We start from the raw sequence: 55739 nt of genomic DNA, 5'->3' as shown, positions 1-55739 counted from the left end.
CAAACAGGACCAGAAAGGCCGCCAGATAAACGCCGAACAGGATCAAACCACTCACGGTCAGCCGACCGAGACCCGCCCAGCCGGGCCAGAGGGTGAATCGGCCGCGCATGAACAGCGTGAGCCAAACCGCCTCCATCCAGATCCAAAGCGGAAGCCCGAGAAGAGAGATGAGCGAACTGGCCGATGAGAACTGCAGGCTCAGGGCATAGGCTTCGCCGGCATCGCCCATTTCAGCAGCCTGCACGCCCGCACGCGCCAGCTCTCCGAAGAGACTGAACTGCCCCACCGCCACAGCGACGTAGATCAGGGTGTGCCCGATCAGAAGACACAGCACCGCTCCTGGCCGCGCCCGAAACACGTCAAAACCGAAGCCGAGCGCCCCTCCCACCGTGAACCGGTGAGCCGGCGTCGTCGCCCTATCCGTCACGCTCAGCCCTCGCTTGGCGCCTGCCCCACGGACTCGGCGGGCGCTTCGAGCGGCGTTTCGGGCGCGAAACCGCCGTCATGGCGGACCGCCACATAGGCGCCGACGCCTTGCCAGCTGCCTTGCACGAAAATGTCGAAGATCAGCTGCAGGACCACGGCGATCACGGCCATGGCCCAGAACAACGGCGAAGCCAGAGCGTCCAGAAACGCCTCCATCATGAGGTCCGGATCACTGGACTGTTCAAAGCTGATCAGTGCGCCCACCAGTTCGGACGATCCGATCATCAAGAACGCCTGCTGCAGGACGCTCAGCACCAGGTAGGCGATGGCGATGGCGAAGAAGAGCACCACATAGGACAGGAACATCCAGAACATCACGCCGCCAGCGGCCGCGAAACCGTCAAAGATCTTGATGCCGCGCTGACGCACGGTCAGCGCCGTCGCGGGCGCCAGCCCCAGGAGGAAAATGATCCAGCCGACGATGACAATCACCGTCAGAAGCGTATTCGCCAGCGCCTGAACGGCGACCCCGCCCGGCTCGCCGCCCATGGCGAACCCGGCGTTGACGACGGCGTAGAGCACGACGGTCAGCACGCCAGCCGCCATGATCAACAGCCAAAGCACGATATTGACGACCAGCAGCCGCAACTCGTCCGCGCCCAGGCGGATCGGCAGCCCGACCACCACCTGATCCCGCGCCAGAAGGCGCAGCCAGGCGCCCTGGATCATCAGAGCGGAGATCAGAAGTCCGACAATGCCCAGCATGTAAAAGCCCATGCCTTGCAAGGCGGCCTGCGCCATTTCCGCGTCGCTGGGATCCCCTTTGTCGCCATACTCAAGCGCCAGCTCGAACAGGGGCCAAAATCCGTAGACCATCAGCGCGCCAAAGCCTGCATACAGCAGCAGTTGCCACAGACCGATCCACGCCACGCTCATTGGGCGTTTGCCAAACACCTTCAGGAAATAGAAGGTGGCGTCGATGAAGTTATAGCTGGGCTTGGACATTCTTTCCCCCGCGTGTCCGAACAGAGCATTCGCGTGAGACGATAGCTCAGACGGGCGCGAAGGTCTCGCCTTAATCGGAAGAAACGTCGCCCTTCACCTTGTATACGCTATAAAGCGCACACAGGGCCGCAATCAATGGCGCCGCCAGAAGCGCAATCTTTGCAACGCCGTAGATTGCGCTTGCCAGAAGGAAAAGTGCCGGGTTCACGATCAAGGCCCCCGCCTCTCCAGAGGCTGATTGAGCAATGGCCGGGCCTGCGCCCAGGAGTGCGACACAGATCGCATTCAGGAGGATCAGTGCAAGGATGCCGGGCGCCAGGCTGGCCAAACCCGTCAGCGCGATTTCGACGCTGCGCCCGCGCGACGCCGGCCAGATGGACAACACCCTGATGGCGCCGGCCTCCAAAGTCGCGGGCGCGGTCAGCGCCAAGCGCGTGATCAGCCAGAGGCTGAACACTGCGAACACCGCGATCAGGGCGAAGGACACCGCCAGCGCGACCGGTCCCATAAGCTCGAACAGATTGACGTATCCGTCGGGTTGCGGCGCGCCGGGATCCATCTCGGTGAAGGCGAGACCGGCGATCATGAAGGCCATGGCCACGCCCGCCGTCATCAGGATGATCACCAGCAACAGCACAACCAGGAACAAAGCCCAGATCAGCCGCCCTTCATCGCCGCCCAGGGTCAGGCCGAAAAAGCCTTTTTTCGGAATGCCCAGCGCCAGACGTCCCAGGCTGGCCCAGCCGATGACGAAGGCGCCGAACGCCACCGCCATGAAGGCGATCGCCGCCGGCGCTGCGCCCGGCGCATAGGCGCCCGCATAAGCCGTCATCAAGGACTGAACGGCGAACACGACGCCATAAAGCGCGCTCGCCGCCAGAACGGGAGCGGGATTTTCCAGGACAAAACGGTAAGCGGCGCCCACGGCGCGAAGATCGATCAGTTTCATGACGCTGCAGTTAGCCCGAAATGAGGGTCAGGCCAAGGAGATCGCTTCAGGTTGTTCAGTCTTGGCGTAGAACTTCACCTTCGAAACCGGGCCTGCAAACGGTTTGCAAATGTCGCCGGTAACTAAAGTTGTGGCAGGGCGAAAACGAATAGTGCTCAACGATCCAGCCCCCGTCTTCCCCGTACATTCGCAGTCCAGTGAGCCGCGACGCCAATTCAGGCCCTTCAGAAAGGGGGTATCCGTCAAGCACAACCACGTCTGTCAGTTCAAGGTCTGATACGGTTCTCCCGGACAGTTCTCGCTGTACTACGAGGCGCTCCCAATGACTGCGCATGTAGAAGACAGCCCGATCTCCCTGCCCAGCGAGAGCCGTCGGCAACTCAGGGAACGGCACGTCGCGACAGACAGCAAGATCTGCGGGTCTGGCCGTGTAGGGAGAGAAGAGGAATTGACGATCCTCATGCTGATATTCACCTGGCTCTGAGCGCATGCTCTGGGCGACTTCGCGCTGAGTGTCGCTTAAAGAGTCAACCTGATCATCGATCTTGAGCGCCATATTAAAATGGTAACCAGACCGCATCAGCAGACCCGTCCGATAGGCCAGCTCAGCACTATATGGACTGATCGGACAAGGTCCCTGTGACGCTGCATTGAAAGCTGCCTCAAAAACCGAACGCGCCTCACGCACGTCCCCACTCGCCCAAGCTGTTGCAAGTTCGGTCTCCGATACCTGTAGCGGTTCAGCGGTATTGGAGGCGCCATCAAGAAGCGTCAGAATACCGAGAAAAACCCAGAGCATCTCAGTTTCTAGTCTGCGAGCTGATAATCAAGCCGGGTCGTAACACCCCTGCGAACAATCGGAACGCCATCTTGTGTCGCAGGCTCATAACGCCAGCGGCGAACAGTGCGCACGCCTTCTTCGCCAAATTCCCGGTAAGGAATGGAGTAAACCACCTCTACGTTTTCGGGCCGCCCTTCTTCATTCACATCAAACCGCATCAACGCAATCCCTTCAACGCCCGCCCATGCGGCGTCGCGTGGGTATGCAGGCGGCCTCCGCTCTATGACAACGGTATCCACGAACCCTTCAACCGCTACGAACGCGTTCGCCTCCACTTCACTTTCATCAACTGACTTATAGACATTATCGGCCAGCAGTCGCTCAAACAGCTCGGCACGTTGGTCGGCGTTTAATTCTGCACGCTCCATGCTGCCCCAAGCCTCGGCCGCATCGCTGAGGTCACTGTCGCCCCCACCTTGTGACAGCAGAGTCCTGGCCACGGTCATCCAGTACGCGGCCTCTAGCGGCCTGTCTTCGTATGAATAGTAAGCGCCCGCTTGAAACGCGGCCACGCCGAATACGGGAGCCGTCTGAATACCGGCGCGCCGAGCGGCCTGCATTGCGCGCTCCCCGTGAAACCCGGCATTCTGGTACTGCCCCCGAGCCCAGCGCGAACTGGACATATAGGCATGTGCCAAGGCGGCTTCCGTTTCAGCAGCCGGAGAGGCCGGCAGGGTTTCAATGATTTCAACGCCCCTCTCGGAGGACAAAAAAGCGCTACGATGCTCTCCCTGACGGAGTTGGGCGTCGCTGGCGTATCGAAGCGCCCGGGCCCTGACGACCGCGTCACCGTTACTTCGCTCGTTCAGCTCAGCCGCGTTTAGAAAAGCATCTTCCGCTATGTCATACCGTCCAGTGCGGCGGGCATAAAACCCTGCGTTCTCGGCGAGAGTCGCCAGAATGCTAGGGGCAATCCGGGCATCTCGCCCAGCACGCCAGGCCTGCTCAGAGCTCTCAGCCGCCGCCTGGTCGTCGCCCGCTTCAACAGCCGCTTCATAAGCCAGATACGGCGTCGTGACGCTGTCCGGTAGCGGCTCGTCCTGACCAATCGCCATGGCCGTCGCGCTTAGCCACACGATCAAAACACTGAAAAATCGCATCTTCGCCCCCCATTTCCCCTGAAAGATGAAAGGCGTTTCTATATTCGTCAAGCAGGCTACGGCGGTCGACAATTGAGCCGCGCCGCCTTCCCGCCTATATGACGCGCCATGACAGATATGACCCCGATCCACATTATTGGCGGCGGCATGGCCGGCTCTGAAGCGGCCTGGCAGGCCGCGAACGCCGGCGTGCGCGTCGTGCTCCATGAGATGCGCCCCGTGCGCGGCACCTTCGCTCACCAGACTGAAGGCCTGGCTGAGCTTGTGTGCTCAAACTCGTTCCGCTCTGACGATGCAGAAACGAACGCCGTGGGCCTGCTGCACGAAGAGATGCGCCGCGCCGGATCGCTGATCATGGCGATGGGCGATCAACATCAGGTGCCCGCCGGCGGCGCCCTGGCGGTGGACCGGGAGGCCTTCTCCCAAGCAGTGACCGCAGCGCTGGAAAACCATCCCAATATCGAGATCGTTCGCGAGGAGATCACCGGCCTGCCGCCCGAGGACTGGGACAGCGTCATCGTCGCCACCGGCCCCCTCACCTCCCAGGCTTTGGCCGAAGCCGTCCACGCCGCGACCGAAGAGGGCGAGCTGGCCTTTTTCGACGCCATCGCACCGATCCTTTATGCCGACTCCATCAATATGGACGTGGCGTGGAAACAATCGCGCTATGACAAGGGCGAGACCGAGGAAGACAAGGCCGCCTATATCAACTGCCCCATGGACAAGGACCAGTATGAGGCGTTCGTGGACGCCCTGCTGGCGGCGGAAAAGACCGAGTTCAAGGAGTGGGAGAAGGACACGCCCTATTTCGACGCGTGCCTGCCCATCGAAGTGATGGCCGAACGCGGGCGTGAAACCCTGCGCCACGGCCCGATGAAGCCGCGCGGCCTGACCAACGCCCATGATCCCGAGACCAAGCCCTATGCGGTGGTCCAGCTGCGCCAGGACAACACGCTGGGCACGCTGTTCAACATGGTCGGCTTCCAGACCAAGATGAAATACGGCGCTCAGGCAGACGTGTTCAAGATGATCCCGGGGCTCGAGAACGCCAGTTTCGCGCGTCTGGGCGGCATTCACCGCAACACCTTCCTGCATTCGCCCAAGCTGCTGGATGGCCTGATGCGTCTGAAAGCGCGTCCCGCCTTGCGCTTCGCCGGCCAGATCACCGGCGTTGAAGGCTATGTGGAAAGCGCCTCCATGGGGCTTCTGGCAGGCCGCTTCGCAGCGGCTGAGAAGTTGGGGCGGGCCGTCACCCCGCCGCCGCCCACCACGGCGCTCGGCGCGCTGCTGACCCACATCACCACAGGGCATGTGCCGGGCAAGAAAGGCGCGTTCCAGCCGATGAACGTCAATTTCGGCCTCTTCCCGGATATCGAGGCGCCCACCAAGGACGCCGAGGGCAAGCGCCTGAAGGGCAAGGAGAAGTCCGTCGCCAAGAAACGCGCCATGAGCGCACGGGCGCTGTCAGATTGCGACGCCTGGCTCCATGGATTTTCTCAAGCGGCTGAATAGCTAGACCCGCCCCGTGAGCGACGCCCAGGTCAGGCGCGCATTCTGTCCGAAGGGCGCGCGCTCGATCTGTTCACGATAAGGGTCTTCCAACGCCTGAGCGCTTTTGAGATAGCCGCGCGCTAGGCTGACATAGCCGAGCGCCGGGAAGACCTCGGCGGGAAGCGCGCTGCGGGTGCGGCTTAGCAGGCCGGCGGCGTCCTGCGCTTCGTTCAGCAATCCTGAAAGCGCGGCTTTCGCGGCGTCCGGTTTGCGGCCCGCCGCCAGATCCGCTTCGCTCAGATCAGCGCCGGCCAGCTCGTCGGCGCAGAAGGGCGGACGCCCCGCCTGCACCAATGGCGCGAAGGCGCGCAGCAGACCGGAGAACCCCCACAGCCGCCCGGCCGCCGTGATCGCCACACCAGGCTCTCCCCCCAGATCAAGGTCGGGCTTGAGCAGACGCGCCGCGAGCTGGATCAAGGCCCCGGACGTGCGGTCTACATAGTCACGGCGGTCTTCACGGGTCGGGAAAGGCCCCTCGCCCAGATCCGCCGTACGCGCCTCAACCAGTCCTGTCAGCGCCGCCTGATCGGGGGCGCCGGGCGCTTCACGCAGCTCAGACACCGCTTCGTAGATATCGTGGCGGCGCACTTTCGGCGGATCGGCGAACAGGTCACTGACCGCTTCGCGCGCCCAGGCCAGACGCATTTCGCCAATGACCGGCTCAGACACCTTGTCGGGAATCTGCGCAATCTCATGATAAAAGGCATACAGCGCAAAAAGGCGCGCGCGCAGCTCCACAGGGGCAAACAGGGCTGCAGCCCGGCGTTCAGGGTCATTGGCGGCTAACAAGCTGTCGAAATCGGTCACGCTATTCTCTCTCGCCGGTAGACACATACGGGTTTGAACCCATATCTAGCTCGTGCGTAATACCTGAGTATGGCGGTCTTCCAAACGGCCGCCGCACCCTATGAGCACCCTCTCGCTCAAACTCCCAAAGGAGGCCGACATGGCGTTCACTCTTCCCGACCTGCCCTACGCCCAAGACGCTCTGGCGCCGCATATCTCTGCGGAAACCCTGAGCTTCCACCATGGCAAGCACCATAAAGCCTATGTCGACAAGGCCAATGACGCTGTCAAAGGCACCGACCTTGAAAGCCTGAGCCTGGAAGAGCTGATCAAGAAAAGCTGGGCTGACAAGAATATGGGCGTGTTCAACAACGCCGCCCAGATCTGGAACCACACCTTCTACTGGCACTCCATGAAGCCCAATGGCGGCGGCAAGCCGACGGGCGCCATCGCGGACGCCATCGACAAGTCCTTTGGCTCCTATGACAAGTTTGTCGAGGAATTCAAAGCCGCCGGCGCCGGCCAGTTCGGCTCGGGCTGGGCCTGGCTGGTCAAGAACGGCGACACGCTTGAAGTGCGCAAGACGCTGAACGCTGAAAACCCGATCACCGACGGCGTCACCCCGCTTCTGACCATGGATGTGTGGGAGCACGCCTATTATCTCGACTACCAGAACCGTCGCCCGGACTATATCTCCGACTTCCTGGACAAGCTCGTGAACTGGGACTTCGCAAACCAGAATCTGGCGAGCGCCTGATCTGATTATGCATTGACGTAGGAAGCGGCTGCGGTGAGGTTCACCGCAGCCGTTTTCTTTTGGGATTTCAGGGGGCCTCTCATGCGGATCAATGTGTCACAACTGCGCAAAGGCGCATCGCTGGGCGCTCTCTCGCTCTTGCTCGCTCTGGGCGCCTGTGACGAACCCGCCGCTTCGCCCACTCCTGAAGCCGCCCCGGAAGCCACACAGGAAGCCGCATCGCAAACGGCGCCCGCCACGCTGCCGACGCCCGGCTTCAGTCAAGCGGGTCTCGCCCAGCTCGACAGCCGCCTGGCCGAACTCGCCAGCGCCCAGCAACGCGCCGGCTATGTGGCTGTGCTGGCTCGTCATGGCGAAGTGCTGCACACCGCCAGCGCCGGATACGCCGATCTGGAAGCGGACCGCCCCATGACAGCGGACACGGTGGTGCGGATCGCATCCATGACCAAACCGGTCACGGCCGTTGCGGCGATGTTGTTGATTGAAGACGGCGTCATCGCGCTGGACGACCCGGTCAGCGACTATATTCCCGCCTTTGCAGATGTGCGCGTCGCCACCTCTTTGCAAAGAGATGAGAGCTACGAAATCCCCACCATCGAGGCCGAGCGCCAGATCACCGTGGAAGACCTGCTCACCCATACGTCGGGCCTTGGCTATCTGTTTGATTACCAGTCCAATCTGGGCGCGCTTTATATCGGCAACGATATTTACGCCGCTGAAGGCGACATGGACAGCCGGATGCAGATGCTGGCGGATTTACCGCTCTATTTCCAACCCGGCTCCGCCTGGTTCTATTCATACGCCAGCGATGTCTTGGGCCATCTCGTGGCCGTGGCGTCAGGCGACAGTCTTGAAGACTTCACCCAAGCGCGCATTTTCCAGCCTCTGGGCATGGCGGACACCACATTCTTCCTGCGTGATGACCAGCGCGCCCGTCTGGCCGCGGTCTACACCCATGGCGAGGACGGCCAGCTGACACGAGTGCCCAGCACAGAAGACGCTGCGAGCGTCGCGGCCTTTGAAGCCGGCGGCGCCGGCCTGTTCTCCACCGCCAATGATTATATCCGGTTTGCGCAAATGCTGGCGAATGGCGGCGCGCTCGACGGCGCACGCCTGCTCTCAGAGGACTCCGTCGCCGCCATGAGCACCGCCCATGTGCAGGCGGATCGCATGCCCGATCGTATGGATGCGGTTGATCTGGGTTACGGGTATGGCGTGGGCGTGATTTATGACGGCCCCGGCGACCACCCGGTGCGCGCGCAGGGTGATTTTGGATGGTCAGGCTATTTCGACACGGAATTCTTCATCAGTCCCAGCACTGGCGTTGTGGCTGTCATCATGAGCCAGGAGCAACCGGGCCCGACCACGCCAGACACTATTGGCGCGCGCGCCGTGTTTGATCAGCTGGTGTATGACGCGGTTTTGTCAGAATCCTGAACGCCGACAATTCGATCAAGCTCATCCAGCGGGTCGCCTCCCAGGTCCATGCCCAGGGCCTCGCAGGCGTCCCGCCAGCTTGAAACCGCAACCACATCGCCGCCACGCTTGAGAACCAGCTTGCTGAAATGCGCCGTCCGCATCCGGTTGCTCTCATTGTACAGATAGACAATGCGTTCAGGAATCGACCAGGCGTCCCCGACCTCATCAAGCAGATCATTGAGGTCTTGAGGCCTGACACCCGGATCGCCCTTGCGGTAGTCGACGATCAAAATGGTATGGTCATCAATCTTGCGTTTGTAATCGGCGATGGCCTTGCCCAACAAAGGCTGTAGGCTCGCTCCAATCAGGCCCGTGTAACTGACCGTATTATTGATTGTTTTTTCAATGATTTGAAAGTTTGGACCTGCTGGGCTCATTTCAATCGTCATCTTGAAGCCTTCAAAAGCGACATTCGCCTGCGGCATAAGTCTAATCGATTGAATCCCACATAGGCTTAAGAGCGGTTAAACCGCTAACAGGGCCGCCGCCACGTTCCGCCCTTCGCCCGCCAACAGATTATAGGTGCGGCAGGCCGTCGCCGTATCCATGACTTCCAGCCCGACGCCGGCTTCGCGAAACGCTTTGCGAATACTGGCGGGAGGGTGCTCCAAACGCTCCCCCACGCCCAGGATCAGCATGTCCGGCCGTGTTGAAGCGTTGAGGAAGACCTGCAGATCGGCAAGCTCCAACCGATCACTGCTCCGGGCCCAGGCGCGCGCGGCGCCGTCCACGATCAAGGTCGCGCCATTCTTGCGCACCCCGGCGATGCGAAACCCGCCATCGCCGAACGCATCAATGGGAGGCAGGCCGGATCCGGACGCGTTACGGGGCACGAGCGCCTCCGTCAGCGTCGTCATCAGACGTCCGCTTCACCCCGGTCAGGGTCAGAAGCGGCGCGGCCACGAAGATTGACGAATACGTCCCGACACCCACGCCCCAGATCAGCGCCAGTGCGAAGCCTTCCAGCGCCGGGCCGCCGATCACCGCCATGGCGATGATAGCCACCAGCGTGGTGCCCGAGGTCAGGATGGTGCGCGAGAGGGTGGAGTTGATGGCGCCGTTGAGCACGTCCACGGTGGGGCGTGTCTTGAACTTGCGGAAGTCTTCGCGGATCCGGTCATAGACGATCACGGTGTCGTTCATCGAATAGCCCACAATCGTCAGGATCGCGGCGATGGTGGACAGGTTGAATTCCAGTTGTGTGATGGCGAAGAAGCCGATGGTGGCGATCACGTCGTGGATCAGCGCCAGCACGGCGCCCACGGAATACTGCCACTCGAACCGGAACCAGATATAGATCAGCATCAAAAGCAGGGCGACGCCGATGGAGCTGGCCCCTGCAACCACCAATTCGCCTGAGACTTGCGGGCTCAGGGATTCGATTTTCTGAAATACGATTCCCGGGAAGGCCTCTTCAAGCGCGATGGAAACCATCTGGCGAACAGCCTGCTGGGCTTCAGCGTCATTTTCGACGGAATAGCCCTCGATCTCGTTGACGCGTTCGGCCGAGACCAGACCCACGCGCACCAGAGCTTCGTCTTCCGCGCCAAAGCCCTGAACCTGGACATCCCCCAGATCGAGGCCTGTCAGCACGTCGCGGAGCGCGCCGGTATCGGCAGGGCCTTGGGTCTTTACTTCGATCGCGGTGCCGCCGCGAAAATCGATACCGAAATTGAGCCCCAGCGTTGTGAATGCGGTGATGGACCCCAGGATCAGGGCCATAGAGAAGAAAAAGGCGACCAGGCGCGCCTTGATGAACGGCACACTGGTATCGGTGGGAATGAGGCGGACGAGTGCAAGCGACATGATCGCCTCCCCTTACATGGCCAGTGATTTCGGACGGGCCAGACGCAGCCAGGTCGAAATCAGAAGACGTGAGAACACAAAAGCGGTGAAGACCGAGGTCAGGATGCCGATGCCCAGCGTCACGGCGAAGCCGCGCACGGGGCCTGCGCCCAGCATGTACAGAACCGACGCTGCGATGAGAGTGGTGATGTTGGCGTCCAGAATGGCGGACAGGGCGCGCGAATACCCGGCTTCGAAGGCCGTGGTGACCGTTCGTCCCAATCGGTATTCCTCCCTGACCCGCTCAAAGATCAGCACATTGGCGTCCACCGCCATGCCGATGGTCAGCACGATCCCGGCGATGCCCGGCAGGGTCAGTGTCGCCTGCAGCCCTGACAGGGCGCCCAGCAGCAACAGGATGTTCGCCAGCAGCGCCAGGGTCGAGACAATCCCGAAAAAGCCATAGGCGAGCGCCATGAACACGATCACCAACCCGAAGCCGATCAACACCGCTGTCTCGCCGCGCGCCACCGAATCCGCGCCAAGGCTTGCGGTGACGGTGCGTTGCTCCACCGGGGTCAGGCGCGCCGGCAGCGCGCCCGCATTGAGCATGTTGGACAGGTCCGTGGCCGATTGCAGCGTGAAGCCGCCTTCAATGATGCCGGACCCGCCGGTAATGGCGCTGCGGATGACAGGCGCGGAGATAATGGTGTCATCAAGTACGATGGCGAAGCGGCGACCGCGGTTCTGGGTGGTCGCTTCTGCAAACGATCGGGCGCCAGAGGTGTTGAAACGGAAGCTGACCGCTGGCTGGCCGTTCTGGTCAAACGCCTGACCGGCATTCACCAGCTGCTCGCCCGTGACGAGCGCCCGGCGTTGCACGGCGAGATAGGGCTCGCCCGAACGTTCGGACGGCAGGATCATCACGCCAGGCGGCGTGCGGCCCGTGCCGTCAGGATTAATGGTGATCCCCTCTTCCACCATGTGGAATGTCAGGCGCGCCGTGGTGCCCACCAGGTCGATGATGCGCTGAGGATCGCTTTCGCCCGGCACCTGAACCAGAACCCGGTCCTCGCCCTGACGGGCGATATTGGGCTCAGTGGTGCCCGTGGAGTCCACACGGCGACGAATGACTTCGATCGATTGAGTGACGGTGCGTTGACGCACGGCGTCCAGCGCCGCGTCAGTGATCCCCATACGGATTGTCCGGTCGTCATCGCCCTGATTGACGGTCAGGGTCTGGGCCATGCCCTGCGCGCCCGTGGCGGTGGTGATCGGCTCGTTGAGCTCTTCCAGGCGCTCCAGGGCGCGGTCCATGTCTTCAGGGCGCGACAGACGAACGATGACCTGGCCTTCCACCACCGCAGGCGAGCCGGCGATCAGGATGGGCGGATCTTCGCGCAGGGCGCTGCGCGCATCATCTTGCAGATTTTCCAGACGCTCCTGGCGCACTTCGTCCATATCCACCTGGAACACCAGGTGGGAGCCCCCGCGCAGATCGAGCCCCAGATTGATCGTCTTGTGCGGCAGAACCGTAAAGACGCCCTTGGGTTCCCCATTGGCGTCCAGACGAACGCTTTCCGGCACAAAATTGGGCAGAGTGAACAGAAGGCCGATCAGGATGACGAGGGTGACGACCGTCGTCTTCCAAGGAGCGAAATACAGCATGGGGCTCTCAAGCGTCCGGCGGCGCCGGGCCGAGAGCCCGACGCCGGAATGTCAGTCAGGCCTTAGTCGGAAGACTTGGCGTCGGAGGCGTCGTTGGCCGGCTCGGTGCGGGTGCGCACTTCCATAATGGTATGCTTGAGCACTTTGACCCGGACGCCTTCGGCGAGTTCCACCGTCGCTTCGGCGTCAGCCACGCGCGTCACCTTGCCGATCATGCCGCCAGAGGTGACGACTTCATCGCCCTTGCGAAGGCCTTCAACCATTTCCCGGTGCGCCTTGGCTTTTTGCTGCTGCGGACGGATCAGCAGGAAGTAGAAGACCACGAAGATCAGGATGAACGGGGCGAACTGCATCAGCATGGCGGCGAGCCCGCCCTGTGCGCCTGAAGCGGCGGCGGTGGCGAGAAAGACAGAGTCGGTCGCGGAAAACATGGCGGCTCCGGTAAAAACGAGCGATTAGGGTTGCCGGAATATATCGGGGTCCGCGCCGCATGCAACAAGACCCGGCGGTATGTCGTCACCTGATTTACTCAGTCCGGCGCTAGCGGGCGGGTAGAACCTGCATCGGATCGACCGGGCTGACGCCCCGCCGGACTTCGAAATGAAGCGCTGTTCGGGTTTCAGAGCCTGACGCGCCTGCATCGGCAATGTGTTGGCCGGTCGTCACCCGGTCGCCGACATTCACCCGCAAGATCGAATTGAGGCCGTAGGCTGTCACCCAGTTATTGGCGTGCCGCACCAGAACCAGCTCGCCATAGCCCTGCAACTCATTGCCCGCATAGACGACTTCGCCATCTGCGGCGGCGCGTACCGGATCGCCCAGTCGCGCAGCGATGCGGATGCCGTCAATGCGGCTGCCTTCGGCGCCGCCATAGGGCGTGATGACTTGCCCCTGCAGCGGCCATTGGAAGCTGGGCGCATTCGCGGCAGACGCCTGGGGCGGCGGGCTGGCGCGGCGAGAGGGCGGATCGGATCGCGCGGTCGAACCGCCGCCGCTCGCGACCGGAGGCCGCGCTTGCGCCACCGACCGCGCCGGCCCGTTCACGGACAGATCCTGACCGGGATAAATGGTGTAAGGGCGGCGCAGACCATTCATTTGCGCCAGCTGATCCGTGCTCATCCCGTGGGCGAGCGCAATCCGATACAGATTATCGCCCCGCTGCACCGTGTAGACGGACGGCCCCGGCAAGCGCAGACTTTGTCCGGTGCGCAGGGTGTAGGGCTCGCGCAAGCTGTTTTCAGCCGCAAGATCCCTCAATGAGACGCCGCATCGCTGAGCAATCGCGAACAGCGTATCCCCCGGACGAACCGAAACGCTGCGCCCACAGCTGGCCGTCGAACGGGCCGCTGCGCTTGTTCCATGCTCGATGGGAGCAGGCGCACGCAAGGGCGCAGCGCAGGCGGATAAAACCGCCGCGACGCTCAGCCCCAGCAAACATGTGCGCATCATAGAGCGCATACACCCTGTCCTGCCTTGAACTCTGTCCCGGCAGAATGGCGGATGAGCGTTAACCGTGTGTTGACTTTAGCTGGCGTCTTCCGGCAGCGGGCTCAGTTTTTCAAACTCACCAATGCCGCAGCTGCCCACAACCGTGTTCGTGCCCTGATCCATTACGCGCACGATCTCGCCCTGGCAAAGTTGGGTGCCCGGAACGCTGTAACTGATATAGGTGAAAGCACGCGTTGCAGACCGGCAGCCCCGGCCAACGCGGGTGACATAGGCATCGCGGTTTCTCATCGTCACCAGCCAGGCGCTCTCATCAACCGTATCAATGCTGTCGATGCGCGTCAGAGACAGGCAGGAGCGGGTCTCGCCCGTCAGTTCATAGCCTTCGGGTACGAACGGCGCTTCATCCGTGTCCTCAGATTGCGACAGCGCGGCGCCCGTCATGACCAGCGAAGCGCTCAAGGCCGTCAATGCAGCGAAAAGATTCATGGGGAGCTCCTTGTGTGACCACGGGACCCATTCAGACGCGGTCCCTGCAAGGACAGCTTATCACGCCGGAAGATGAAATCGCAGCCGGTTCTCAAGAAAAGTCTAGAGCGCCCTGGCCTCACCCGGCACCAGCGGCACGAACCGCACGTCAAACAGCGCCGTTTCCGTTACCTCACCCGCTTCGGACTTGTCATAGCGCACCAATGTCTGCACAGGCCCGTTTTGCACCGGCGCAACGCAGATCCCGCCGGGCTTGAGCTGATCAAGCAGCGTATCGGGACGCGACGCCGCCGCGGCGGTGACGATGATGCGGTCAAACGGCGCCTGTTCAGGCCAGCCCAGAGAGCCATCCCCGATCCGCGTGACGATATTGGACAGACGCAACGCATTAAACCGCGCTTCGGCTTCCTTGGCCAAAGTGCGATAGCGTTCGACCGTGTAGACGCGGCGCGCCAGACGCGCCAGCACCGCCGCCTGATAACCGGACCCTGTGCCGATCTCGAGCACCTTGCAGCGGTCATCAAGCTTGAGCGCTTCGGTCATCGCCGCCACGACGAAAGGCTGGGAAATGGTCTGACCACAATCAATCGGCAACGGGCGGTTCTCGAACGCCTGATCCGCAAAGCCCTCTGGCACGAAGATTTCACGTGGCGTGCGCTCGATCGCCATCAGCACCTGCTTGTCGGAAACGCCCGCCCGTCGCAGCGCCATCACAAGCTGGATCATGCGGGTGTCGGGCGTGCCGGTCATGGGTTCAGCGTCTCTTTGAGCGCGGCTTTCAGGCGGGTGCGGGCGTCGTAATTGGTCAGGTCAAGATGCAGCGGCGTGATGGAGATCCGCCCCTCATAGACAGCGCGCAAATCCGTTCCGACAGCCGGGTCCGACAGCTTGCCGTTAAAGCCAAGCCAGTAATAGGCCCGCCCGCGCAAATCCGTCCGCTCATCAGCGCGCAGCACGACCTGGTCGCGCTTGCCCTGGACTGTGACTTCAGAGCCGGCCACCTGATCGGGCGCCCGGTCGGGGAAATTCACATTCAGCAGCGTGTTCTGGCTCCAGGGCGTATCCAGCAGGGCCTTGAGGATGCGCGGGCCATGCTCGCGCGCCGTCTCCCAGCGGATCTTGTCCCGCCCTTCAAAGCCATAGGCTTGCGACAGGGCGATGGAACGCACGCCCATCTGGACGCCATGCATCGCTGCCGCGACCGTCCCGGACATCGTCACATCATCCGCGATGTTCTGACCTGAATTGACGCCTGACAACAAAAGGTCCGGACGGGCGTCCGTCATCAGGATATCCATCGCCATATGTACGCAATCGGTCGGCGTGCCAGAGACGGAAAAGCGCTGTTCGTCAAATTGCTCGACCCGCAGCGGCGCGTTGAGCGTCAGAGCGCGGCCCATCCCCGATTGCTCATCCGCCGGCGCCACCACCCACACATCGTCAGAGACGGTGCGTGCGATCTGCTCCAGCACCTTCAGCCCCGGCGCGTGAATGCCATCATCATTGACGAGCAGGATGCGCGGTCCGCTCATGGCTCGATCACCTCAACGCCGCCCATATAGGGCCGTAGCGCTTCAGGTATGCGCACCGAGCCGTCGGCCTGCTGATGGTTTTCAAGGATGGCGACCAGCGCCCGGCCCACCGCCAGTCCCGAGCCATTGAGCGTGTGCAGGAAGTCAGGCTTTTTCTCGCCCTCCTTGCGGTAGCGCGCATTCATCCGGCGCGCCTGGAAATCGCCGCAGGTCGAGCACGAGCTGATCTCGCGATACGTGTCCTGGCTGGGCATCCAGACCTCAAGGTCGTAGGTGCGGCGCGCGGAAAAGCCCATATCACCGGTGCACAGCTTCATCACCCGGTAGGGCAGCTCCAGACGGCGCAGCACCATTTCGGCGCACTGGGTCATGCGCTCAAGCTCATCTTCAGACTGCTCAGGCGTGGTGATCGACACCAGCTCGACCTTCAGGAACTGGTGCATGCGGATCAGGCCGCGCGTGTCGCGCCCCGCCGAGCCTGCTTCAGACCGGAAGCATGGCGTCAGCGCCGTCATGCGGATCGGAAAGCTGTCTTCCGCATGGATGGAGTCGCGCACCAGATTGGTCAGCGGCACTTCAGCGGTCGGGATCAGCCAGCGATCATCTGTGGTGCGAAACAGGTCTTCCGCAAATTTTGGAAGCTGACCCGTGCCGAACAACGCGTCATCGCGCACCATGTAGGGCACGGAGGTTTCGCGATAGCCGTTCTCGGTCGTCTGAAGGTCGAGCATGAACTGACCCAGCGCCCGCTCCAGCCGCGCCAACGGGCCTTGCAGCACCGCAAAGCGCGCGCCGGACATGGCGGCGGCGCGCTCGAAATCGAGCCCCAGACGTTCGCCCACGGTCACATGATCGGCCACGTCAAAATCAAACGCGCGCGGTTCGCCCCAGCCGCGCACTTCCTCGTTCTCGCTTTCGTCTTTGCCCTCGGGCACATCATCGGCAGGACGATTCGGAAGCGCCGCCAGATGCTGGTTGAGCACTTCTTCAGCGGTGCGCGCCTCTTCGGTCAGGCGCTCCATTTCTGATTTGAGGCTCTCCACCTCAGAGCGCAGGGCGTTGAAGCGGTCTTCATCGCCCTGGGCTTTCGCCTTGCCGATCTCTTTGGACTTTGAGTTGCGCTCGGTCTCGATCTCCTGAAGGCGCGAGGTCGCTTCACGGCGGCGCGCGTCCAGATCAATCAGGCGCTGGGCTTGCGGCTCCACGCCGCGCAGGGCCATGGCGGCGTCGAAAGCCGCCGGCTCGTCGCGGATCAGACGGATGTCATGCATGATAAAACTCAAAGGTCGAACGGTGAAATGGAACCCGCGTGATACTCGCGCAGGCTTCCATCGTCCACAGTTCAAATGGATGTGCGTGCGCAGTTTACACTGCGATCCAGGCGCCGTCAGGCGTCGTCTTCGTCCGGTTTGCGCTCAACGAGCTTCACCGCCAGGATCGAAAGACCGTAGAGCCCGAACATGGCCGCTGCGAGGAAGAGCTGGCTGATCGGATCCGGCGGTGTCACGAAAGCTGCGAAGGCGGCGATGCCCACCAGGGCGAATTTCCAGAACCGGATCAGATCGCCCGAGGTGATGATCCCCGCCTTGCCGAGAAGCGAAAGCAAGACCGGCAACTGAAAACTGACGCCGAAGGCCAATGAGAGCGTGGTCACCAGGTTGAGATATTCCGAGACCCGCGTCAGCAGCTGGATATTGGCGCGTCCCTCTTGCCCGATCTGCTCCTGACCGAGCGCAAAGCTCATCACGAACGGCAAGATGACGTAATACACGAACGCCATGCCCGCGGCGAACAAGAGCGGGGACGCCAGAAGGAAGGGCGCAAACGCCAGACGTTCGTTCTTGTAAAGGCCCGGACGGACAAACGCCCAGACCTGATAGGCAAGCATCGGGAACGCCAGCACGATCGCGCCAAACAGGGCGAGCTTGAGTTTGACAAAGAAAAACTCAAGCGGCGCGGTGAAGATCAGCTGCAGGTCCAGCGCATCGCCGCGCACCTGACGCGCCGCATCCTCAAACGGCACCAGAAGCACATTGTAGATCCATTCCGCAAACACGAAGCAGATCACAAACCCCACGACAATCGCGGCCAGAGACCAGATCAGCCGATCGCGCAATTCTTCAAGATGCGCCATGAGCGGCGCGCGCGAGGATTCCACCTCGTCGTCATGCTCAAGCTGGGGGGACTCCATCACCCCTCTCCAGTCTTCGATGACGGTGCATCAGACGGTTCAGGACGATCAGAAGCGTCAGGCGCTTCAGGATCAGGGGTCAGCGCTTCGCCGGGCAAGGGCTTGGGGTCCGCCATGGGTCGGGCCGTCCGCGGATGGGGACGGTCCTCCATGTCGCGCATCATCTCCTGGTCGCTTTCCAGGAATTCGCGCTCGATATCCTTGATCGGATTATTGGATTTGAGCGAGCTGATTTCCTTTCGCAATTCAGCAAGTTCCGCCTCACGGCCCAGCTCGTCAAAACTGCGTTGGAACTCGCGTGCGGTCGCGCGGACCTGGCCGATCATTTTCCCGATCCGGCGCACCATCAGCGGCAGATCCTTCGGACCCACCACGACCAGCGCCAGAATGACAATGACGATCAGTTCTGGAAAACCAAAGGCCGGGTTCATGGCCTAGCCTCCGGTGCGCTCGTCCTCGCGGGTGGACTGGCTATCCTGCGCACCGCCCTCCTCAAGCGCGGCAGAGGCGGACGTGGACGAGGATTTCTCGTCAGACTTGTCGCCGTCATCGCGCAGGCCTTTGCGGAACTCAGTCACGCCCTTGGCCAGATCGCCCATCAAGCCTGAAATCTTGCCCCGGCCGCCAAACAGCAGCACCAGGAGCACGACAACGATCAGAATGCCCGTCCAATGCGCACCCATGAGACGCTCTCCTTGCAAACACTGTCCGATGCGCTGAACGCGGCAGGCCGCGTGGGGCGCTCAGTTCTCACTTCACTAGAGGATATAAGCGCCGGGGTCCAATAACCCCGTCAGCTCCCGCTCGACATTTCAGTGACACGAGCCTTTAGTCCTCAGGCTCGTCGCCTTCCAGGAAATCCATATGGAACTGGGCGGCTTCGTCCTCGCTGAACAGATCCTCGTCTGAATCCGGCAAGACATGCCCCGCCGACGGAATGGAGAAGTCCGGCGGCAGGCGGCTGGACAAAAGCCCCGCCGCTTTCAGATCCGAAACGCCAGGCAGGTCTGACAGGTTCGCCAGCCCGAAATAATCCATAAAGGCGTCCGTCACGCCATAGGTGACGGGGCGCCCCGGCGTCCGCCGACGGCCGCGCAGGCGAATCCACTTCATTTCCAGCAATTGGTCGAGCGTGCCTTTGGAGACTGCGACGCCGCGAATATCTTCGATCTCTGCGCGGGTGACCGGCTGGTGATAGGCGATGATGGCGAGGGTTTCGAGCGCAGCTTGAGACAGTTTGCGCGGCTCTTCACGCTCGGTGCGCAACAGCCATCCCAGGTCTTCGGCGGTCTGAAACCGCCAGCGCCCGCCCACCTCCACCAGGTTCACGCCCGCATCGGCGTATTTCACCTGCAGCGTATTGATCAGGCCGCGCACATCGGTGTCGTCCGGCAGGCGCGCGCGCAGGGTGTCGAGATCGAGCGGCTCTGACGCGGCGAACAGCAAGGCCTCAACGATGCGCAGCAATTCCGGTTCGTTATCGACCGCCAGCCGAACGCCGGGCGGTCCGGCGTCTCCGGCGGGCAGCGTTTGGGCCTGAGCGCGCAACGCCTGGATCGCTTCAGCGATCGGGTCCTTGTCCTCTTCAGCCATGCTCGGCGCCCTCCTCGCTCAAGGATAATCCGGCCGCTTCCGCCACGTGCCGCATCCAGATCGGGGCATAGGTCGCGTCTTGCCTCAGGCGCAGCTCGCCATGCTTGGTGATCTCAAGCGCCGCGAGCAGTGAGGACGCCAGCACAGAATCAGAGCTGGGCGCGTCATATCCAAGCTCGTCCTCATCGGGCAAAAGTTCATCAAGCCGTGTCCAGCCCGTCAGCCCCCGCGTCACTTGGCTGAGCCGTTTGCGCGCCTGCTCCAGCCCGTAAACATTGGGCGATTTAGGCTGATAGGTGGCGAAGGCTTCGCGCTCGCGCCGGGTGGCGTAGGCCTTCAGAAGATCATAGAGCTCGGCCTCGTAAAGCGGCGTCCGGATCGAGCGCACCCCTTCGGGCGCGCCGCGCGTAAAGACGTCGCGTCCCTTCAGCGGGCGCGCAAAAAGCGCATCACCCGCCGCGCGCATGGCTTCAAGCCGGCTGAGCCGAAAGGCCAGCGCCGCCGCCATCATTTCCGGCTCAGGCTCGTCATCAATCGGGCGTGGTTTGGGCAGAAGCAGGCGGGATTTGAGATAGGTCAACCAGGCCGCCATCACGAGATATTCCGCCGCGATGTCGAGCCTGTGCGCGCGCGCCTTGTTGATAAAGACCAGATACTGGTCGGCCAGTTCGACCATGGAGATGACCGCCAGATCGACCTTGTTCTTGCGCGCCAGCGCCAGCAGCAAATGAAGCGGGCCTTCCCAACCGCCGATATCGAGAATCAGCGCTTCGGTCGCGCCAGCCTCTTTGGCGGCGGAGAAGTCTTCATCCTCCTCGAAACCGTCAAACAGGTCGGTCATGGCGTCAGCGGCACGCCCCCTTGATCAAACAGGGATTTCAGGCGTTTCACGCCATCCTCGGCGTCAAACACATTCGGTTTGTGGCGCGCCTCAAGGGCTGTCGCTGCGCGTTCGGCGGCCTGACCGCCCAGCGTGGGGGCGGCATGCGCCACCTCAACCATCTCCGCCATCTTCCCATTGCAATGCATCAACAGCTCACAGCCGGCGGCGAGCGCCCGCTCGCCGCGTTGCTTGAGCGAGCCTTCGAGCGCTTGCATGGACAGGTCGTCCGTCATGAGCAAACCGTTAAACCCGATGGCGCCGCGAATGACGCCGTCCACCACATCGCGCGACTGGGTGGCGGTGTGCTCGCTGTCGATGGCGGCGTAGACCACATGGGCCGTCATCGCCATCAGTGCGCCTTCAATACCCTTGAAGGCCGCAAAATCACGCGTGGACAGGGTTTCAGCGTCAGTGGTCACGACGGGCAATTCAAGATGGCTGTCCGCTGCGGCCCGGCCATGGCCCGGCAAATGCTTGATCACGCCCAGAACGCCCTGATCGAGCAAGCCGTCCAGCGCCGCCGTGCTCATCTGCGCAATGGGTTCAGGGTCCGTATGAAAAGCGCGATCACCGATCACATCATGGGCGCCTGGCACCGACAAATCAGCGCAAGGCGCAAAGTCCACATCGATCCCCAGCGCGATCAGCTCGGCGCCCAAGAGCTGATGGTTCAGACGAACCGCTTCCAGCGCCAGCTCGGGCTCGCGGTCATAAAGTGCGCCGAAGATGCGTGCGGGCGGCGCAGCGCGCCAATGCGGCGGACGCAGGCGTTGCACCCGGCCGCCTTCCTGGTCGATGAAAACCGGCGCTTCACGGCCGACCGCCTCACGCAGGGCGCCGGTCAGCCGGCGCACCTGTTTGGGCGTGTCCACATTGCGCGCAAAGAGGATAAACCCCCAAGGATCGCTGTCGCGGAAAAAGGCTTTCTCGTCCGGCGTCAGGGTCTCCCCGTCCAGCCCGTACAGCGCGGCGCTCACGCTCATCGGCGCGCCACCAGGCAGGCCTGACCGCGCGCATCGAGCGAAGCGCAAAATTGCGCCGCGTCTTCACGGCTGGCGAAAGCGGCGACCCGCAGGCGATGGAAAACGCCGCGATCGCCCAGGTCCGCGCGCTGAATGTCAGGCGCGTACCCGATAGCGAGATCAGAGAACCGGCTGGTGAACGCCACCCAGCCCGCTTCCGCGTCTTCGCGGGAGCGGAACGCGCCGATCTGAGCCACATAAGCGCCGTCTGTCTGCATAACGGTCCGCGTCCGCGGCTCGGTTCGCGCCGGGGCGGGTTGAACCGGCGCCGGGTCAGGGCGCACAGGTTCGGCGCGGACAGGCTCAGGCTCCGGATCAGGCGCACGCTCGGCGGGTTCATCGAGCGCATCCGCACTGGCGGTCTCGACCTGGAGGGCGGGCATCTCGACCTCAGCCGCGGGCTGCTCGGTCACGGGCTCTTCAGAAACCGTACGGGCGGGCGGCGTTTCGGGCTCAGCCTGATCGCTTTCGCCTTCGCGAAGCTCATAGGCGGAAAGGTCCTGATCAGGCGCTTCATAGCCGCCAGGGTCTTCGGGCGCCACGCGATAGGGCTCGGCGTCGGCGGTGATCACGGGGTTTTCGCCGCGCTCGCGCACGCCCAGCTGGAAGGTGTTGTACACCACCGCCACAAACAGGATGAACACCACAGCCGAAGCGCCCAGGAACAACCAGCCGCGGCGGTCCTGCTCGTCTTCACGCGCATCGTAGGCGTCATAGTCATCAGGCGGCGGGGCGTAGGCCCCGTAACGGGTGTCGTCGTCGGTCATCTCACGTTCCACACCGGTCAGCGCCCCCGTGATTCGGCGGCGTACAGCAGCGCAAACCATAGCAACAGCTTTGACGCAGAGTCGCCCTGTCCGTCGTGATTTTCCACAGTCTGCCGGGTCCTAACCCCACCCCTCCACATGGAAGAGCTTGCGATGCTCCTCAATCGCATAGCGATCCGTCATGCCGGCGATGTAATCGCACACCGCGCGCGCTGTCGCTTCCGCGCCTGCGCCGCTGGCGTCGCGCTGCAGCTCGGTCGGCAACAACATGGGATCAGACAGAAAAGCGGAAAACAGATCGCGGACAACCATCTTCCCCTTTTCTTTCATGCGTTTGACCTTGTAGTGCAGATACATGTTCGCATACAAAAACCGCCGCACCGCCGCGAGGCTTTCCGTCATCCCGTCTGAAAACGCCACCACGGGCTGATCGAGTGCGCGCACCGCATCAGGGCTGTCTGCGCCGCTGTCTTCCAGGCGACGTCGACTCTCTTCCAGAACATCCGCCACCATCAACCCGATCAGCTCGCGCACGGCTTCATGGATCAGGATATTCTCTGAGATATCCGGATAGCGTTCACGGCACCGACGGAAGACCTGCCCGACCAGCGGAAGCTCCATCAGCTGTTCGATCTTCAGAATGCCGGAGCGCAGGCCGTCATCAATATCGTGATTATTGTAGGCGATATCATCGGACAGCGCCGCGATCTGGCCCTCCACCCCGGCATAGGTGTGAAGCTCCAGCGCTTGCCAGCCGGGATAGGCGCGGAAGCCCCAGGGCAGAACGTTCGGATCATCGCCTGCCCGCATCAGCGGGCCGTTGTGTTTCACGACGCCTTCCAGCGTCTCCCAGGCGAGGTTCAGGCCTTCAAACTCAGGGTATCGCGTTTCCAGCTTGGTCACCACGCGCAAAGTCTGGGCGTTGTGATCAAAGCCGCCGAACTCCGTCATGGCTTCAGACAATGCGTCTTCGCCCGAATGACCAAAGGGCGGGTGCCCCAAATCGTGGGCCAGGGCGCTGGCTTCCGCCAGATCCTCATCCACCTTCAACGCCCGCGCCAGGGTTCGGGCGATCTGGGCGACTTCCAGCGAATGGGTCAGGCGCGTGCGATAGGCGTCGCCTTCATGGGCGACAAAGACTTGCGTCTTTTCCTTGAGCCGGCGAAAGGCGCTGGAATGGATGATCCGGTCGCGGTCGCGCTGGAACGCTGTGCGCATGGCGCTTTCAGGCTGGGGATGATGGCGGCCGCGGCTATTCGCCGGATCGCAGGCATAAGAAGCGCGCATCTGGGCCATTTCCAGCTCCATTCTCGGTTGAGGTCTTTTTTCAAGCGTCAGGAACGTCCATATACTGATGCGAGACCTTAACGCCAGACGTTGAAAGTCAGACGCTCATGACCACAGCCGCAAACATCGCCGATATCTCACTGTCGGACTCCGCCGCCGCCCAGATCAACCAGATCCTCAAGGCGCAATCACAGGCCCGCTATCTGCGCCTGTCCGTGGAGGGCGGAGGCTGTTCGGGCTTTTCGTACAAATACGATTTGACCGACACCGCCAATGACGACGATCTGCGCATCGAACGCCATGGCGCCACGGTGCTGATCGATCCGATGAGTGTGGAGTTCCTGGACGGCTCGATCATTGATTATGTGGACGAGCTGATCGGCGCGAGCTTCCAGATCCGAAACCCCAACGCCACCGCCGCATGCGGCTGCGGCACGAGTTTCTCGATCTGATCGAGACGTTTAATCTGACTGGACAGGCCGACAGGTTTCGCGCTCCCTTGTGAAAAACACTATCAGGGGAGATTTCATGAGCCAGTCCGTTTCCGACGCCCTTAACACTCGCATTTCCACCCGCGCCTTTCTCGACACGCCCGTGTCAGAGGATGACTTGCGCGCCATTCTGGAGGTTGCGCGTCGGGCCGCGTCCGGCGGCAATCTGCAGCCCTGGAAAGTGGTGGTCGTGGCCGGCGAAGCGCGTCAGCGCGTCATCGACGCGGTGTCCAAGAAACTGGCCGAGAACCCGTTCGACGACGAAGCCGCCTTCCCCGTCTATCCCGAAAAGCTATGGGAGCCTTATCGTAGTCGCCGCTATGAGTTGGGCGAGGATATGTACGCGCTGATGGGCGTGCCGCGCGAAGACAAGGCGGCGCGGCTGAACTGGCTGATGCAGAATTACCAATTCTTCGGCGCGCCGGTGGGTTTGTTCTTTGTCATCGACGAGCGGATGAACCCCAATCAATGGGCGCATCTGGGCATGTTCATGATGAGCCTCGCCCTCGCCGCCCAGGAACGCGGCCTCGCCACCTGTTTTCAGGAAGCCTGGACGCCCCATTGCAAAACCGTCGGCCAGGCGCTGGGCGTAGAAAGTCCAGACCAGGTCTATTGCGGCATGGCGCTGGGCCACGCCGACCCCGACGCGCCTGTGAACAAACTGCGCGCCAAACGCGCCTCTGTGGACGAAATCGCCCGGTTTGAGGGGTTTTGATCCCAAGCAAAGGCCAGTAGAGGCGTCCGTTTCCTGTCAGATGACACGAAACAGGCGCTCTTCACCTGCTCATGCTGCGAATCCGCGTCAGACTGCACGCTGGAAGACCACAAAGCGCCCGAACACTGCTAGAAACAGATCTCACTGACAGCGCTATGGCTTTGAAGCCGTCGATTGTGCCGTCAGCCAGTCTGTTCGCCCACAACCCGGATCCGCCTCATGCCCCTGTCCGTCGCTACCTGGAACGTCAACTCGATCAAGGCGCGCCTGCCCAATGTGCTCGACTGGCTCAAAGAGGCGCAGCCTGACGTGGCGTGCCTTCAGGAGATCAAGACGGTGGACGAGGGCTTCCCCCGGCTCGAAATCGAGGATCTGGGCTATAATGTCGAGACCGTGGGCCAGAAGACCTATAATGGCGTCGCCTTGCTCTCAAAGCGCCCCATTGAAGAGGTCAGCCAACGCGCCCTGCCCGGCGATGAGGACGACGAGCAGGCGCGCTATATCGAGGCCGTGATCAGCGCCGATACCGGACCTGTGCGCGTCGCCTCGATCTATCTGCCGAACGGCAATCCCGCGCCCGGCCCCAAATACGACTATAAGCTCAATTGGATGAAGCGCCTGAAAGCGCACGCCAAATCGCTGCTGGCTTTGGAAGAGCCGGTGATTCTGGCGGGCGATTACAATCTCATTCCGCGCGACAGTGATGTGCATGACACCGCCGCCTGGGAGGGGGATGCGCTGATCCGGCCCGAAAGCCGGGACGCCTTCGCCGAGATTCTTTGGCTTGGCTATTCAGAGGCGTTTCTGCAGGCCGATGGCCGAGCGCATCACTATACGTTCTGGGATTACCAGGCGGGCGCCTGGCAGCGCAATAACGGCATCCGCATCGACCATCTCTTGCTCAGCCCCCAGGCGGCCGACAGGCTCAAATCCGTCGAGATCGCCAAGGCTGTACGCGGCAAGGAAAAAGCCTCTGACCATGTGCCCTTCATCGGCGTGTTCGAGCTGTGAGCGGGCCGTCTCAAACCCTCGCCGCGGTTACATATCTCGTCGCCGATTATGACGAGGCGATCGCCTGGTTCACAACCGCGCTCGGCTTTGACGTGCTGACCGATAACGACCTTGGGGACGGCAAGCGCTGGGTCGAAATCGGCGCGGGTGATGGCGGGGTGAAGCTGTTGCTCGCCAAGGCCAAAGGCGTGGAGCAAGTCGCCGCTATCGGCGCGTTTGCGGGCGACCGGGTCGGCTTTTTCCTTCATACGGATGACTTTGACGCCAAGCGCCGGGCCATGGAGATCAATGGCGTGCCGTTTGAAGAAGACACGCGAGACGAGCCCTATGGCAAGGTGGCGGTGTTTCGCGATCTTTACGGCAATCGCTGGGATCTGCTGGAGCCGCAGGCCTAGAACATTTCCGGTCACCTTTTCGAACTACGAAACAGGTTCCCACTTTCGCTGAAAAGGCTCTAGCTGACCCCGCCGCCCTCTCGCGCAGGCTCCAGCACGGTGTTGATGATGTCGTCGATCATCGAGAACTCGCCGTGCAGGCTCTCCAGACGCTTGTGGTCTGTTAGCGGCTTGAACATGGAACCCGCTTCGAACTTGTTGCCGGTCTCCGCAGCGATCAGCAATTCGCCGCGCCCATCGCCCTCGCCCAGCGCATCGTCAAAGACGCAGCGCACATTCTTGCCCTTGAGCTCGCCTTCAAGCTTTAGCAAGCGCTCCATGAAGGAGGGCGTCAACAGATAGCGCGCCATCACCTGGTCAGTGCCATATACCTCAAACGCTTTCTCGAATGTGGGGTCCACCAAGCCGATCCGCTCCAGCTTGCGCCCGCTGAAGAGCTTCTTCCCCCAGCCCTCAAGACCGTTGAAAACGCCCTTGTCGCGGGTCACCAGCGTGACGCCCTCGACCGTGCGCGGGAAATTGATCCGGATCAGCACGCCGCGAAAAACCGTCACGTAATAGGTGCGGTTCTTGGTGCGGCGGCGTTCTTCCAGATGCGCCTCGTAAATATCGAAATCCGCGCCATAGGATTCGCCTGAGAACATGTCCTCAAAGCTCTTGCGGTCCGAGCCTGGCAACAGACCATGCTCACGAAAGGCGTCAAAGCGCACCGGGTTATGAACTTCCGCGCTGTAACGCATGCCAAACGCGGCGGCGAAGCGGTCATTGAGGCCGGATTTGACGACCTTGCGCAGCGCATTGAGGGCGCTATAGCCCCAGGCAAGGGCTCCGATGGCAATCACGCCCGAACCGATGAGCATCACCGGCGCCGGGAAACCTGCGAGACCCGCGATGATCAAGAACACCGCCACACCGCCAAAGGCGATTCCAACCCCTTTATAGCACTGGGAGACCGCGGCTTTGCGCTGCGCCTCGAGGCTCTCCAGCCAGGGTGTCAGCTCTTCAATCGCTTGGGTGAGGTCACGCATGGTCGGTCTCGGGGAGGGTTATGAAAACAGAGGGCTAAAACAAAACGGGCGCCGTCCAGCGGCGCCCGTTTGATCGTGTTTGGCTTGGGCCAGACTAGCGGCCGCGGCGCGCAATGCGCTCGATTTCCGCCTGCACTTTTTCCTCAACGATGGAGGGCAGGTTTTCGTCCAGCCATTGCTTGAGCATCGGACGCATCATTTCACGCACGATGGATTCAAGCGTCTGCCCCTGCTGGGAGGAGACCCGCAGGTTCTCAGACAGAGCGGCGAACATGCCCGCAGCCGCAGAGGCCGGCGCAGCGTCGATGAGAGAGTCCTCTTCGACGGGCTCAGGCTCGGGTTCAGCCTCGAACTCAGGCTCAGGTTCCGGTTCAGGCTCGCGATCCATGATCATGATATCATCGCCGAGATCGACGGGCTCGTCTTCTTCGACACGCTCGGTCAGCTCAAGCGCATCGTCCATGTCCGGCTCAGGTTCCGGTTCCGGTTCAGCCTCGAACTCAGGCTCAGGCTCAGGTTCGGGCTCAGGTTCCGGCTCAGGCTCCGCCTCAAGCTCGGGCTCCGGTTCAGGGGCGGGCTCGGCTTCGGCCTCGGCCTCCGCTTCTTCAGCCTTGGGCTCTTCTTCGTCTTCGTTAATGATACGGCGAATGGAGGCGAGAATTTCCTCCATCGTCGGTTCTTGTTCAGCACTATCCTGAGCCATAGAGACGTCCTTCGTCCGTCGAGGGGTAAACGGCGGCGCACAGGTTAGGCGCGGCAAGCCTCAGCTGTCCAGCGCCCTTCCTTGATTTCCTAGGTCTAATTCCAGGGCGTTAAGTCGAAGTTAGCCCGCCGCGACTCTTCAAATCGCGTCTCCAGGTCCAGTGCGTCGACCGGCAGAGCCAGGCTGGCGGCGTCCAACTGCCCCATGGCCTGCAAGAGCGCATAGCTGGCCACGGTCAGATCACGTTCCGCGCGCACCAGCTCGAGCCTGGAGTTCAGCAATTCTTGCTCGGCGTTAAGCACGTCAAGCGTGGTGCGAAGCCCCACAAGAGCCTCCTGCTCAACCCCTTCAAAGGCGATTTCGTTCGCCCGGACCGCCTGACGGCTGGATTCGATCACGGCGAGCGCTGCGAGGTAATTGTTCCATGCATTCGTTGCGCCTTCGATCACCTGACGGCGCACCGTCAGCCCCGAAAGGCGCGCCTGATCGGCGGATGCGCGCGCCTGGCGTACATTGGAGCGGTTCAGGCCGCCGGTGAAAATCGGCATCGACACCGAAGCCGTCACCGAGGCGGACCCGCGGCCCTGGCCGGAGAAATCGCTTTCACGGCCTTCAGAGATGCTCGCCCGCAGGCCCACTTCCGGCAATTGGGCGCCGCGCGCCACGCGCACAGCGTGCTCAGCCGCCAGTTCTGAAAACTGGGCGGCCAGAAGGTCGGGATTGCGGTTGATGGCGGCTTCCGCCGCATCGGCGAATTCATCGGGCGCCTGTTCGGCGGGGCCGGCGCTGACAGGCTGGATCGGATCGACGCCCGCCACACGCGCGTAACCGGCGCGCGAGGCGGCCAGCGCGGCTTGCGCGGCAGACAGCTGGGCCCGGGCGCCTGACAGGCGCGCTTCAGCCTGGGCGACGTCGGTGCGGGTGATTTCACCCACTTCAAACCGGTCGCGCGCTGCGCGCAGCTGTTCGGCAAGCACTTCGACGTTATTGCTGCGGATGGCGATGATTTGCTGGTCGCGCACAACATTCATGTGCGCGCTGACGGCGTCCAGCAGAACAGATTGCTCGGTTGAGCGCAGCTGCTGGCGCGCCGCTTCGATTCGCGCCAGGGCGGCGTCGATGGACCCCCGTGTGCGCCCGCCGCGATAAATGGACTGGTTCAGCGTCAGGCCATAGCTGGAGGAGTCGCTCTCTTGCGCTCCGCCCCAGGTGTCCAGCGTCTCTCCCACCGATCCGTTGGCGGACAGGCTGGGCAGGACACTGGCGCGGGCCTGGAAATAGCCTTCTTCAGACTGCCGCAAGCTGGCGCGTTGAGCGCCGAGCGTGGGGTTGGACTCATAGGCCGCGACCAGAGTCTCTTGCAGAGACTGCGCCTGCGCAATCCCCATGGGCGCAAGACTAAACGAGAAAACCGACAATGCGGCGGCGCACAGAAAACGTTTCATGGGGCGTCCCTCTTGACCATCCCTTGCGCAAGTCGCGCAAAATCTATCCGCCTTTGTATAGGACGGGTAAGACACGGTGTACGGTGCAAAATGTCACCCTTGGCGGACAATCCTGTGACAGTCCGCCTAGAAAGCGAATTTCGCCTCCGGTTCAAAGCCCGGCAGATAGGGCGCGGTCGTGTCAAAAACATCGCGATCGCCCACCGTATTCTGCGCTTTTGTATAAATACGCGCGCGGCCCACAGTTCCGTCGCGCACAATGACAGCCAGTCGGCCGCCGACGCTGAGCTGGTCCAGCCAGGCCTGGGCCGGCTCGGCCACGGCGCCGTTGACGATGATCACATTGAACGGACCTTGCCCTGGAACGCCTTTAGACAGCTCGCCTTCCACCACAGCGGCGTTATCGGTCTCGATGGCGTTGAGCGCATCTGTCGCTTTTTCGGCGAGGCCGAGATCTTTTTGCTCCAGTCCGACCACCGTCTCAGCGAGGCGCGCCAGTACGGCGGTGGAGTAGCCTCGGCCGCACGCCACATCCAACACCACGTCGGTGGGCAGGATGTCAGCGGCCTGGATAAGCTTGGCCAGATCGCGCGGCGTCAGCATGTAGCGGCCCTCGGCCACACGCGCTTCGGTATCGGCATAAGCCTTCGCAGCCTGCGATTTGGGCAAGAAGCGCTCACGCGGAATGTCAGCCATCGCATCCTGGATACGATGATCCGTCACGTCGTTCGGACGGATCTGGCTATTGACCATGGCGAGGCGGGCGGTCTCGAATTCGGACATGGCGAGGCGGCGTCCCTTTAATAAGTGTTCGCGGCGCTTATATCGCGCTCGCTTTCTGACCCGCAAGGCCAAGGCGCGTCCCTGCGACCCCAAGACACTGCATATTTTCACATATAGAGCTGTTAAAGCCCGCTCAAAGCGCGTTGCGGGCGGCGTCTGCCTTTTGTATAGAAGGCGACCCACCACAGGACGGCGCTATGGCGGAGTGGTGACGCAGCGGATTGCAAATCCGTGTACCCCGGTTCGATTCCGGGTGGCGCCTCCACCCTTCTCTTTCCGACATCCGAATTCGGACGGTCCTTGCAGACCGTCCGATCGACAACTCTTATTCCGCCGCGTGCGCGTGGGGATGGTTGAGAACGCCCGCCTTGACCAGCTCGGGCTTGAGCCGACCTGTGAAGGCCAACGCCGTCATCCGGTAATCGCTGATGAAAGACCAGAACGGATGAATAAAGGTCGCCGGCTTGTTGCGCTCGATGAAGGCGTGACTGACCCAGGCAAAGCCATACCCGGTCAACGGCCACAACAGCACCGCCCACCAGGTTTGCGTGAGTAGCGCCGCCAGCAGAATCGTGGTGCCGATAAGCGTGCCCGCATAATGCATGTATCGCGTTCCCGCTTCGGCGTGTTCACGAAGGTAAAAGGGCCAGAACTGTTGATAAGTGGCGCTGCGTTCAGCCATGCATGCCTCCCTGTTTATGTTGTTTAACAGGCAAAGTATCACAGTCCGGACCGATCGGCGACCATCGGTGAAGCCCCCGCAGACTGTGGAGAATTTTCATTAACGTTAGGCGCTTGTTAACTCCCGACTCAGTATTTGTTTACTCGTCTTCCTTCGAAGACACCCCACCATCCACCCAATGCCTTTTCGGGAGCTCTCGGGCTCCCGATTTTTTTATGTCTGGATGCCGGACTGAGACGAAACTGCATCGGGCTGCACACAGCCGCTTGATCGCGTCCAACGCTCTGGATATACACACCCCCTCATCGCTGATGAGTGTTCCTCGGTAGCTCAGTTGGTAGAGCAAGCGACTGTTAATCGCTGGGTCGGCGGTTCGAGCCCGTCCCGAGGAGCCATCAGCGGCGATGACGCACAAACGACTGTGAGCCCCAGCCCCGCCTTGTCCTGCAAGGCGGGGCTGCTCGCATTTGGGCCTGTCAAAAGCGGATGCATCGCCGCCCCTTCGGCCCAAGAAAAAGGGCGCTATGAGCGCCCCTCTCCCCGTTCATCAATACGCCTGCACCAGGCTCAGCCGACCATCGTCACGGATTCCGTCGGCGCTTCCCAGGTCAGGTGGTGATCCTGAATCAGGGCCATGTTGTCGGCGGCGATGATTCTCGGTTTCGATTCGTATCCCAAGAGCTCGGACGGCGCGGAATCGGTGTTCCGGGCCAGCAGCAGGATTTCAGCGGACGTAAAATTGGACATGCCGCGGGCCAGCTCCTCGCCGTCCTCGTCATAGATGTGCAGCACATCGCCTTTACTGAATTCGCCCTGAACCGAAACGATATCGCAGCGACCAATGTCCGCACGGTCCTTACGCAGCTTTTCAGCCATGCCGGCATCGACCACCAGGCCACCCGCTTGCTGCAGCCGGTCTGTCAGCCAGATCGCCCAGGAGCTGTCCGGATCACCCAGCGCGACGCATTTGGTATGGCGGCGTTCATCTTTCAACAGCGCCGAGACCGGACGGTCGACCTCGCCCTGGCCAATGATGGTCTCAACACCGGCATTCTGGGCCATGTTCGCCGCACGCATCTTGGTCAGCATGCCGCCAGTGCCCAGAGCGCTGACCGAGCTGGTCACTTCAAGATACTCGGAGACATCCTCGACCACCGGCACGTGCTGGGCGCCCTCATCCTCAGGATTGCGATCATACAGACCGTCAACACTCGTCAGGATCACCAGCTTGTCAGCTTGAACCATCTGCGCGACCTTGGCGGCGAGGCGGTCATTATCTCCCACCTTCAGCTCGGCCGTGGTCACAGAGTCATTTTCATTGACGATCGGCATCACCCCGCGCTCGATCAGGCGCGTAATCGTGTTCTTGGTGTTCAGGAACCGACGTCGGTCCTCCAGGTCATCCAGCGTCACCAGCACCTGCGCAATATCAAAGCCGTATTCGAGCGCAATCTGCTTGTAAGCGTTCATCAGAAGCGGCTGGCCGCACGCAGCGGCGGCCTGCTTGTCCAGAAGCCCCGCATCCTCGGGCGCGACACCGATGGTGGACAATCCAATCGCCACAGCGCCCGACGAGGTCAGAACCACGTCAATGCCTTCGTCGCGCAGGCGGGCGACATCTTCCATCACCCCGTGCATGAAGGCGTAGCGCAGAGTGAGGTGCTCCTCATTGGCGAGGAGGGATGAACCAATTTTCACAACGACGCGTTGGCGATCTGACAAAACAATACTCTCCGGTGACGCGGCGCAGCATGCCGCAAACATGCGCGGAAGATACTTTTTGTTCGAAACAATTCAAGGGGCGCACCCCAATGTTTCTTCAGCACACAAAATCCCATCATAGCGTAGTTTACGAACGGTTGCAGCATCTGAACTCTGCACCGAGTTGAAAAATCTTACTTCGTCGTCTAAATGATGCAGCGGCGCGTCAGACTGGATTGATGCTCTTTGATTGTTAAGCGGTGACGGAGGTTTCGTGCGCTGGAATTTGATTATGGTTGGATGCGGAAACATGGGCGGCGCCCTGCTTTCGCGATGGATCAAACTTGGCGGCGTCGGTGTGACCGTGGTCGATCCGGGCGAACCCAAACTGCCTTTGGGCGTAAAATGGGTGAAGTCCGTTGACGATCTGGACGCCTCCGAACGCTTTGACGCCATGATCCTGGCCGTGAAACCCCAGCTGATCGATGTCGCTATTCCGCCCGCCGCCAATTTTGTCCGGGATGGCGGGTGTGTGATTTCCATCGCCGCCGGCGCGTCCGCCGCCAAAGTGTCAAAAGCCGCAGGCAATGTCAGCGCCTTGCGCCTCATGCCCAACATGCCCGCCCGCGTCGGGCGCGGCGTCAGCGGTCTTTATGCCGACGCTGCCGCCACCAAGGACCATCGCGAGCTTGGAACGCTGTTGGGAGAGGCTGTGGGCGAAGCGATCTGGCTTGAGGACGAAGACCAGATCGACCGTATCACCGCAGCCGCCGGCAGCGGGCCCGGCTATGTTTTCGAGTTTGCGCGCACGTATCAAAAGGCCGTCGAGGCCCAAGGCTTCGGCCCCAAGGATGCGCGACGCCTGGTGATTGAAACCATAGCGGGCTGCATGGCTTTGGCGCTTGAAGATGAAGCCGGATTTGAAAACCTGCGCAACTCGATCATGAGCAAGGGCGGCACCACCGCCGCCGGGGTCAACGCCCTCAATCATGACGGCGCGCTTGACGACCGCCTGAACGCCGCACTTGGCGCCGCCTATTCGCGCGCCGTCGAGCTGCGCGACTAAGACTTTCGCTCACCCACCCCGATAACGGACGCTATAAAGGAGCCAGCCACCGTATGACCGCTGTTCTCAGCCGGATGAACGCCATGCCAGACACTTCTGATGTCACCGCCTATGTGAATGAATTGGGTCGTCGCGCTGCGACCGCCGCCCGTTCGCTTGCGTCTGCCTCAACCGACCGCAAGAACAAGGCGCTGACCGCCGCCGCCCAAGCCCTGCGCGATAACCGCGACCGGCTTTTGGACGCGAACGCCAGGGATGTCGACAGCGTCAAGGCCGCGGGCAAACCCGCCGCCTTCATCGACCGGCTGATCCTGGACGAAGACCGGGTGAACGCGATTGCGGATGCGCTGGACCAGATCGCTGCGCTGCCTGACCCGGTGGGTCGGGTGCTGCATACCACTGAACGCCCGAACGGCCTGACCATTGAGCGCGTCGCCACGCCGCTTGGCGTGATCGGGATGATCTATGAAAGCCGTCCGAATGTGGGCGCGGACGCCGGCGCGCTATGCCTGAAATCCGGCAACGCCGTGATCCTGCGCGGCGGGTCTGAAAGCCTCAACTCCACCCGCGTGATCGTGGAGTGCCTGGCCGAAGGCCTGAAAACGGCGGAGTTGCCGCTCGACTGCATTCAGATGATCGACACCACCGACCGTAATGCGGTGCAGGCGCTTCTGACCTGCGCCGAGTATGTGGATCTGGTGATCCCGCGCGGCGGCAAAGGCCTCGTCTCCCTGGTGCGTGACCAGGCGCGCGTGCCGACGCTTTTGCATCTCGACGGCAATTGCCACACCTATGTGAACGCGGCGGCGGACCTCACCAAGGCGGCCGCAATTTTGAAAAATGCCAAGCTGCGCCGCACAGGCGTTTGCGGCGCGACGGAAAGCCTTGTCGTGGATCGCTCAATCGCCAAAGACTTCCTGCCCCTGGCGCTCGACGCGCTGGGCGAATGCGAAGTGCGGGGCGAAGCGGACGCCCGCGCGATCGAGGCACGCATCAAGCCGGCGACCGACGAGGATTTCTACACCGAGTATCTCGACACCACTTTGTCGGTGAAACTGGTCGACGGCCCGGACGAAGCCATCCCCTTCATCTCCGAGCATTCCTCAGCGCATACCGACGCCATCGTCACCGAGGACGCGGCGATCGCCGAGCGTTTCCTCAATGAAATCGATTCCGCGGTCGTCATGCACAACGCCTCCACACAATTCTCCGATGGCGGCGAGTTCGGCATGGGCGCGGAAATCGGCATCGCGACGGGTAAAATGCATGCGCGCGGTCCGGTGGGGCTGGAGCAACTGACCAGCTTCAAATACCGTGTCCGCGGCACTGGCCATACCCGGCCATAAGCCCAAAGACATAACTTAATCGAACCCTTTACGCGTTCATTCGGGGGCCATCATGCAAGTTGAAGCGCTTGTGTCGCTTGGGGCGTACTTCGTCCTGATGCTCGGCATCGGGCTATACGCCTACAAAAAATCCACTGATGACGTCTCCGGCTACATGCTGGGCGGTCGCAAACTTCACCCCGCCGTCGGGGCGCTTTCTGCCGGCGCATCCGACATGTCAGGCTGGATGCTGATGGGCCTTCCCGGCGCCGTGTATGTGTCGGGCCTTGGCGCGGCCTGGATCGCAGTGGGCCTCGTAATCGGCGCGTATTTCAACTATCTGCTGGTGGCGCCGCGCCTGCGCGTCTACACCGAGATCGCAGACGACGCGATCACGATCCCCGACTATTTCGAAAAACGCTTCAGCGACGACACCCGCATCTTGCGGATCCTGTCTTCGGTGGTGATCGTGATTTTCTTCACGCTTTACACCTCGTCTGGCGTTGTGGCGGGCGGCAAGCTGTTTGAAGCCAGCTTCGGCCTTGATTACCGTCTGGGCCTGTTCCTGACAGCGGGCGTGGTGATCGCCTACACCCTGTTTGGCGGCTTCCTGGCGGTCAGCCTGACAGACTTTGTACAGGGCGTGATCATGTTCGTGGCCCTGATCATGGTGCCTATCGTGGCCTTCATGCAGCTTGGGGGCCTCGGCGAAATCGCACAGACGACCCGCGCCGTGGCGGACACGCCCAATTATCTGTCCATGATCCCCGATCCGCTCACCTCCATGAGCATTATCGGGATCATTTCAGCGATGAGCTGGGGCTTGGGCTATTTCGGCCAGCCGCACATCATTGTGCGCTTCATGGCGATCCGCACACTCAGGGAGGTGGCGACCGCACGTCTGATCGGCATGACCTGGATGATCGTCACGGTCATCGGCGCAGTGCTGACCGGCATTTTCGGTCTCGCTTTCGTCACCCAGAACGGCGCGATGATCGAACAAAGCGGCATCGAGTTCACCGATTCCGAGACCATCTTCATCCTGATGAGCCAGATCCTGTTCCACCCGCTGGTGGGCGGCTTCTTGCTGGCGGCGATCCTGGCGGCGATCATGTCCACTATCTCCAGCCAGCTTCTGGTGTCCTCGAGCTCTTTGACCGAGGACTTCTACAAGACCTTTCTGCGCCGCGGCGCCAGCCAGAAAGAACTGGTGCTGATCGGGCGCTTGTCAGTGCTGGTGGTGTCTCTGGTGGCGATCATCCTCGCCTTTGACCGGTCCAGCTCGATCCTGGATCTGGTGTCCAACGCCTGGGCCGGTTTCGGCGCCGCCTTCGGCCCGCTCATCCTGTTCAGCCTGTATCGCAGGAATATGAGCCGGTCCGCCGCCATCGCCGGCATGGTGACGGGCGCAGTCGTGGTCCTGTTCTGGCTATATGCGCCGATCTCGATCAATGGCGGATCGCTGTCCGCCTTCATTTACGAGATGATTCCGGGCTTCCTGGCGTCGACCCTCGCCATCGTCATCACGGACGCGATCACCAAAGCCCCGCGCGGCAAGGTGAAGGACCAGTACGATGCGATGGAAGCGCACATCGAAGAACACAGCTGAGCCCGGCGCTCAGCCTGATCGGTACAACGCCGGCCTCCTCGAGGCCGGCGTTTTGCTGTCTGGCCTGTGTCGCAGTGGCAGTCGCAGCCGCCGCCGCGTCAGTCCGCCACATGGTGAGTCCGCCCGCTAGACGCCATATCTTTTATCAATTATCAAAATTGATAATAAGTGAGGACATCATGACAATCGGACGCGCAGTCACTTTGCTGGCAGGAACCCTGGTTTTGGTTTCTCTGCTTCTGTCACAGCTTCATAGCCCCTACTGGCTTTGGCTGACCGCCTTTGTGGGATTGAACCTGGTTCAGTCCAGTTTCACCGGCTTTTGTCCCGCCGCCATGATCTTCAAGGTCCTGGGGGTGAAGCCTGGCGGCGCCTTTTCCTAGAAGGTTCGCCCCAGTCGTCAGGCGAGAAACCCCGGCGTCCCCCACGCCGGGGTTTTTTGCGTTCCGATCTCAGGCTCAGGACCAAGTCCAGATCAGGCTTTGCTGTCACGCACCTTGGTGATGCCCAGAAGGTCCAGCATCATGCGCTCGTAAAAGGGCTCGCTGACGCCGCGGCGCATCTTGCCCATGAAATACCCCTCAAACGCCGCCTTCGCCATATGGACCCAGCCGCCCTCCACGGCCCAGTTCACATTGCGCGGCGGGATTTGAGGCATGGCCACAAACGCCACGCCGCCATCACCGAAGTCCGCGATGCAGACGGCGTTCCAGGTGGATTCATGCTTCATTTCCCGCCCTTCGATCAGGGCGCGAATATTCTTGGCGGCGGCGCGCACCATGGATTCGATCATGAAGCCCGTTTTAGGCACGCCCACGGGCACCGGATAGGACGCGACGGGCGGAATGGCGACACAGACGCCGACGGAAAAGATTTTCGGCCAGTTGGGATTTTGCTGATGGCGGTCCACCAGCACGAAGCCCTTTTCGTTGACCAGACCCTCAACGCCGAACACCGCGTCCACACCCTTGAAGGCGGGCAGCACCATGGAATGCTTGAAGGGCAATTCATGGGTTTCCACCACTTCGCCCTGGCGCCCCACCTCCTCCACATGCATCAGCCCTACTTCAACTTTCGTGATGCGGGCGGAGGTGATGAATTTGATCGAACGCTGGCGCAGCTCATGTTCGAGCAACCCTTTGGTGTCGCCCACGCCGTCCAGGCCCAGATGGCCGATATAAGGCTCTGACGTCACAAAGGTCATCGGCACCTGATCGCGGATCTTCTTGCGCCGCAGATCGGTTTCCAGCGTGAAAACGTGCTCATAGGCCGGACCGAAACAGGATGCGCCCTGCACGGCGCCGACAACCATAGGCCCCGGATCAGCAACCAGTCTCTCCCAATCCTCGCCCGCGAGCTCGGCATGGTTCACATGACAGACGGACTGGGTATGGCCGCCATGCGGTCCCAGCCCTTCAATGGCGTCAAAGTCGAGCTTGGGTCCCGTAGCGATGACCAGATAATCATAACTGATGGTCTCGCCATTGCTCAGCTCCACCTGGTCGCGATCGGGATGAACCTTGGTGGCGGCGGCATGGATGAACGCGATGCCGCGTTTTTTCAAAAGCGGCTCAAGCTCGATCTTGATCTGCTCGGCTTCGCGCCAGCCCACCGCCACCCAAGGATTGGACGGGGTGAAATGAAATGTCGGGGAATCGCTGATCACCGTAATTGTGTCAGTCTTGCGCATCTGCTCTCGCGCTTCGAACGCCATGGGCAATCCGCCCAGACCTGCGCCGAGAATGACGATATCAGCCATATCAAACCTCCCGCTGTCACCCTTTCACGCACAGCCGTGACGGGCGTTTTCTTCTCGCAAGAGTGTCGCGCCCCTGGCCCGGGCGTCCCATTAGGCAGATCGTCGCATATCAATTATCGAAAGTGTTAGGCGTTAACGCGTGTTAAAACGAACTGCCCACATGCAAGAACACGCCGCCCGCGCCTTCCTCCCCGATCGCCCCGCCCAGGATGACCGGGCCCAGCACGGTGTCCACACCCAGATAGAGCGCGCCGGAATAGGTGGCGCCCGCTTCGCCGGCGGCCAGAAAGTCCAGCTCCACATGCGCCGCTTCCAGCAACACGCCGGCATAGACGGGCACGTTGAAGACAGCGCCGGTGCGGTCCAGTCGTTGATACGCTTCTACAGACCCATAGACATAGGCGTTGGTCGGGATGGCGTTTTGCCCATAGGCGGAGATGGAGCGAAACCCGCCCAGAGAGATCAGGTCGATCGGATCATCATTTTCGTTTTCAACCATGCCGGAGTGGAATGAGGTGAGCAAAGTCGCCGCTCCGAGCTCAAACGCCTTCAGTCCGGACACGGAAAGCTGAACCGTGTTGGAGGCGTCATCGCCAACATTGAAAAGCTGATACGCTTCAACGCTGAGCGCCATACCGCGGCTGGGCCAGCTGAGCTGGTCAAGCGTATCCGCCCGGACCCCGCCGCCAAACCCGGCCAGCGTGTAGACCACGGGCTGAAGATCCGACACCAGCGTCACCTTGGCTTCGGTTCGCCCGCGACGCACTTCACCACCCACAAAGGCCACGCCCCAATCACCAAGCTCGCGGCCGACCCGCAATCGGGCTCCGGCTTTCTGGTCCCAGAACTCACCCAGACTTACATCCCCAATCCTCAGAGGCGTCTCCTCGCCCTCATAAAACAGGCTCGGTTCGTAGAAATATCGTCCGGCCTCGCCAAAAGGCTGCTGGAGCACCGCTTCCACCCCGTTCGTGGTGCCCAGCTCCACAGACAGGCTGAAATCTCCGCCGCGATGAGAGAACGGTCGACGGGAATACCGCGCCAGAACCGAAAAAGTGGACTCGCCCTCAAACGTATTGGACATGCGCACCCCGCCTTGAAGCTGGCTGCGCCCGATATCGCGCTCATCCACCATCAACACCAGCCCGTTCTCATCCCGCGCCAGATCCGCCTCTCCCAGAGAACCGAACGCGGTCAGCGCGTTCAGTCGTCGCGGCAACAGGTCTTCATCTCCTTGCAGCGCACGTTCAAGATTGGCGCGCGCGCTAAGCACCTCGTCGTCAATGGTGGTGTTATTGACCACCCGAATCTCCGCATCCGCGTACTGCGACATGTCCGGGCGCGGCGTGATCTGTCGCCGTGAAGGCGCTGCGATCTGTGCAATCTGGCGCAGCGCCTCCCGATGGTCCTGCGCCGCGCGGGCGCCCTGGGAGACGCCGTGGGCGGCTTGGTCAAACGCCGTGGTCGACAAGCCCTCCAAAGACGGAGTGATCAGGATATCGCGCGCCTTCAACCGGGCCACATCCGCTTGCCGATTGCGCCAGACCGTCACCCGGATCAATTGCTGCAAGGTCTCGGACATGGACGGCGCCTCGCCGGGCGCGGGCGGTTCAACGCTGGTGTCGATGGCGATGATGATGTCCGCGCCCATGTCGCGCGCCTGACGCACCGGCAATTGCGCCGCCATGCCGCCGTCCACATACAGGACGCCGTCGATCTCGCGCGGGGGAAACGCACCCGGCACCGCCATGCTGGCCAACATGGATTGGACCAGATCTCCTGATGACAAAGCCACGGCGTCACCGGTGGAAAAATCAGTCACCACAGCGCGATACGGCGTGTTGAGCGCGTCGAAATCCGCGTCCAGAGGCACATGAAAGGTCAGGCTGCGAAAATGCTGACGCAGGCCGCGCATGGAGCGCATGCCGCCGGGCAGTCTCGCCCCGTTTTCTCCCAAGCCGATCAAAGCGCCGGTCAGATATTCGGAGGCGCGTTCGGACTGAAGATAGGACTGGTCTTCGCGCGGGGGACGACCGCTGAACACCTCTGGCCAATCGGTATAGACAAAGATGTCTTCGAGCTCTTGGGCGGAATACCCGGCGGCGTACAAACCGCCCACCACCGCGCCCATGGACGTGCCGACGACGCAATGGATGGGAACGCCCATTTCCTCGATGACCTTCAGGGCGCCGATATGGGTGCTGGCCAGCGCTCCGCCGCCGCTCAGAACAAGCGCGACATCCGGGCCGTCCGCATCCTCATGATCGCAGGCGTGAGCGACAGGAGCCGCTGAAAACACGAGCGTTAGCGCGCTGATCGCTGCGCTCAATAGGGCGGTGGTGTTCATGGTGTGCGTCCCCTGTCAGCCTGCGTCCCGACAGGCAGAGGGGTTGTTATGCATGAATTCGGCGAAAACACGGCCTGCCGAAAAGAACGGAAATCACGCCAGCTCGCCGGCTTCCGCCTGACGCCGCCACATGGCGGCGTATCGCCCGTCCGCCGCCAGCAGTGCGGTGTGATCGCCCTGTTCGGTCACATGCCCGTCTTCCAGCACAATAATCTGATCGGCCTTGGCGATGGTGGACAAACGGTGGGCCACAGCGATCGTCGTGCGGCCGCGCGCCGCTTCGGCCAGGGCCGCCTGAACCTCGCTCTCGGTTTCTGAATCCAGCGCCGATGTGGCTTCATCCAGAATCAGGATGGGCGGGTTTTTCAAAATCGCACGGGCGACGCCCACACGCTGCTTCTCGCCGCCAGACAGCTTCAGACCGCGCTCGCCCACCCGCGTCTCGAGGCCCTTGGGCAAGGACAGCACAAAGTCTTTCAGACGCGCGCGCTCGACCGCATTCCAAAGCGCGTCTTCATCCGCCAACGGGTCGCCGTAGAGAATGTTCTCACGCAGGGTGTCGTTAAACAGGACCACATCCTGCGGCACCAGGCCCAGCGCCTTGCGCAGGCTGGACTGGCTCAGGCCGGCGATATCCTGACCATCAATCATCACCCGGCCTTCATCAGGATCGTAGAAGCGGAACAAGAGGCGCAACAGCGTGGACTTGCCCGCCCCTGACGGCCCCGCCAGTCCGACAAAACTGCCCGGCGCGATCTCAAAGCTAACGTCAGACACAGACCGGTCGCGTCCGTCGTGGGCGAAGCTGACCTGGTCAAAGCGCACCCCGCCGCCCTTCAACGCCAGCGCCGCGGCGCCGGGCTGATCCGCCACTTCGGGCTTGAGCCGCAAGGTCTGGAACAGGCGTTCAAGGTCCACGCTCGCCTGTTTGATCTCACGATAGGCCCAACCCAGAATGTTCAGCGGCTGATAGACATTCATCAGCATCAAGGTCAAAGCCGCCACATCGCCAGGCTCAAGCTCACCATTGAGCGCCATCCAGCCGCCCGTCAGGGCCACCACGAGCAAACCGCCATTCATGATGGCGGCCTGCGCCGCGTTCAAACCCGCGAGGCTCTGCTGGGATTTCGACGCTGCGTCGGCATAGCGCTTCTTGGCGTCGTCATAGCGGTCCGCCTCGCGCTGTTCAGCGGCGAAGGCCTTCACGGTTTCAAAATTCGTCAGCGTGTCCACGGCGCGGGCGTTCACCTCGGTGTCCGCCTCGTTCATCTGGCGACGCAATTTGACGCGCCATTCCGTCATCAGCCCGGTGGTCACGGCATAGGCGATTACCGCGATGACAATGATCACCGAGAAGACCCAGCCATACAGCACAGCCGCCACAATCGCGGCGAGCATGAGTTCGGCCATCGCCGGCAAAATGTTGAAGACCAAAAAGCGCAGCAGGAAATCCACGGCGTTGGCGCCGCGATCAATGATGCGGTTCATGGCGCCGGTGCGCTTGGTCTGGTGAAAGCTCAAGGACAGGGTCTGCACATGCGCAAAGCCCTGCACCGCAGTCAGACGCTGGGCGTCCTGGCTGACCGGAGCGAAGATCGCGTCACGCAATTGCGGGGTTCCGCTGGCGGCGAAACGTAAGAGGCCATAAGCAACAAACATCAAGGCCGCCGCGCCGAACAGACCCGTCGCCAGGGCGCCGTCTGCGGCGCCGCGGGTCAGCACGTTCACCCCCTCGCCAAACGCAATCGGAGACGCGACCGCGAATCCCTTGGCGATCAAGGTGATCAGAAAGGCGAACGCCATGCGCGGGCGCCAGCGCCGCATGTCGTCGGAGGCCAGAATGGTGAGAAGCCGTGAGATCGCCTCGCCCAGACGGCCTTCGGGTGCGGGGCCTTCTGTGGGATTGGCGGGGTCATGATGCTGCATGAAGCCCTATTTAGGGCGAAGCCCGGCCCGGCGCCATGCCGGACCGGCGCCTTATTCTCCCGGCTCTCCGGACGAGCCGTCCTGACCGTCCTCTTCAGGCGCCGAGAACACCTGGCCGGGATAGATCAGATTGGGGTCGCGGATCTGGTCGCGATTGGCTTCATAGATGACGGTGTATTGCAGGCCCTCGCCATAAAGCCGGCGTGCAATGCGCCACAATGAGTTGCCCGGTTGGACGATCACCCGGCCCGCTTGCTGTGCGGCGCGGGCCGCTTCAGGCGCAGCGCGTTCGAACGGCAGCACGATCACGGCGGTGACGCGGCCGTCTTCATCAAGTTGATCCACCTGCAGATCATAAACGCCCGGCTCAAAAGCGGTTCCGGCGCGGATCACCCAGCGCCCGGCGTCATCGGTCGTGACGCGCCCCACCTCTTCACCGTCCGCGAGCACCCGGACATCGGCGCCCGGCACAGCACGGCCAGAGAAAATCACGGCGCCGCTATCGTCATAATCCACGGTCGAGAGCGAAAGCGGCCCCACGGACACACCGTCAAACGGACCTTGCAAGACCCGGCTGGCTTCGCCCGGCCGGCCCAGAACCACAAGCGGAGTTTCATCGCGGCCCTCCGGCACGGAGACGACCACCACCTGATCAGAGCGAATTTCCTGACCCGCCGGCGTTTCCATTACAAGCGACAACTCAACCGAGCCGGCCGGCAAGGGACGATCCACGATCATCACCCATTCACCGGCGCTATCGATTTCAACGCGGGAGATTTCTTCCTCACCCACCATCAAGACCACGCTGGCGCCGGGGGCGCCGCGACCGGCGACCACGGCGGTGCCGCGTGGATCCACGCGCACGATGTCAAAGGTCGGCGGTATGAGCGCAGCCGTTTCCTGACTGGATTGCGCAAGCCTGTCTTCTTCTTGGGACACGGCCGGTGTTTCCGGCGCGCTGATGGCGCCGGGACCGGGTCGCATCACGATGAAAACCGCCGCCGCCGCAACCGCAACGATCAGCAAAGCTGTTGCAATCAGAAAGGACCGCGTTGCGGCCATGGGCGTACTCCTCGCCTACTGACGTCCGTCACTGTTATGCAAGCCTCGCGCCGGATGCGCCAACTTGGTAATGCTGAACGTCTCGTCTGAACGTTTCAATCCGCGTTAGCAGACAATGTGTAGTCTATGTGAGGCGAAAATGCGGAGCATCTGCGTATTTTGCGGATCCAATGACGGTGTGGATCCGCGGTTTTCAGATATGGCCGAAGCCACCGGTGTCGCCATTGCGCGCGCGGGCCTGCGGCTGGTTTATGGCGGCGCCGAAGCGGGGCTGATGGGGCGCATGGCGCGCGCCGCCCTGGCGGAAGGGGGCGAAGTCCTCGGCGTCATTCCTGAATTCCTGATCCCGACGGAAGGCCTTCAAGAGGGCGTGGAGCCTCGCATCACGGCGACTCTCGCGGCACGTAAAGCCATCATGATTGAAGAGGCCGACGCCTTTCTCGTCCTGCCAGGCGGCGCAGGCACGCTTGAGGAAATCTTCGACATGATCATGCTGCGCCAGTTGGGCAGGCACAACAAACCCGCCGCCTTTGTGGATGCAGCCTTCTGGGAACCGCTGGAAACCCTGCTGCTGCGTGTGGTGGATGCGGGCTTCGCTCAAGATGATGTGATCAGAACGATCAGCTTTCACCCCACGCCCGAAGCCGGGATCGAACGTCTGCGCGAGCTGTCTGCGCGGAACGCTAAAGCGCAGACAGCTTAGCTGACGCTCTGACACTACGCATCCTCCCACTGCGCTGAGCACACACTCTGCCTCTCGGCGTCGACGCCTGGATGAGCGTCGCAAGCATGTGCCGAAACGGGACAAGCTGTCTCGTCATCATGAAGGGACGGGAATGGTCGTCACCCGATTGGAGTTGAGAGCCCGTCTCTCAATCGGGGTCGCCATGAGGATCGAAGACATCCTCAATCCGGGCGTCGAAGGCTTCAGCAATCTTGAAGGCCAGAGACAGAGAGGGATCGTGCTTGGAGGTCTCCACCGCATTGATCGCCTGGCGTGACACGCCGACCCGATCCCCCAGCTCCGCCTGTGACCAGCGCCGTTCCGCGCGCAGCACTCGGATCCGGTTCTTCACTGGTAGCGCCTTTTCACAAAGACTTTCGCCACACCGGAGACGGCAATAAAGGCAGGCAGATAAAAGACTTCGTATATACCCGGCAGCTCCACCACGCCGCGCAACATGCCATAGGTGAAGCTCGCCACCGCCACGACAATCGCGCCAATCAAGCTCGACTCCAGAATGATCCGGGCCTGAACCTCATCCACCGCACGGACAAAAGCGATGATGGTCCATATGCAGGCGATTACGGGCAGAACCGGTAGAAGACTCAGGATGATACGAACTGGCTGAGCCAGATCGAAGGTGTTATCGAGCCAAACGGCGCCGAACAGCAGAACCATATAGGTGGTCATTACGATCAGCATGCGCCGCATATAGGTCTTGGCGGCCGGGGTCATGGCCATGATCAGTCTCCTTCCACCACGCGCTCGATCTCGGCCGAGAAGCGTTCAGGTTGGTCCAGCATGATAAAATGGCGTGAGTCGGCGACGCCGCGCGCCTCAAGTTCGACCCGGCCTTCATATTGGCTGACGAACATCTGACGAATCTGCTCGGGCGCCATTTCGGGAAACTCGGCATACAACAGGGTGACCGGCGCCTGGACAGCGGAGAGGCGTGGGGCGAAATCAGTCGCCATGATCTCCGCCGTCGCTGCGGCGACGGTGCGCTGATCGGCCTGTTCGATCCAGGCCATGACCTGGGCCTGACCGTCCTCAGTGATTGATTGCACACGGAGGCCCTGAGCCATCATCTGCAGATAGGCCTCGCGCGGCATGGCGCTCATCTGTTGGCGGATCGCGGCGGCTTGGGGCGCCATCATCTCTTCGGTCACGCCAGGTTGCATGAGACCCGAGAAGAAGGGCGCGGAATCCACGACCACCACATGAGCAACCCGGTCCGAGGTCGTTCCAGCAGTGAGCAGAGCCACCTGCGCTCCCATGGAATGACCCACCAGAATCACGTCTTCGAGGTTCTCAGCCTCCAGATAGGCCGCCACCTCGGACGCGGCGTCCTCGACCACAGTCTCAAGCGCTTCCGGAGCCTCGGTTCCGCCGCCGAACCCGTTCAGGGTCACGACATGATTGTCCCAGTCCGCCTGCTGCTCGACCAGCGGCGCATAGACAGCGCCCGGTGTCGCGAGGCCGGGAATATAGACCACGCTGGCGCCGAGATCCTCGCCAGACCGGCTGACCGTGATCCGGTCTGTTGAAGTCAGTTCCTGGGCGTCAGCGTCGAACACGCCAAAAGCGTCAAGGGACAGAAAAACGGCGAGCGCGCCAATAGAGGCGGCGGCGAAGCGGTAAGCAGTGACAGGTTTCATGTTCACACCATCATGTTTGGTTGACGATGTGTCATGATTACCTGACATGTCGCCAGCATGTCAAGACTGCCTGACACTTTTTCATGTTTGCATGTCTAAATGTCGGGTTCGCATCCTGTCAGCGCACAGAAAAAAGCCCTCCCGGCTGAGGCCGGAAGGGCTGAAACTGACAAAGACGGCCGGTCTAGCCGCGACCGCGATAGGACGGCACGCCCTGGTCTGGAATCCAAAGGCCTTTGGGCGCCTCGCCCCATTGGCCGAACACATCAATCGGAATGCCGCCCCGCGGATACCAATAGCCGCCGATACGCAGCCATTTGGGCTGGATCTCATCAACCAGACGCTGGCCGATCATCATGGTGCAGGCTTCGTGGAAGGCGCCATGATTGCGGAAGCTTTGCAGATAGAGCTTGAGCGATTTGCTCTCCACGATCCATTGCGCAGGCGCATAGTCGATCACGAGATGCGCAAAGTCAGGCTGGCCGGTCACCGGGCAGATCGAGGTGAATTCCGGACAGGCGAAACGGATCATGTAGTCGGCGTCCTGCGACGGGTTCTCCACCCGTTCAAGACGCGCGTCTTCGGGGCGGTCCGCCGCTCTCGCGTCGGCGCCCAGCATGTCCAGCTTGGAATAGCGTTCATCGGTCATGGGCGCGCATTTAGCGCTGATAAGCGGACACGGCAATGGGGCGCGCTATTGAACGCTCATGGCCCGGCGTGAAAAGACGGTGCGCATGGCGATGTTTGAGACCAGCCGTGCGACGCCCGGCAGGCCGGACAGGCGCTCACGGTGCACGCGTTCATAATCGCTGGCGTCACGGACTTGCAGCCGCAAGAAATAGTCTTCCGCCCCCGTGGTCAGATAACAATCACTGATATGCTCGATCCCGGCCACGGCGGTTTCAAACGCCTCCATGGTTTCACGCTTCTGGTTTTCGAGCGTCACGAGCACGATCACCGTCAGGCCCCGCCCCACCCGGTCGGCATTGAGCAAAGCCGCATAGCTTGCAATCACGCCCTCCGCCTCCAGCGCCTTGACCCGACGGTGACAGGCCGATGCCGACAGGCCCACGCGCTCTGCGAGATCAGCGTTGGTCAGCCGCCCATCGTGCTGAAGCGCACCCAGAATAGCGGCGTCAATGTCATCCAGCTTCATACCCCGCTCCCGATCTGTCGAAACTTCTCGCGCCGCCGCGCTGCACACTGGCGATGACGCAGCGCATCATGGCGCATTTTCGCTATATAACGCAAAATAATTCGAATATCATAAATTTACTTGCAGAATACTGCACACAATCCCTATTTTTCGCGCAAAATCACACCGCCAGATCTCGTTTCGAGAGCTGGCCAGCCGGGAGGCAGACTTATGCGCATTGGTGTTCCAACCGAGATCAAGAACCATGAATATCGGGTGGGCCTGACGCCGAACGGCGCCCGCGAACTGGTCTCGCACGGCCATGAGGTGTTCGTGCAGGACGGCGCCGGCAATGGCGCAGGCTTCTCCAACGAGGAGTATGTCGAGGCGGGCGCAGAAATACTGGCCGACGCCCCGGCGGTGTTTGAAGCTGGCGAGCTGATCGTGAAGGTGAAAGAGCCCCAGCCCTCTGAAACCGCGATGCTGACCGCGCGCCACACCCTGTTCACCTATCTGCACCTGGCGCCCGATCCCGTTCAGACCGAAGGCCTGCGCAAATCGGGCTGTATCGCCATCGCCTATGAAACCGTGACCGACATCAATGGCCGCTTGCCGCTGCTGCGCCCGATGTCGGAAGTGGCGGGCCGGATGAGCGTACATGTGGGCGCAAACGCCCTGCACAAAGCCGCCGGCGGCCGCGGCGTGTTGATGGGCGGCGTTCCGGGCGTCACCCCGGCGAAAGTCGTGATCCTGGGCGCCGGCGTGTCCGGCAGCCATGCCGCAGAGATGGCGCTGGGTCTGCGCGCGGACGTCACCGTGCTCGATCGCTCCCTGCCGAAGCTGGCGGAAACGGACCAGTTCTTTCGCGGTCAGGTGAAGACGCGCTATTCCACCCAAGGCGCCATCGCGGAGGAAATCGCCGAAGCCGATCTGGTGATCGGCGCCGTTCTGGTGCCGGGCGCCGCAGCGCCCAAGCTGGTGACCCGCGAAATGCTCTCCACCATGAAAGAGGGCGCGGTTCTTGTGGACATCGCCATTGATCAGGGCGGCTGCTTTGAAACCTCCAAAGCCACCACCCACCAGGACCCGACCTATATCGTGGACGGCATCGTGCATTACTGCGTGGCGAACATGCCCGGCGCCGTGGCGCGCACCTCCACCCTGGCGCTGACCAACGCCACCCTGCCCTTCACCATCGCCATCGCCGACAAGGGCGCGAAACAAGCGCTGAATGACGACATCCACCTGGCGCGCGGCCTGAACGTGGCGGACGGTGAAGTCACCTACAAGGACGCCGCCGAGGATCTGGGCGTGCCGTTCAACAAACCCGACTGGCTGACCGTGCTGTAACGCCTCTTACACCGCGACATGCAAAACCCCGGCTCAATCTGAGCCGGGGTTTTTTGTGCGCCAGCGTCAGGCTGTAGACTCAGCCCCCGCAGAGGCGCTGTTTCGCGGCTTCGTACTGGGCTTGCAGCTCGGACACATAGGCGCCCGTCCTCTGGACTTTCTTGACCGCGCCCACGCCCTGGCCCGAGCCCCAGATGTCTTTCCAGGCCTTGGCGTCGGTATTGCCGCCGGAGCCGAAATTCATCGCGGAAGGATCGCTTTCAGGCAGATTGTTCGGGTCCAGCCCCGCATCCTCGATCGACTTGCGCAGATAATTGCCGTGCACGCCGGTGAAGAGGTTGGAATAGATGATGTCTTCCGCCGTGCTGTCGACGATGGACTGCTTGTAGGCCTCGCTGGCGCGCGCCTCTTCGGTGGCGATGAAGGCCGAGCCGATATAGGCGTAATCCGCGCCCATGGCCTGAGAGGCCAGAACGCCGGCTCCGGTGGAGATGGAGCCCGACAGCGCAATGGGGCCGTCAAAGAATTCGCGGATCTCGCTGACCAGGCCAAAGGGCGACAGCGTGCCGGCATGGCCGCCCGCGCCGGCGCACACCGGGATCAGGCCGTCCGCGCCTTTTTCCAGCGCCTTGTGGGCGAATTTGGTGTTGATGATGTCGTGCATCGTCTCCCCGCCCCAGCCATGCACGGCCTGGTTCAGCTCTTCGCGCGCGCCCAGCGAGGTGATGACCAGCGGCACCTTGTATTTCTCACAGCTCGCCAGATCAGCCTCGAGCCGGTCATTGGAGCGGTGCACGATCTGGTTCACCGCGAACGGCGCCGCCGGGGCGTCCGGATTGGCTTTGTTATAGCTGGCGAGCTCGGAGGTGATCTCATCGAGCCATTCATCAAGCTGGCTTTGCGGGCGCGCATTGAGCGCCGGGAAGGAGCCGACAATGCCCGCCTTGCACTGGGCGATGACCATCTTGGGATTGGAGATGATGAAAAGCGGTGAGCCGATCACCGGCAGGCGCAGCTTGCCTTTCAGACATTTGAGTTCAGACACGCGAAGGACCCTCCCCGGAGGAAATAAGTGAACAATGTTTGCGCAAAGGCTAGCGCGGTTTTCGCACAAGAAAAGCGCTCAGAGCGGTTTAAGAAAATACACGGTGTCGATGCCCGCGCCACGATCATCCTTAAGGCGTAATCTTTCTTCAAAACCCAGCTTGGCGATCAGGGGAAGATGCGCGCCATTGGTGCTCCAGGTGCGGGTCGCCACACAGGGCGTATCCGACCAATGACGCGCGAGATCAAACAAGCGCTCATACAGTCTTCGCGCCAGCCCGCGGCCTTGCGCGAATTGCGCGACGATCAGGGTCGACAGATACGCGCTGGCGGTCATGTCCAGCGCGTCGAGCCGCTTGTCGCGCGCCACGCTCATCATGCCGAGCACTCGCCCCGCCGCGTCGCTGGCGGTGATCAAGGCGTGCGTCTGGATCGACGCCCAATACGCCGTCGGCGCGGCGTCCAGCACCGCGCCTTCGCCCACAGACAGACCTTGCTCGGGCGTGCGAGCGCGCAGCGGCGGCCAGAACGCGTCATCGGCTTCACAAATCAGGCCATAGACCTGATCCCGCACATCGCCCGGCGCCTGGGCCAGCGTGTCATGAACAGTCAAACTCACACTCATGCCGGGCCGGTCTCCACAGGCAGGTCGCGGGCGCCCCAGTCCGCCCAGCTGCCGTCATAAAGGCGCACATCGCGGAACCCGGCGCTGAGAAAGGCTGCGCTCAGGATAGCCGCCGTCACCCCTGATCCGCATGTGGTGATGATCCGGGTTTCGCGGCTGACCCGCGGCAAGGCCGCCTCCAGCGCATCTTCGGATTTCAGCTTGCCGTCAGCGGTCAGGAGCTTGGGGAACGGCAAATTTATGGAGCCTGGGATATGGCCTGATTTCAGCCCTTTGCGCGGTTCCGGCTCTGATCCTTCAAACCGGCCAGACGCGCGTGCGTCCACCACGAGCGCCGAGCCGGAGCGCGAGGCGAAGGAGACATCTTCCCAATTGACCGTATCATCCCAGATCATCCGCGGCGCGCGCTCGATGGCGGGCGGCCTGCGGAAAATCTCGCCCGTTTCAATCGCGCCGCCTGATTTGCGCCAGGCGTTCAGGCCGCCGTCCAGAATACGCACATCGCAGCCAAACCGGCGGAAGGTCCACCAGACACGCGCGGCGCCCACCAGCGCGGTCTGGTCATAAATGATGAATTTCTCGCCCCCGCTCAGCCCTTGCCAGCTGAGCCAGCGGGCGAAGGCCGCCGCGCCCGGCGCCATGTGCGGCAAGGGCGAGCTGACATCGCAGACGCCGTCGAGATCGAAGAACACCGCACGCGGCAGGCGGCGCTCTTCAAACACCTCTTCCCCGGTCATGCCCGCGCCGGGCAGGAACCAGCTGGCGTCCACAAACACCTGATCTGCTTCCGCCAGCGCTTGTATCGCGCTGATTGTCACCGTTTCCCGCATCAAGGCGATTCTCCAGAACTAATCGTATTCACCGTACCAGCTTGGCTTGTTCGGGGAAGCGGGCTGCGCCAGTCTCGAACAAACGACGCGAAAAATCGCGCGCTTACGGGAGGACACCATGACCCTAGCCACACCCCTGGCCGGGCTGACAATACTTGACCTGACAACGGTCGTCGCCGGCCCTATCGCAAGCCTGACCCTGGCCCAGCAAGGCGCCCATGTGATCAAGGTCGAGCCGCCCGGCGGCGATCTGGTCCGGCGCCTGGGCTATATCGCCAAGGACGGCTCCAGCTCGACGTTTCAAACACTCAATCGCGGCAAATCCCTGATCAGCCTCGATCTGACTGACGCAGACGCGCAGGCGGCGCTGCAATCCCTGATCGGTCAAGCGGATGTGGTGATGCACAATTACCGCCCGGCCGCGGCGCAAAAACTCAAGCTCGACGCCGGGACGCTGCGGCGCAGCCATCCCGATCTGATCGTGGCGGAGGTCACGGGCTTTGGCCCCTGGGATCCCTTAAGCGATGTGCGCGCCTATGATCCGGTGATCCAGGCGGAAAGCGGACTGGCCGCCCGCCCGGACAAGCCCGAGCCTGAGCTGTACCCGCAATATATCTGCGACAAGGTGGCGGGGCTCTATCTGTGCCAGGCGATCACCAGCGCGCTTGTGGGCCGTGAACGCGATGGCCAGGGGCGTCATGTGGCGGTGTCCATGCTGGAAGCCGCCCTCGCCTTTTCCTGGATGGATGTGCACATGCCGCTGACGCTGAAGGATCCGCTACAGCCCGGCCCCAACATCGCCAAGGTCTATCGTCCGTGGAAGGCGTCCGATGGCTGGTTCGTGGTTGTCATGCTGTCCGAAAAAGAGTTTGGCGCCTGGTGCGACGTCGTGGGCGCGCCCCAGCTGCTGGATGATCCACGCTGTGCGGACATGGCCAGCCGGTTCATGAACTGGGATTTTATCCGTGAAACCTGTGCGCCTTTGGCCGAAGACCAGCCCGTGGATGCGTTGCTGGAGCGTTTGCGTGCGGCGGGCGTGCCTGCGGGCAAGGTGAACACCTCTGACGATATCCTGACCCATCCCCAGCTTAAGGCCAGCGGCTTCCTCTATGAGGGGGAAGCGGAGGGTCCTGGCCCGGTGCGCCTGCCCGGCGCTGCGGCGCGCTTTGACGGCCAGCGTCCTGGTCAGGGCGCGACCTGTTCGGGGCAATTAGGAGCGGACACGCGCATGGTTCTTGAAAAAGCGGGTGTGGAGAACGCCCTGATCACACGCATTTGCGGAGACTGAGATGAGCGACTTTTCCACCTTGCTGTATGAGGTTGAAGACCGGGTCTGCACAATCACCCTGAACCGTCCTGATCGCCTGAACGCTATTAATGACGCCATGCCCGGCGATATCGCGGGCGCCATCAAAAAGGCCGAACGCGACCCGGCCGTCCACGTGATCGTGGTGCAGGGCGCAGGCAAAGGGTTCTGCGGCGGCTATGACCTGAAAGACTATGCCGAGCGCGACGGCGAATTGCCAGGCAGCCAGGACATGCCCTGGGACCCGATGATCGACTACGCCTTCATGCACCAGAACACGCTCGATTTCATGAGCCTGTGGCGCTGTCACAAGCCCACCATCGCGCGTGTACACGGCGCAGCGGCGGCAGGCGGATCGGATATCGCCCTGTGCTGTGACTTCGTGATCATGGCCGAGGACGCGCGGATCGGCTATCCGCCGGCCCGCGTCTGGGGCGTGCCCACGCCGTCCATGTGGGTCTATCGCCTTGGGCCGCAGCAGGCCAAGCGCATGATGATGACCGGCGAGCTGATCGACGGCAAAGAGGCTGAACGCATCGGACTGGCGCTGGAAGCGGTTCCAGAAGCTGAACTGGACGCCGCCGTCGCGCGTCTCGCCGGGCGGTTGCAAGGCGTGCCCAAGAACCAGCTGATGATGACCAAGATGGTGGTCAATCAGGCTTATGAGACCATGGGGCTGTCCAACACCCAGATGCTGGCGACCGTGTTTGACGGCATCTCGCGCCATTCGCCTGAAGGCTTGTGGTTTCGCCAGCGCGCCCAGGAGGTCGGCTTCAAGCAGGCCGTGGCCGAGCGCGACAGCGGCGCCCCCATCGCCGCCGAGGTCGAGAAGACGCCCTATGACCGCATGGAGTGACACAGCTGTACGCCATCATGGCGTTGCAAGACGGGGTGGGGACGGCTAAGCCGAAGGCCTGACTGTTCCTACCGCCAAGAGAGCCTCATGAGCGTTCGCCTCGCCGATCCCAAAGCCACGCCCTTCCTCGCCGATATGGAAGCCCGCGGCCTTCTCAACCAGAAGACGCCCGAGCTGACGGACGCTTATATCGCCGAGCACAAACCGGCGATGTATGTGGGTTTTGACCCGAGCGCGCCAAGCCTTCATGCGGGCAATCTGATGCCGCTTTTAGGCATGGATCGCTATCGCCAGCGCGGCGGACAGGTCGTGGTGCTGCTGGGCGGCGCCACGGGCCTGATTGGCGATCCATCGGGCAAGGACGCCGAACGCAATCTGCAGACCGAAGACATGGTGCAGGCCAATATCGAGGGCCAGCGCAAGCAGTTTGAACGCCTGTTCGCGCTGACCGACGGGCCGGAACCGATCTATGTCAACAACGCCGACTGGTGGCGACAAATGGACGTGATCAGCTTCCTGCGGGATGTGGGCAAGCACTTCTCGGTCAACGCCATGCTGACCAAGGATTCGGTGCGCAACCGCATCGAGAACCGCGATCAGGGCATCTCCTTCACCGAATTCTCTTACCAGCTCTTGCAGGGCTATGACTTCGTGCACCTGCACCGAGCCCATAACGTCCAGATCCAGATGGGCGGGTCTGACCAATGGGGCAATATTGTGGGCGGCGTGGATCTGGTTCGGCGCATCGAGGGTCAGCACGCTCACGCGGTCACCTATCCGCTTCTCACCAATTCGGAAGGCAAGAAATACGGCAAGTCGGAAAAAGGCGCGGTCTGGATCGATCCCGACCTGACCAGCCCTTACGAATTCTACCAGTTCTGGCTCAACAGCGCGGATGCCGATGCGCCGAAATTTCTCAGCTGGCTGACCGATATTGATATCAGCCAGCTTGCAGAGCTGACCGAGGCCGAGCCGCATCTGCGCCTGCCGCAAAAGGCCCTGGCCGAGCTACTGACCGCCCGCGTGCATGGCCAAAAGGCCGCCGATCTGGCGATTGAAGCCTCTACCGTGATCTTCAAGGGCAAATCGGACAACCTCAATGCGGAATTGATCGACATGATCGCCCGCGCCGTGCCGACGCTGGACGCTGGCGGAGACGACGCGCTGCCGCTTATTGATGCGCTTGTGGCCGAGGGCCTCGGCGCCAGCGCTTCCAAAAGCGAGGCGCGCCGCCTTTTGAAGCAGAACTCGGTGTCGCTGAACGGTGTGAAGGTTCAGGACGAAACCGCGGATGTACGCGAGCATCGCACCGGCGCGGGCGCCGTTGTGATGAGCGTGGGCAAGGCCAAACGCTTCCTCATTCGTTTTTCCGGATAACCTATGACTGCGCTGTCAGAGTTCGACGCCATCTTCATCTGGGGCTTTGGCAAGGAAGGGCGGGCTGCGCTCGACCATGTGCGCGACCGTGCGCCGGACGCCGCGTTTTATGTGATTGACTCACATAACCCCGAGGACCTGCCCGACGGTGTCGACTATGTCGCTCAGGACGATCTGGCACGCGCAATAACCCTGGCGGGGCAATCCCTGATCGTGAAATCGCCGGGCGTCTCGCTCTATGATGCGCGCCTCGCCGAAGCGATGGAACTGGGCGCCGAGCTGACCAGTCAGACCAATCTGTGGTTCGCGTCCAAGCCGGACCATCAGACCGTGATCGGGGTGACGGGCACCAAGGGCAAATCCACGACCGCAAGCCTGCTGCACCACATGCTCAAGAGCCTTGGTGTGAACGTGGTGCTCGCGGGCAATATCGGCGAACCGGTCATCCACACCCCAAAAGACGCCGAGATCGTGGTGGTGGAGCTGTCGAGCTATCAGATCGCTGATCTTGTGCATGCACCGGACTGGTTCGTATTCCTGAACCTTCTCAATGATCACGCGCCCTGGCATCGCGGGGTGGAGCAATACCGCCGCGACAAGGCCCGGCTCGCCATGCTCGATCCCAATGCGCGGGGCGTGATGAGCGCCAAGGATGCGCGCCTGGCCTCGCTGTTCGTCCATCGCCCCAACACGCTCTGGTATGACCAGACTGAAGGCTTTCACGCCCCCGGCGGCGTCATCCATCACGGTTCTGACGCCTGGGGAAGCATCCCCGCCCTGCCCGGCGCCCATAACGCGGCGAACGCCTGCGCCGCGCTGGCGGTGATTGAGGGGTTAGGGCTCGATGCGTACGACGCGTTTGGCAGCCTTGCGAGCTTCAAGGGCCTGCCTCATCGCCTGGAGACGGTTCATACGCTCAACGGCGTGGACTTCATCGACGACACGCTCTGTACGACTCCCCAGTCCTGTCTGCTGGCTCTGGAGGCCTTCCCCGACCGTCCGGTCAGCCTCATTCTGGGCGGCGAAGATCGTGAGCAGGATTATGCGCCGCTGGCCGAAGGGCTTAAAACCGAGGCCCGGATCAAGGCCATTGTGACCATACCAGAGAACGGCCCGGCCATCGCCGACGCCCTGAAGTCCGGTCCGCACGCAAATATAACGACTTATGAGCCAGACTTTGAGCTGGCTGTGAAGCGGGCCTACGACGCTTTGCCCGAAGGCGGGATCGT

59 protein-coding genes and 2 tRNA genes (2 of these 61 running past the window's edge) are annotated in these 55739 nt (G+C 62.0%); 19 read left to right on the top strand and 42 right to left on the bottom strand.

All coding sequences use genetic code 11. The annotated features are described in order from the left end of the window. The 5 genes from ACP154_RS10395 to ACP154_RS10375 form a co-directional block, all read right to left on the bottom strand. Nucleotides 1–427: the start of a hypothetical protein gene (locus tag ACP154_RS10395; protein ID WP_421859432.1), read on the bottom strand. It extends 530 nt beyond the left edge of the window; the window shows 427 of its 957 coding nt (coding positions 1–427); the start codon lies at nucleotides 425–427; the stop codon falls past the left edge of the window. Between the two features lie 2 nt (nucleotides 428–429). Next, nucleotides 430–1431 carry a hypothetical protein gene (locus ACP154_RS10390; protein WP_421859434.1) on the bottom strand — a complete coding sequence of 334 codons (1002 nt, stop codon included), beginning with the start codon at nucleotides 1429–1431 and terminating at the stop codon, nucleotides 430–432. Between the two features lie 70 nt (nucleotides 1432–1501). Then, nucleotides 1502–2380, bottom strand: coding sequence for a hypothetical protein (locus tag ACP154_RS10385; RefSeq protein ID WP_421859436.1), 879 nt, complete (start codon nucleotides 2378–2380; stop codon nucleotides 1502–1504). Between the two features lie 55 nt (nucleotides 2381–2435). Then, nucleotides 2436–3179 (bottom strand): hypothetical protein, encoded by a 744-nt coding sequence (locus ACP154_RS10380; RefSeq protein ID WP_421859438.1) that lies wholly within the window; start codon nucleotides 3177–3179, stop codon nucleotides 2436–2438. Between the two features lie 8 nt (nucleotides 3180–3187). Further along, the gene (locus tag ACP154_RS10375; protein ID WP_424993783.1) at nucleotides 3188–4393 is read right to left on the bottom strand and encodes a TonB family protein; all 1206 of its coding nucleotides are present in this window, start codon (nucleotides 4391–4393) and stop codon (nucleotides 3188–3190) included. Between the two features lie 36 nt (nucleotides 4394–4429). Here ACP154_RS10375 and trmFO point away from each other — a divergent pair, with 36 nt between their 5' ends. Next, on the top strand, nucleotides 4430–5833 hold the full coding sequence (gene trmFO / locus ACP154_RS10370) for a methylenetetrahydrofolate--tRNA-(uracil(54)-C(5))-methyltransferase (FADH(2)-oxidizing) TrmFO (protein WP_421859442.1): 1404 nt from the start codon (nucleotides 4430–4432) through the stop codon (nucleotides 5831–5833). Here trmFO and ACP154_RS10365 read toward each other — a convergent pair whose 3' ends face one another. Beyond that, a complete protein-coding gene (locus ACP154_RS10365) occupies nucleotides 5834–6679 on the bottom strand; it encodes a squalene/phytoene synthase family protein (RefSeq protein WP_421859445.1) in 846 nt (281 codons plus the stop codon). A gap of 139 nt (nucleotides 6680–6818) precedes the next feature. On the opposite strand from ACP154_RS10365, the gene ACP154_RS10360 reads away from it, so the two are divergent. Further along, on the top strand, nucleotides 6819–7415 hold the full coding sequence (locus ACP154_RS10360) for a superoxide dismutase (protein WP_421859447.1): 597 nt from the start codon (nucleotides 6819–6821) through the stop codon (nucleotides 7413–7415). Nucleotides 7416–7496: 81 nt separating this feature from the next. Further along, entirely contained in the window at nucleotides 7497–8852 is a 1356-nt protein-coding gene (locus ACP154_RS10355) for a serine hydrolase domain-containing protein (RefSeq protein ID WP_421859450.1), read from the top strand. Here the strand turns inward: ACP154_RS10355 and ACP154_RS10350 are convergent. From ACP154_RS10350 to ACP154_RS10265, 18 genes are all read right to left on the bottom strand, one after another. Beyond that, the gene (locus tag ACP154_RS10350; RefSeq protein WP_421859452.1) at nucleotides 8816–9283 is read right to left on the bottom strand and encodes a hypothetical protein; all 468 of its coding nucleotides are present in this window, start codon (nucleotides 9281–9283) and stop codon (nucleotides 8816–8818) included. The genes ACP154_RS10355 and ACP154_RS10350 overlap by 37 nt on opposite strands. Before the next feature lie 75 nt (nucleotides 9284–9358). Continuing rightward, nucleotides 9359–9751, bottom strand: a complete 393-nt coding sequence (locus ACP154_RS10345) for an Mth938-like domain-containing protein (protein WP_421859454.1) — start codon at nucleotides 9749–9751, stop codon at nucleotides 9359–9361. Continuing rightward, nucleotides 9717–10700: a protein translocase subunit SecF gene (secF, locus tag ACP154_RS10340; RefSeq protein ID WP_421859456.1), complete on the bottom strand. Its 984-nt coding sequence runs from the start codon at nucleotides 10698–10700 to the stop codon at nucleotides 9717–9719. Before secF ends, ACP154_RS10345 begins: the two co-directional genes overlap by 35 nt. A 12-nt stretch (nucleotides 10701–10712) precedes the next feature. Next, complete coding sequence (gene secD, locus ACP154_RS10335; RefSeq protein WP_421859459.1) at nucleotides 10713–12347, bottom strand: protein translocase subunit SecD; 1635 nt, start codon at nucleotides 12345–12347, stop codon at nucleotides 10713–10715. 62 nt (nucleotides 12348–12409) lie between these two features. Next, nucleotides 12410–12778, bottom strand: coding sequence for a preprotein translocase subunit YajC (gene yajC, locus ACP154_RS10330; protein ID WP_421859461.1), 369 nt, complete (start codon nucleotides 12776–12778; stop codon nucleotides 12410–12412). Nucleotides 12779–12887: 109 nt separating this feature from the next. Continuing rightward, the gene (locus ACP154_RS10325) at nucleotides 12888–13805 is read right to left on the bottom strand and encodes a LysM peptidoglycan-binding domain-containing protein (RefSeq protein ID WP_421859463.1); all 918 of its coding nucleotides are present in this window, start codon (nucleotides 13803–13805) and stop codon (nucleotides 12888–12890) included. Nucleotides 13806–13871: 66 nt separating this feature from the next. Beyond that, on the bottom strand, nucleotides 13872–14282 hold the full coding sequence (locus tag ACP154_RS10320; protein WP_421859465.1) for a hypothetical protein: 411 nt from the start codon (nucleotides 14280–14282) through the stop codon (nucleotides 13872–13874). Between the two features lie 102 nt (nucleotides 14283–14384). Next, nucleotides 14385–15032 carry a protein-L-isoaspartate(D-aspartate) O-methyltransferase gene (locus ACP154_RS10315; protein WP_107712899.1) on the bottom strand — a complete coding sequence of 216 codons (648 nt, stop codon included), beginning with the start codon at nucleotides 15030–15032 and terminating at the stop codon, nucleotides 14385–14387. Next, the gene (gene surE, locus ACP154_RS10310) at nucleotides 15029–15814 is read right to left on the bottom strand and encodes a 5'/3'-nucleotidase SurE (protein WP_421859467.1); all 786 of its coding nucleotides are present in this window, start codon (nucleotides 15812–15814) and stop codon (nucleotides 15029–15031) included. The genes ACP154_RS10315 and surE overlap by 4 nt, the downstream gene beginning before the upstream one ends. Further along, a complete protein-coding gene (gene serS / locus ACP154_RS10305) occupies nucleotides 15811–17085 on the bottom strand; it encodes a serine--tRNA ligase (RefSeq protein WP_421859470.1) in 1275 nt (424 codons plus the stop codon). Before serS ends, surE begins: the two co-directional genes overlap by 4 nt. A 116-nt stretch (nucleotides 17086–17201) precedes the next feature. Continuing rightward, a complete protein-coding gene (tatC, locus tag ACP154_RS10300; protein WP_107712896.1) occupies nucleotides 17202–18005 on the bottom strand; it encodes a twin-arginine translocase subunit TatC in 804 nt (267 codons plus the stop codon). Further along, nucleotides 18005–18436: a Sec-independent protein translocase protein TatB gene (gene tatB / locus ACP154_RS10295; protein ID WP_421859474.1), complete on the bottom strand. Its 432-nt coding sequence runs from the start codon at nucleotides 18434–18436 to the stop codon at nucleotides 18005–18007. The genes tatC and tatB overlap by 1 nt, the downstream gene beginning before the upstream one ends. 3 nt (nucleotides 18437–18439) lie before the next feature. Beyond that, a complete protein-coding gene (locus ACP154_RS10290) occupies nucleotides 18440–18688 on the bottom strand; it encodes a Sec-independent protein translocase TatA (RefSeq protein ID WP_421859476.1) in 249 nt (82 codons plus the stop codon). Between the two features lie 145 nt (nucleotides 18689–18833). Continuing rightward, nucleotides 18834–19598: an SMC-Scp complex subunit ScpB gene (gene scpB / locus ACP154_RS10285; RefSeq protein ID WP_421859478.1), complete on the bottom strand. Its 765-nt coding sequence runs from the start codon at nucleotides 19596–19598 to the stop codon at nucleotides 18834–18836. After that, entirely contained in the window at nucleotides 19591–20439 is an 849-nt protein-coding gene (locus ACP154_RS10280) for a segregation and condensation protein A (protein ID WP_421859481.1), read from the bottom strand. Before ACP154_RS10280 ends, scpB begins: the two co-directional genes overlap by 8 nt. Next, entirely contained in the window at nucleotides 20436–21464 is a 1029-nt protein-coding gene (gene nagZ / locus ACP154_RS10275; protein ID WP_421859485.1) for a beta-N-acetylhexosaminidase, read from the bottom strand. The genes ACP154_RS10280 and nagZ overlap by 4 nt, the downstream gene beginning before the upstream one ends. Beyond that, a complete protein-coding gene (locus ACP154_RS10270) occupies nucleotides 21461–22270 on the bottom strand; it encodes an SPOR domain-containing protein (RefSeq protein ID WP_421859488.1) in 810 nt (269 codons plus the stop codon). The genes nagZ and ACP154_RS10270 overlap by 4 nt, the downstream gene beginning before the upstream one ends. A 120-nt stretch (nucleotides 22271–22390) precedes the next feature. Then, nucleotides 22391–23566, bottom strand: a complete 1176-nt coding sequence (locus tag ACP154_RS10265; protein WP_421859491.1) for a deoxyguanosinetriphosphate triphosphohydrolase — start codon at nucleotides 23564–23566, stop codon at nucleotides 22391–22393. A 98-nt stretch (nucleotides 23567–23664) separates the two neighbouring features. Here ACP154_RS10265 and erpA point away from each other — a divergent pair, with 98 nt between their 5' ends. The 4 genes from erpA (at nucleotide 23665) to ACP154_RS10245 (ending at nucleotide 26169) form a co-directional block, all read left to right on the top strand. Beyond that, nucleotides 23665–24009, top strand: coding sequence for an iron-sulfur cluster insertion protein ErpA (gene erpA / locus ACP154_RS10260; protein ID WP_107712889.1), 345 nt, complete (start codon nucleotides 23665–23667; stop codon nucleotides 24007–24009). A 76-nt stretch (nucleotides 24010–24085) separates the two neighbouring features. Then, nucleotides 24086–24763 carry a nitroreductase gene (locus tag ACP154_RS10255; RefSeq protein WP_133722954.1) on the top strand — a complete coding sequence of 226 codons (678 nt, stop codon included), beginning with the start codon at nucleotides 24086–24088 and terminating at the stop codon, nucleotides 24761–24763. A gap of 219 nt (nucleotides 24764–24982) precedes the next feature. After that, the gene (gene xth, locus ACP154_RS10250) at nucleotides 24983–25774 is read left to right on the top strand and encodes an exodeoxyribonuclease III (RefSeq protein ID WP_421859494.1); all 792 of its coding nucleotides are present in this window, start codon (nucleotides 24983–24985) and stop codon (nucleotides 25772–25774) included. After that, nucleotides 25771–26169: a VOC family protein gene (locus tag ACP154_RS10245; RefSeq protein WP_421859496.1), complete on the top strand. Its 399-nt coding sequence runs from the start codon at nucleotides 25771–25773 to the stop codon at nucleotides 26167–26169. The genes xth and ACP154_RS10245 overlap by 4 nt, the downstream gene beginning before the upstream one ends. 59 nt (nucleotides 26170–26228) lie before the next feature. On the opposite strand, the gene ACP154_RS10240 is transcribed toward ACP154_RS10245, so the two are convergent. The 4 genes from ACP154_RS10240 to ACP154_RS10225 all read right to left on the bottom strand — a co-directional run bounded on the left by ACP154_RS10240 (nucleotide 26229) and on the right by ACP154_RS10225 (nucleotide 30128). Then, the gene (locus ACP154_RS10240; RefSeq protein WP_421859499.1) at nucleotides 26229–27197 is read right to left on the bottom strand and encodes a DUF3137 domain-containing protein; all 969 of its coding nucleotides are present in this window, start codon (nucleotides 27195–27197) and stop codon (nucleotides 26229–26231) included. A gap of 94 nt (nucleotides 27198–27291) precedes the next feature. Next, nucleotides 27292–27900, bottom strand: coding sequence for a DUF2497 domain-containing protein (locus ACP154_RS10235; protein ID WP_421859503.1), 609 nt, complete (start codon nucleotides 27898–27900; stop codon nucleotides 27292–27294). A gap of 95 nt (nucleotides 27901–27995) precedes the next feature. Then, nucleotides 27996–29345, bottom strand: a complete 1350-nt coding sequence (locus tag ACP154_RS10230) for a TolC family outer membrane protein (protein WP_107712883.1) — start codon at nucleotides 29343–29345, stop codon at nucleotides 27996–27998. A 126-nt stretch (nucleotides 29346–29471) separates the two neighbouring features. After that, nucleotides 29472–30128, bottom strand: a complete 657-nt coding sequence (locus ACP154_RS10225; RefSeq protein WP_107712882.1) for a protein-L-isoaspartate O-methyltransferase family protein — start codon at nucleotides 30126–30128, stop codon at nucleotides 29472–29474. Between the two features lie 191 nt (nucleotides 30129–30319). Between ACP154_RS10225 and ACP154_RS10220 the strand changes: the two genes are divergently transcribed. Next, nucleotides 30320–30393: transfer RNA gene (locus ACP154_RS10220), tRNA-Cys, on the top strand. A gap of 60 nt (nucleotides 30394–30453) precedes the next feature. Here ACP154_RS10220 and ACP154_RS10215 read toward each other — a convergent pair. Then, nucleotides 30454–30810 (bottom strand): DUF962 domain-containing protein, encoded by a 357-nt coding sequence (locus ACP154_RS10215; RefSeq protein WP_107712880.1) that lies wholly within the window; start codon nucleotides 30808–30810, stop codon nucleotides 30454–30456. A 319-nt stretch (nucleotides 30811–31129) separates the two neighbouring features. On the opposite strand from ACP154_RS10215, the gene ACP154_RS10210 reads away from it, so the two are divergent. Next, nucleotides 31130–31205: transfer RNA gene (locus tag ACP154_RS10210), tRNA-Asn, on the top strand. Between the two features lie 172 nt (nucleotides 31206–31377). Here the strand turns inward: ACP154_RS10210 and proB are convergent. Then, the gene (proB, locus tag ACP154_RS10205; protein WP_421859506.1) at nucleotides 31378–32532 is read right to left on the bottom strand and encodes a glutamate 5-kinase; all 1155 of its coding nucleotides are present in this window, start codon (nucleotides 32530–32532) and stop codon (nucleotides 31378–31380) included. 271 nt (nucleotides 32533–32803) lie between these two features. Here proB and ACP154_RS10200 point away from each other — a divergent pair, with 271 nt between their 5' ends. The 4 genes from ACP154_RS10200 (at nucleotide 32804) to ACP154_RS10185 (ending at nucleotide 36894) form a co-directional block, all read left to right on the top strand. Further along, complete coding sequence (locus tag ACP154_RS10200) at nucleotides 32804–33577, top strand: pyrroline-5-carboxylate reductase family protein (protein WP_421861488.1); 774 nt, start codon at nucleotides 32804–32806, stop codon at nucleotides 33575–33577. 53 nt (nucleotides 33578–33630) lie between these two features. Then, a complete protein-coding gene (locus ACP154_RS10195) occupies nucleotides 33631–34923 on the top strand; it encodes a glutamate-5-semialdehyde dehydrogenase (RefSeq protein WP_421859509.1) in 1293 nt (430 codons plus the stop codon). 52 nt (nucleotides 34924–34975) lie between these two features. Continuing rightward, on the top strand, nucleotides 34976–36511 hold the full coding sequence (gene putP, locus ACP154_RS10190; RefSeq protein WP_421859512.1) for a sodium/proline symporter PutP: 1536 nt from the start codon (nucleotides 34976–34978) through the stop codon (nucleotides 36509–36511). Between the two features lie 179 nt (nucleotides 36512–36690). Continuing rightward, nucleotides 36691–36894, top strand: coding sequence for a YgaP family membrane protein (locus ACP154_RS10185; RefSeq protein WP_107712876.1), 204 nt, complete (start codon nucleotides 36691–36693; stop codon nucleotides 36892–36894). A gap of 92 nt (nucleotides 36895–36986) precedes the next feature. On the opposite strand, the gene ACP154_RS10180 is transcribed toward ACP154_RS10185, so the two are convergent. From ACP154_RS10180 to ACP154_RS10165, 4 genes are all read right to left on the bottom strand, one after another. After that, complete coding sequence (locus ACP154_RS10180; protein WP_421859514.1) at nucleotides 36987–38270, bottom strand: NAD(P)/FAD-dependent oxidoreductase; 1284 nt, start codon at nucleotides 38268–38270, stop codon at nucleotides 36987–36989. Between the two features lie 142 nt (nucleotides 38271–38412). Continuing rightward, nucleotides 38413–40617, bottom strand: coding sequence for a patatin-like phospholipase family protein (locus tag ACP154_RS10175; protein ID WP_421859516.1), 2205 nt, complete (start codon nucleotides 40615–40617; stop codon nucleotides 38413–38415). 93 nt (nucleotides 40618–40710) lie between these two features. Further along, nucleotides 40711–42543: an ABCB family ABC transporter ATP-binding protein/permease gene (locus ACP154_RS10170; RefSeq protein WP_421859520.1), complete on the bottom strand. Its 1833-nt coding sequence runs from the start codon at nucleotides 42541–42543 to the stop codon at nucleotides 40711–40713. 51 nt (nucleotides 42544–42594) lie between these two features. Then, complete coding sequence (locus tag ACP154_RS10165) at nucleotides 42595–43605, bottom strand: LysM peptidoglycan-binding domain-containing protein (RefSeq protein WP_107712872.1); 1011 nt, start codon at nucleotides 43603–43605, stop codon at nucleotides 42595–42597. A 139-nt stretch (nucleotides 43606–43744) separates the two neighbouring features. On the opposite strand from ACP154_RS10165, the gene ACP154_RS10160 reads away from it, so the two are divergent. Beyond that, nucleotides 43745–44308: a TIGR00730 family Rossman fold protein gene (locus ACP154_RS10160; protein WP_421859523.1), complete on the top strand. Its 564-nt coding sequence runs from the start codon at nucleotides 43745–43747 to the stop codon at nucleotides 44306–44308. Nucleotides 44309–44477: 169 nt separating this feature from the next. Here the strand turns inward: ACP154_RS10160 and ACP154_RS10155 are convergent, their stop codons facing one another. The 5 genes from ACP154_RS10155 to ACP154_RS10135 form a co-directional block, all read right to left on the bottom strand. Beyond that, a complete protein-coding gene (locus ACP154_RS10155) occupies nucleotides 44478–44681 on the bottom strand; it encodes a helix-turn-helix transcriptional regulator (protein WP_421859526.1) in 204 nt (67 codons plus the stop codon). Beyond that, a complete protein-coding gene (locus ACP154_RS10150; protein ID WP_421859529.1) occupies nucleotides 44678–45070 on the bottom strand; it encodes a hypothetical protein in 393 nt (130 codons plus the stop codon). The genes ACP154_RS10155 and ACP154_RS10150 overlap by 4 nt, the downstream gene beginning before the upstream one ends. A 2-nt stretch (nucleotides 45071–45072) precedes the next feature. After that, nucleotides 45073–45987 carry an alpha/beta fold hydrolase gene (locus ACP154_RS10145; protein ID WP_421859532.1) on the bottom strand — a complete coding sequence of 305 codons (915 nt, stop codon included), beginning with the start codon at nucleotides 45985–45987 and terminating at the stop codon, nucleotides 45073–45075. 184 nt (nucleotides 45988–46171) lie between these two features. Next, on the bottom strand, nucleotides 46172–46636 hold the full coding sequence (gene queF, locus ACP154_RS10140) for a preQ(1) synthase (RefSeq protein ID WP_022699862.1): 465 nt from the start codon (nucleotides 46634–46636) through the stop codon (nucleotides 46172–46174). A gap of 45 nt (nucleotides 46637–46681) precedes the next feature. Further along, complete coding sequence (locus ACP154_RS10135; protein ID WP_421859534.1) at nucleotides 46682–47143, bottom strand: Lrp/AsnC family transcriptional regulator; 462 nt, start codon at nucleotides 47141–47143, stop codon at nucleotides 46682–46684. Nucleotides 47144–47353: 210 nt separating this feature from the next. On the opposite strand from ACP154_RS10135, the gene ald reads away from it, so the two are divergent. Further along, a complete protein-coding gene (ald, locus tag ACP154_RS10130; protein WP_133722938.1) occupies nucleotides 47354–48472 on the top strand; it encodes an alanine dehydrogenase in 1119 nt (372 codons plus the stop codon). 79 nt (nucleotides 48473–48551) lie between these two features. Here ald and ACP154_RS10125 read toward each other — a convergent pair whose 3' ends face one another. From ACP154_RS10125 to ACP154_RS10115, 3 genes are all read right to left on the bottom strand, one after another. Beyond that, entirely contained in the window at nucleotides 48552–49517 is a 966-nt protein-coding gene (locus tag ACP154_RS10125) for an NAD(P)H-dependent flavin oxidoreductase (protein ID WP_421859536.1), read from the bottom strand. Between the two features lie 78 nt (nucleotides 49518–49595). Beyond that, entirely contained in the window at nucleotides 49596–50141 is a 546-nt protein-coding gene (locus tag ACP154_RS10120; protein ID WP_421859538.1) for a GNAT family N-acetyltransferase, read from the bottom strand. Further along, nucleotides 50138–50971, bottom strand: coding sequence for a sulfurtransferase (locus ACP154_RS10115; RefSeq protein ID WP_421861491.1), 834 nt, complete (start codon nucleotides 50969–50971; stop codon nucleotides 50138–50140). Before ACP154_RS10115 ends, ACP154_RS10120 begins: the two co-directional genes overlap by 4 nt. A gap of 118 nt (nucleotides 50972–51089) precedes the next feature. On the opposite strand from ACP154_RS10115, the gene ACP154_RS10110 reads away from it, so the two are divergent. The 4 genes from ACP154_RS10110 to murD form a co-directional block, all read left to right on the top strand. Further along, complete coding sequence (locus tag ACP154_RS10110; protein WP_421859539.1) at nucleotides 51090–52259, top strand: CaiB/BaiF CoA transferase family protein; 1170 nt, start codon at nucleotides 51090–51092, stop codon at nucleotides 52257–52259. Nucleotide 52260: 1 nt separating this feature from the next. Continuing rightward, the gene (locus tag ACP154_RS10105) at nucleotides 52261–53133 is read left to right on the top strand and encodes a crotonase/enoyl-CoA hydratase family protein (protein WP_421859540.1); all 873 of its coding nucleotides are present in this window, start codon (nucleotides 52261–52263) and stop codon (nucleotides 53131–53133) included. An 87-nt stretch (nucleotides 53134–53220) separates the two neighbouring features. Then, nucleotides 53221–54510, top strand: coding sequence for a tyrosine--tRNA ligase (tyrS, locus tag ACP154_RS10100; RefSeq protein ID WP_421859542.1), 1290 nt, complete (start codon nucleotides 53221–53223; stop codon nucleotides 54508–54510). A 3-nt stretch (nucleotides 54511–54513) separates the two neighbouring features. Then, nucleotides 54514–55739, top strand: partial view of a UDP-N-acetylmuramoyl-L-alanine--D-glutamate ligase gene (gene murD / locus ACP154_RS10095; RefSeq protein WP_421859543.1) — the 5' portion only. It continues 94 nt past the right edge of the window; the window shows 1226 of its 1320 coding nt (coding positions 1–1226); the start codon lies at nucleotides 54514–54516; its stop codon lies beyond the right edge, outside the window.

Origin of the sequence: Oceanicaulis sp. (assembly GCF_965249665.1) — a bacterium.
Classification (GTDB): Bacteria; Pseudomonadota; Alphaproteobacteria; order Caulobacterales; family Maricaulaceae; genus Oceanicaulis.
Note: the sequence above shows the minus strand (reverse complement) of the source record. Positions and strands in the feature narration are given on the sequence as shown.

Coding starts and splice junctions, on each gene's coding strand:
- ACP154_RS10225 (WP_107712882.1), bottom strand. CDS start 30,128: ATGTCCGAATTCGAGACCGCCCGCCTCGCCATGGTCAATAGCCAGATC.
- ACP154_RS10345 (WP_421859454.1), bottom strand. CDS start 9,751: ATGACGACGCTGACGGAGGCGCTCGTGCCCCGTAACGCGTCCGGATCC.
- ACP154_RS10360 (WP_421859447.1), top strand. CDS start 6,819: ATGGCGTTCACTCTTCCCGACCTGCCCTACGCCCAAGACGCTCTGGCG.
- ACP154_RS10385 (WP_421859436.1), bottom strand. CDS start 2,380: ATGAAACTGATCGATCTTCGCGCCGTGGGCGCCGCTTACCGTTTTGTC.
- ACP154_RS10280 (WP_421859481.1), bottom strand. CDS start 20,439: ATGACCGACCTGTTTGACGGTTTCGAGGAGGATGAAGACTTCTCCGCC.
- ACP154_RS10120 (WP_421859538.1), bottom strand. CDS start 50,141: ATGAGTGTGAGTTTGACTGTTCATGACACGCTGGCCCAGGCGCCGGGC.
- xth (WP_421859494.1), top strand. CDS start 24,983: ATGCCCCTGTCCGTCGCTACCTGGAACGTCAACTCGATCAAGGCGCGC.
- ACP154_RS10320 (WP_421859465.1), bottom strand. CDS start 14,282: ATGAATCTTTTCGCTGCATTGACGGCCTTGAGCGCTTCGCTGGTCATG.
- ACP154_RS10215 (WP_107712880.1), bottom strand. CDS start 30,810: ATGGCTGAACGCAGCGCCACTTATCAACAGTTCTGGCCCTTTTACCTT.
- ACP154_RS10195 (WP_421859509.1), top strand. CDS start 33,631: ATGACCGCTGTTCTCAGCCGGATGAACGCCATGCCAGACACTTCTGAT.
- ACP154_RS10185 (WP_107712876.1), top strand. CDS start 36,691: ATGACAATCGGACGCGCAGTCACTTTGCTGGCAGGAACCCTGGTTTTG.
- queF (WP_022699862.1), bottom strand. CDS start 46,636: ATGACCGATGAACGCTATTCCAAGCTGGACATGCTGGGCGCCGACGCG.
- ACP154_RS10240 (WP_421859499.1), bottom strand. CDS start 27,197: ATGCGTGACCTCACCCAAGCGATTGAAGAGCTGACACCCTGGCTGGAG.
- surE (WP_421859467.1), bottom strand. CDS start 15,814: ATGAGCGGACCGCGCATCCTGCTCGTCAATGATGATGGCATTCACGCG.
- ald (WP_133722938.1), top strand. CDS start 47,354: ATGCGCATTGGTGTTCCAACCGAGATCAAGAACCATGAATATCGGGTG.
- ACP154_RS10110 (WP_421859539.1), top strand. CDS start 51,090: ATGACCCTAGCCACACCCCTGGCCGGGCTGACAATACTTGACCTGACA.
- ACP154_RS10165 (WP_107712872.1), bottom strand. CDS start 43,605: ATGGCCGCAACGCGGTCCTTTCTGATTGCAACAGCTTTGCTGATCGTT.
- putP (WP_421859512.1), top strand. CDS start 34,976: ATGCAAGTTGAAGCGCTTGTGTCGCTTGGGGCGTACTTCGTCCTGATG.
- ACP154_RS10380 (WP_421859438.1), bottom strand. CDS start 3,179: ATGCTCTGGGTTTTTCTCGGTATTCTGACGCTTCTTGATGGCGCCTCC.
- ACP154_RS10355 (WP_421859450.1), top strand. CDS start 7,497: ATGCGGATCAATGTGTCACAACTGCGCAAAGGCGCATCGCTGGGCGCT.
- ACP154_RS10115 (WP_421861491.1), bottom strand. CDS start 50,971: ATGCGGGAAACGGTGACAATCAGCGCGATACAAGCGCTGGCGGAAGCA.
- ACP154_RS10325 (WP_421859463.1), bottom strand. CDS start 13,805: ATGCGCTCTATGATGCGCACATGTTTGCTGGGGCTGAGCGTCGCGGCG.
- ACP154_RS10235 (WP_421859503.1), bottom strand. CDS start 27,900: ATGGCTCAGGATAGTGCTGAACAAGAACCGACGATGGAGGAAATTCTC.
- ACP154_RS10315 (WP_107712899.1), bottom strand. CDS start 15,032: ATGACCGGCACGCCCGACACCCGCATGATCCAGCTTGTGATGGCGCTG.
- ACP154_RS10200 (WP_421861488.1), top strand. CDS start 32,804: ATGGTTGGATGCGGAAACATGGGCGGCGCCCTGCTTTCGCGATGGATC.
- ACP154_RS10230 (WP_107712883.1), bottom strand. CDS start 29,345: ATGAAACGTTTTCTGTGCGCCGCCGCATTGTCGGTTTTCTCGTTTAGT.
- nagZ (WP_421859485.1), bottom strand. CDS start 21,464: ATGAGCGTGAGCGCCGCGCTGTACGGGCTGGACGGGGAGACCCTGACG.
- ACP154_RS10390 (WP_421859434.1), bottom strand. CDS start 1,431: ATGTCCAAGCCCAGCTATAACTTCATCGACGCCACCTTCTATTTCCTG.
- ACP154_RS10350 (WP_421859452.1), bottom strand. CDS start 9,283: ATGACGATTGAAATGAGCCCAGCAGGTCCAAACTTTCAAATCATTGAA.
- ACP154_RS10135 (WP_421859534.1), bottom strand. CDS start 47,143: ATGAAGCTGGATGACATTGACGCCGCTATTCTGGGTGCGCTTCAGCAC.
- ACP154_RS10170 (WP_421859520.1), bottom strand. CDS start 42,543: ATGCAGCATCATGACCCCGCCAATCCCACAGAAGGCCCCGCACCCGAA.
- tyrS (WP_421859542.1), top strand. CDS start 53,221: ATGAGCGTTCGCCTCGCCGATCCCAAAGCCACGCCCTTCCTCGCCGAT.
- yajC (WP_421859461.1), bottom strand. CDS start 12,778: ATGTTTTCCGCGACCGACTCTGTCTTTCTCGCCACCGCCGCCGCTTCA.
- ACP154_RS10255 (WP_133722954.1), top strand. CDS start 24,086: ATGAGCCAGTCCGTTTCCGACGCCCTTAACACTCGCATTTCCACCCGC.
- ACP154_RS10150 (WP_421859529.1), bottom strand. CDS start 45,070: ATGGCCATGACCCCGGCCGCCAAGACCTATATGCGGCGCATGCTGATC.
- ACP154_RS10160 (WP_421859523.1), top strand. CDS start 43,745: ATGCGGAGCATCTGCGTATTTTGCGGATCCAATGACGGTGTGGATCCG.
- secD (WP_421859459.1), bottom strand. CDS start 12,347: ATGCTGTATTTCGCTCCTTGGAAGACGACGGTCGTCACCCTCGTCATC.
- tatC (WP_107712896.1), bottom strand. CDS start 18,005: ATGGAGTCCCCCCAGCTTGAGCATGACGACGAGGTGGAATCCTCGCGC.
- ACP154_RS10290 (WP_421859476.1), bottom strand. CDS start 18,688: ATGGGTGCGCATTGGACGGGCATTCTGATCGTTGTCGTGCTCCTGGTG.
- trmFO (WP_421859442.1), top strand. CDS start 4,430: ATGACAGATATGACCCCGATCCACATTATTGGCGGCGGCATGGCCGGC.
- ACP154_RS10265 (WP_421859491.1), bottom strand. CDS start 23,566: ATGGCCCAGATGCGCGCTTCTTATGCCTGCGATCCGGCGAATAGCCGC.
- ACP154_RS10270 (WP_421859488.1), bottom strand. CDS start 22,270: ATGACCGACGACGACACCCGTTACGGGGCCTACGCCCCGCCGCCTGAT.
- ACP154_RS10175 (WP_421859516.1), bottom strand. CDS start 40,617: ATGAACACCACCGCCCTATTGAGCGCAGCGATCAGCGCGCTAACGCTC.
- ACP154_RS10180 (WP_421859514.1), bottom strand. CDS start 38,270: ATGGCTGATATCGTCATTCTCGGCGCAGGTCTGGGCGGATTGCCCATG.
- ACP154_RS10145 (WP_421859532.1), bottom strand. CDS start 45,987: ATGAAACCTGTCACTGCTTACCGCTTCGCCGCCGCCTCTATTGGCGCG.
- tatB (WP_421859474.1), bottom strand. CDS start 18,436: ATGAACCCGGCCTTTGGTTTTCCAGAACTGATCGTCATTGTCATTCTG.
- serS (WP_421859470.1), bottom strand. CDS start 17,085: ATGCATGACATCCGTCTGATCCGCGACGAGCCGGCGGCTTTCGACGCC.
- secF (WP_421859456.1), bottom strand. CDS start 10,700: ATGTCGCTTGCACTCGTCCGCCTCATTCCCACCGATACCAGTGTGCCG.
- scpB (WP_421859478.1), bottom strand. CDS start 19,598: ATGGCTGAAGAGGACAAGGACCCGATCGCTGAAGCGATCCAGGCGTTG.
- ACP154_RS10105 (WP_421859540.1), top strand. CDS start 52,261: ATGAGCGACTTTTCCACCTTGCTGTATGAGGTTGAAGACCGGGTCTGC.
- erpA (WP_107712889.1), top strand. CDS start 23,665: ATGACCACAGCCGCAAACATCGCCGATATCTCACTGTCGGACTCCGCC.